Source organism: Kocuria sp. KD4, from assembly GCF_011769905.1.
Classification (GTDB): domain Bacteria; phylum Actinomycetota; class Actinomycetes; order Actinomycetales; family Micrococcaceae; genus Kocuria; species Kocuria marina.
In genome coordinates, this window is record NZ_CP050449.1 from 1026937 (window position 1) to 1084607 (window position 57671).

Sequence of the window (57671 nt, forward strand, 5' to 3'; positions counted from 1 at the left end):
ATGAACACGAATTCCAGGCGCTCGGGTGGGAATGCGTGTGCGAGCGCCGTGACGAGGGTGCGCAGCACTTCCGACTTCCCGCATCCCGTGGTGCCCGCGACGAGCAGGTGCGGGTTCTCGTCGTCGAGCCGGACGACCTCCGGCCCCGCGGATGACACGCCGAACACCGCGGCCAGCGCTGCGTTCGACGTCGCGGGCTGGGGACGAGCGGCGGACCCGCCACGGCACGTGCCGACGAGCGAGGTGGAGGTCGGACCGAGGTGCGCGGCCACCAGCTCGTGCGAGCCCACGCGGCGAGGCAGTGGCCCACCGTGAGCGCCTCCCGCGGCTCGTCGCCACGCGCGGATCGCCGCCTCTGCGGTGTCGAAGGTCACGGTGTCCGGCGTGAACCCGAGGTGCGTCCCGCGCCCGGTCTCCGCAAGCCCCGGAACGGCATGGACCACTCGGCTGCTGAGCCGCAGGCCGTCCGGTCCCGCGGTGACGACGGTGTCCCCGGGGGCACCCTCCGGGTCTGCCGTCACGATGATGCGAAGCGTCCCGGGCGTGGCCGGCGCGGTGGCGGCCCAAGCCGGTGTCACGACCTCCAGCGCGACGTCCCGGTCCGGTGAAGAGGCCGTGGGATTCTCGCGGGGTGCTGCGAGCAGATCGTGGGCCACGGGCGGGCGCCACGTGATGCCCGGGGAGACGCGCAATGCGGCGAGCGCCGCGGGCCCCGTGAACAACTGCACGGCCAGGGCATGGAGAACACCCTCCGCGCGTTCCCGGTCGAGAACCAGGGTCAGGCTGCCGATCTCCGCCAGATCCAGTAACACGGGAGCGTGGGAATGGAATGCCGCGCGAGGCGCCGTCGCACGGTCACCGACGATGTGCGCGGACCGTGCCGCGTGACCCAGCCGGACCCACCGACGTGTCCGCTCAGCAGGGGCGCCGATCCGTCCGGGCGTTGTGGCGTCATGGGACAGTGCGGTGGCCGGGCGGGGTCCGCCGCCGTCACTCTGGGACGGGCTGCGCACCGCCCGGCCGCGCGCCACGATCTCCGCGGCCGACGGCGCCGCCTTCTCACAGCGGCGCAGGTCCCGTTGGAGTGCCGCGGCCAGGCGACGTCGATGATCGCGCCGCGCGCCGCGCTCGCCGAACCAACCCACCGCGGACGTGACCGCACCAAGGGCACTGAAGACCAGGAAGAACCACCAGTGGGTGACCACCGCGATACCGATCCCGGCCAGGAGGGGGAGCAGACCCGTGATCAGGGCGATCCGGGACCTCCCGACCGCGGGGGAGTCCACACGCAAGAGGTGGGCCGGATCCGCCTCCTGGGCGGTGAATCCTGCCGGGGGCACCGCCGGATCCGGCCAGGCCAGGTCCTCGGTGTGCGCCGGGGGGAACGAGACCCGCAGGGTGCACGCGCGACCGTCCGCCCGCACGCGGACCCGGTCGCCGTGCCGCAGTGCTGCGCCTCCCGGGAGCACCCGCAGGCCCACGTCATCCATGATCAGGGTCGGGTGGGCGGGGTCTTTCCGTAGCTGCGACGCGGGGAGTGATCGTGGCTCGTGGGGCGTGAGGGCGAGCTGATGCGTTCCGCGGGCCAGCGGGAGGCGCGTTCCCACCCCGACGCCCTCCACGGCCACGAGATACGCGGTCTCCTGTGAATCCGCGAGCGGCACGACCGGGGATGGGGGACCCGGCGTCGAGGCCCGATCGGGCCCGGCCGGCACGTCCGCGTCGTCGTGAGTCCGTGTCTCCGGGGTCAGGACCACCGTGGCACCATCCGTCAGGGGCGGGGTGCCCACGCGCGCGGCCGCGAGATCGACGCCCGAGACCATGGCGGTGCACGGCGTCCCCAGGAGTCGGGCGAGTTCGGCGCGCAGGTCCGCCCCGCGCGCACCCGATGCGGCGGTGAGGTGCGCGGTGTGGACCACGCCGGAACCGGCCCACGTGATCCGGAGACTCAACTGCATGACAGCACTTCACCCGCTGGTGACCGCCCGCGGCGAGGACACGTCCCGCCGTGTGGATCCGCGCGGCGCGGGGGAGTACAAGGGCTCGCTCGTGCAGTGGGCTTACCGCGGGCCGATCTTCCCACCGAACGCCCATGCACGTGCCGTGGACGCGGTCCGGATTGGGGCGTGAATCATGAGACAGTAAAGGCCATGAGACCCCGCAAGGTTGTCATCGTCAGCCGAATCTTCCTCCCCGAACCGGCAGCCGCGTCCTTCCGTCTGGCCGCCCTGGCCAGGGGCTTCGCCGCCGAGGGGGCCGACGTCACGGTCCTGACCACGAACCCGCCCCGCGCCATGGCTGCGGCCACCGTGGACGAGCCGTACCGCATCGTGCGGGTCCCCGTTCTGCGGGACAGCGAGGACTACGTCCGCGGCGTGGCCCAGTACCTGAGTTTCGACGTCCAGGCCTTCGCCCGCCTCCTCACCATGAACGCGGACATCGTGGTGAGCGAACCACCCCCCACCACGGGACTCGCGGTGTGGCTGTCGAGTGCACTGCGGCGTCGTCCGTACATCTGGTACAACCCGGACGTGTGGACCTCCGCGACCCTGAACATGGACGTCCCCTCGGTGGTGACGCAGCTGATGCGCGTTGCGGAGACCGTGTCCGCCCGGCGCGCCGGCGGTGTGATCACGGTGTCCGAGTCGATGGGCGAGGAACTGCGCCGCGTGACCGGGGTCGGGCGGGACAAGATGTTCCTCGCCGAGAACGGGATCGACACCGACACCTTCACCGCGGACGGCCCCGCCGAACCGTGGGACGGACCGTATTTCGTGTACGCGGGGTCCGTGTCCGAATGGCAGGGTATGGACATCTTCATCGAGGCGCTCGCCCGGATCCTGCCGCGCCACCCCGGGGTGACCCTGCACGTCCTGGGGCGCGGGTCGGACCTCACCCGCGTCCAGGAGGTCGCCGCGCGGCTGGCCCCGGACAACGTCGTGTTCCACGGCGTGCAGCCCCCGGCGCGCACCGCGGCGTTCCTGCGGGGTGCCGTGGCCGCCCTCGCCTCCGTCATCCCGCACACCGGGTACGACTTCTCCAAGCCCACCAAGCTCTACGCGGCCGCCGCGTGCGGCACACCGTCCATCTACGCCGGGGTGGGCGCGGGTGCCCGCCTCGTGTCCGAGAACCGGTTGGGAACGCCCGTGGAGTTCACCCCCGATGCGGTCGCGGACGCCATGGAACGCGCGCTCGACGACGCCCGCTCGGGTGAGCGCGAGGGCGCGCGTGAGCGCCGTCGGACGTGGGCCCGGGAGAACGCGTCGCTCGCGGCGTCGGGGCGAGCCGCCGCCGCGTGGGTGCTCAGCGGTTTCACCCGGGACGCCCGCTGAACGCGGAGCGCGCGCCTCGCTGTCATCCCGGTGCGGTGGTGCGTGAACCCCGCCGTCCTCCGAGCTGCGGCGCCGTCGCGGAAGCGGCCGAGCGGCGTCGCACCCCGCGCACGACGCCGCCGTGTGACGGCGCTCACGAGGCGCGGCGCTGTGCGGGTCACACAGGGCGCACGGGGTGGTGTCCGGTATTTTTAGGCCAGACGATGTCCGTGCATGAATCGCGGAAGATGCTAGGAGAAACACATGAACACTGATCTGGTGGTCGTGGGCTCGGGTCTGTTCGGTTTGACCGTGGCGGAACGAGCGGCGCGAGAAATGGGTCTGAAGGTCACCATGATCGACCGGCGTTCCCACCTGGGCGGCAACGCCTACAGCGAGAACGAGGAGCGGACCGGGATCGAGGTGCACCGCTACGGGGCCCACCTCTTCCACACCTCGAACGAGCGCGTGTGGGAGTACGTGAACCGCTTCACCGCGTTCACGAACTACGTGCACCGGGTGTACACCCGGCACAAGGGGGAGGTGTTCCCCATGCCCATCAACCTGGGCACGATCAACCAGTTCTTCCGCGCGGCGTACTCCCCGGGGGAGGCACGCGATCTGATCCGCGAGCAGGCCGGTGAACTGGCGGGCACGGATCCGCAGAACCTCAACGACAAGGGCATCCAGCTGATCGGGCGTCCGCTGTACGAGGCGTTCATCAAGCACTACACCGGCAAGCAGTGGCAGACCGATCCGAAGGACCTGCCCGCGTCCATCATCTCCCGGCTGCCCGTGCGCTACACGTACGACAACCGCTACTTCAACGACACCCACGAGGGTCTGCCCGTGGACGGGTACACCGCGTGGCTCGAGCGCATGGCGGACCATCCGAACATCGACGTGCGCCTGGGCACCGACTTCTTCGACTACTCCCAGGAGTTCTCCAAGTCGAACGTGGTGGGCCAGGTCCCCGTGGTCTACACGGGCCCGGTGGACCGGTACTTCGACTACGCCCAGGGCGACCTCTCGTGGCGCACGATCGATCTGGAGGAGGAGGTCCTGGACATCGAGGACTTCCAGGGCACCTCGGTGATGAACTACCCGGACGAGGACGTCCCGTTCACGCGCATCCACGAGTTCCGCCACTTCCACCCGGAGCGTGACTACACCAAGGACGCGACCGTGATCATGCGGGAGTTCTCGCGTTTCGCCGAGAAGGGCGACGAGCCCTACTATCCCGTGAACACGCAGGCGGACCGCGAGAAGCTGCTCGCGTACCGGGATCTGGCCAAGGGGGAGTCGTCGGTATTGTTCGGCGGCCGCTTAGGCACGTACAAGTACCTGGACATGCACATGGCCATCGGCTCGGCATTGTCCATGGTGGACAACAAGATCGCACCGCATTTCACCTCCGGTGCGCCCCTGAGCAGCGGAGGAGTGGACGAGTGAGCAGCGAACGCGTGGAACAGGCCAACCAGCCCGAACCGCAGACCACGGACGACCAGGAGTACCTGGCCAAGATCAACACGGAGCCCAGCACGGCGGAGGACCTGCGGGAGGTGGCCCGGGTCGTGTTCCCCGCGAACAAGGACTTGGACGCCCTGCCGCTGTACATCGACGGTCCCATCAACCGGGACGGCCCGTCCTCGGCCGGCGCCGACACCGCCAACCAGCACCCGGACGACATCCTCTCGCGCCGTTCGGTGCGGATCCGGGCCGGGCGACGCGTCTCGTTCGGCTCCTACTTCAACGCGTTCCCAGCGTCCTACTGGCGCCGCTGGACCGTGGCCGAGTCCGTGGTGCTGCGTGTGCGCACTACGGGTGCCGGATCGCTCATCGTGTACCGCACGAACGCTCGCGGGGTCGCGCAGCGTGTTGAGGACCGCCGGGTCAGCGGGAGCACCACGTGCGAGTTCGAGCTCACGCTGGCCCCGTTCGGTGACGGCGGCTGGTACTGGTTCGACCTGATCGCGGACGAGGAGGGCATGGTCCTGGACGCGGCGTCCTGGCTCGTGCCGTCCCAGGGCCGCCCGGTGGGTCGGGTGACCCTGGGCGTGACCACGTTCAACCGCCCGGACTACTGCGTCAACACGATCAAGACCATTGCCGAGGCGGACGGTCTGGATGAGGTCCTCGACGAGCTGATCATCGTGGACCAGGGCAACAAGCTGGTCCAGGACGAACCCGACTTCCCGCAGGCCGAGCAGGCCATGCGCGGGAAGCTGCGGATGATCCGGCAGGGGAACATGGGCGGTTCCGGTGGTTTCGCCCGGAACATGTACGAGATCGTGCGCGGCCGGGACACCCCGAACGGCGTGGAGAAGTCCGACTACGTCCTGATCCTGGACGACGACATCCTGCTCGAGTCCGAGGGCGTGCTGCGGGCCACCGCGTTCGCGGACATGTGCCACACCCCGTCCATCGTGGGCGGGCACATGTTCGACATGTACAACAAGCCCCTGCTCAACGCGTACGCGGAGGTCGTGAACCCCTACCGGTTCTTGTGGGGTCCCATCGACGGCCTGGGTGGCGTGGACTTCGCCGAGCGCGGTCTGCGTTCGCGCCCCCAGCTGCACCGGCGCTGGGACGCCGACTACAACGGCTGGTGGATGTGTTTGATCCCCCGCGTGGTCCTCGAGGACATCGGGCTGTCCCTACCCGTGTTTATCAAGTGGGACGACTCCGAGTACTCGCTGCGCGCCAAGGCCGCCGGCTACCCGACCATCTCCCTGCCGGGTGCGGCCGTGTGGCATGTGTCGTGGGCGGACAAGGATGACGCCGTGGACTGGCAGGCGTACTTCCACGAGCGCAACCGCTTGATCGCGGCCCTGCTGCACTCGCCGTTCGCCAAGGGCGGGCGGATGCTGCGCGAGTCCCTGACCACGGATACCAAGCACGTGGTGTCCATGCAGTACTACCCGGCCAAGTCCGTGTTGCTCGCGATCCAGGACGTCCTGGACGGCCCGGACGGGCTGCACGCCATGCTGCCCACCCGCATGCCCGAGATCCGCGCCATGAAGGACGAGTACTCGGACGCGCGCGTGGTCAAGGACCCGGCCACTCTGCCGCCGGTCCGGCGCAAGAAGCCCCCGCGCACCATGGGGGCTCCCAAGTCTCCGACCAAGGCGCAGCTGATCCCGTGGGCGGTGCGCACCGTGCTCAAGCAGACGCTGCGCCCCGTGCGGGACATGGCCAAGGAGTACCCGGAGGCCAGCGTGGCGCACATGGACAGCCACTGGTCCTACCTGGCGTCCCTGGACTCGGCGATCGTCTCCAACGCGGACGGCACCGGGGCGTCCTGGTACCGCCGGGATCCCGCGCAGGTCCGTGAGCTCATGGTGGAGAGCGTCAAGCTCCACGCCGAGTTGCTCTCCCGGTGGGACGCGCTGAGCGAGCAGTACCGCGCCGCCCTCCCGGAGATCACCTCGGTGGACGCGTGGGCGCGGACTTTTGCGGAGAACGGCCCCGCGCAGTAATTTGGCCCCTGCACGACGCCGCACGCAGACTTCCGCGTGCGGCGTCGGCGTGTATCCGGTCACGGCGCACAACGGCCCGTGCGAGGAAAGGACGGCAGATGGAAATGCAACCCCCCGCGACGCAGTTGCGGCCTCCGGGGCAGGACCGCGGCCTGCGGGACGTGTTCGCCAACAGGTTCCTGCTCAAGCTGATCGTGGACAAGGAGATCCAGATCAGGTACCGCGGCACGGTGCTGGGTCTGTTGTGGTCCTACCTCAAGCCGGGCGTGCAGTTCCTGGTGTTCTACATCGCCATGGGCGTGTTCCTGGACCTGAACCGGGGGATCGAGAACTTCGCGGTCTACCTGTTCTCCGGGATCGTGGTGATGAACCTGTTCGGTGAGGTCTTCGGCAACGCATCGCGTTCGGTGGTGGCCAACGGCGGTCTGCTCAAGAAGATCTACCTGCCACGGCAGTTGTTCCCGGTGTCCAACCTGCTGGTCGCGTTCATCCACTTCGTCCCGCAATTGGCCATCCTGCTGCTCGCGTGTCTCGTGACCGGGTGGCGCCCGGACCTCAAACAATTGCTGGCTGTGGTCGTGGGGACGCTGATCATCGCCCTGTTCTCCCTGGCCCTGGGCATGTTGTTCACTACGTTCAACGTGTTCTTCCGGGACGCGGAGAACATCGTGGACCTGATCGTCATGGTCTCCACGTGGGCCTCGCCCGTGCTCTACATGTGGACCATGGTGCGGGAGAAGCTGTGGGACTGGGTGTACTACGTCTACATGGTCAACCCCCTCACGGTGGCCGTGGAACTGTTCCACTACGGGTTCTGGTTCCCTACCACGGATAACCCGCAGATCTGGCACGTCCCGCCCCACCTGATGACGGGCTGGACCCCGTTGGCCATCGTCACCAGCCTGATCCTCTTCGTGATCGCGGACCGGCTCTTCCGGTCCCAAGAGGGCAACTTCGCGCAGGAGCTGTGAATCATGTCTAGTTCAGTCACCCCGCACACCCCCGGGCGCACCGAGGCGGACGTCGCTATCCGGGTCAGGCACATGACCAAGGAGTTCGTGCTGCGCCACACCCGCTCCATGAAGGAGGCCTTCGTGTGGCTCGTGAAGGGCCGCAAGGGGGACCTCACGGCCAAGTTCACGGCACTCAACGACGTCTCGTTCGATGTCTACGACGGTGAGACCGTGGCCCTGCTGGGCTTCAACGGTTCGGGTAAGTCCACGACCCTGAAGATGATCTCCGGGGTCATGAACCCGGACTCGGGGGAGGTGCTCACGCGGGAGCGCGTGGCGGGGCTCATCGAGGTGGGTGCGGGGTTCCACCCGGATCTCACGGGCCGCGACAACGTCTACCTCAACGGCGCCATCCTGGGGATGGACAAGGCGGAGATCGACGAGAAGTTCGACGACATCGTGGCCTTTTCCGAGATCGCCGAGTTCATCGACACCGAGGTCAAGTTCTACAGCTCCGGCATGTACTTGCGCCTCGCGTTCTCCGTGGCCATCCACACGGACCCCGAGGTCTTCCTGGTGGACGAGATCCTCTCCGTGGGGGACGAGCCGTTCCAGAAGAAATGCATCGGTCGGATCAAGGACCTCGTGCGCCGGGGCAAGACCCTCGTGGTGGTCAGCCACGACCTCAACCTCGTGATGGACATCTGCGAGCGCGGCATCGTGATGGACCACGGCAACAAGGTCTTCGACGGCAACGTTTACGGCGCCGTCGCCCACATGCGCAACCAGCCCGAGGAGGAGGTGCGCCGCGAGCACGCGGAAGGCCTCGCGCGCGCCCTCGAGGACAAGCGCCGCAAACGCGAGTGGCAGGCACGCGAGGCCGCCGAGCGTGGCGAAGAGTTCGTGCCCCAGTACGACCCGGACCTGGACGGGCCCCTGGCCGGCTGAGCCCGCCCCCGCTTCCCGACCTTCGGACGACGCCGCCAGATTTCCTGTCTCGCGGCGGCGTCGTCGTGTGCCGGAGGGCCGCTCAGTCGCAACCGGTGATCTCGTACAGCTTGGCCTCGGGACCGGTCTGGGCGATCAACTCGAACCCGTTCTCGGGTGTGAGCTCGGAGTAGCCGCTCGTGTCGAAGTACGCGAACGGGTTGACCTGTTGCGTGCCGAAGTCCAGGACGAACTGTACGTGGTGGCGGCGCAGCGCGGGGCACACCGCGGGATCGGTCGTGAGCTCGTCCAGGTGGTGGACGATCGTGGAGACGTCCTTGTCCGCGATCAGGCCGTTGTGCGGGATCAGCACGTCCACGTCCGCGACCGAGTAGGCCTGGGAGGTCCCGGTCAGGGGATTGCCGTACACCGTGGCTCCCGGGGGAACGTACTCGGGCAGCTCGTTCAGTAGCTGCAGCTCCTCCGGGGTCAGCAACTGGTAGTCGACCCCGCTCGCGTACTCCGTCTTGCCGTACTCCACGATGTCGGTCATGGGTTGCGTCTGGATCAGCATCCACCCGACGACCACGGCGAGCACCCCGCCCACCACGGCCGCGCAGCGGGAACGCACCACGGGCCTGATCCGGGCGGCGGTGTCCCGCACAGCGGAGGAGGCCCGGCGGCTGCGCGCGGCCCGACCGAGGGCCTGGCGCACGTGGGAGACAATCCAGCGCAGGATCGCCACGGCACCCGCGGTGGCGAGCGGCACCGCGACCACGGGGATCAACGCCAGGATCCGGTGGGAGTCGTTGTACCAGACACCGGTCCAGTCGTAGCGGAAGGAGTAGTCCCGCGAGGCGGCCACCAGGACGTACAGCCACACGAGGAACAACCATGCTCCCACCACCCAGCGGGAGGTGTGGCGCAGCAGGCTCCCCGCGCCCACGAGGACCAGCAGGACCAGGACCCACGGCAGGTGGGGGGCGTCCGGGTGCACGGTCGCGAGGGCCTCACCCAGGGCCTGCGCCTCGGTGACGTGGGGCCGCCACGAGGACGCGGTCTGGGAGGCGCGCGCGGCGAACCAGATCTGCTGCAGCACCGCGGGCATCGCCAGGAGACCCACGGCCCCGAGGACCTTGATCCACCACGGGCGGGTCCGGCGCACCGTGCGCCACCACGCGGTCACGAGCATGATCCACAGCAGCGCGAGACCCACCACCACGGTGGAGGGGTGGGCGAGACCCATGGCGCCGGTGACCGCGAGCAGGGTCAGCCACAGGGCGAGTTTCGAGCGCAGGTAGGGCTCCCGGGACAACCCCAGGGCATCCGCGAGCAGACCCAGCCACAGGGGCAGCATGGCGATGGAGAGCGTGTTGGGGTACAGGTTGCCGTAGAAGCTCAGCAGGTACGGGAACGCGGGGAAACTGGATGCCATCAGCCCCGTGGCCACCGCCACGGCGGGACGCGAACCCAGCAGCCGGGTGGTGAAGTACAGGCTCCCCAGCACCCACACCATGCCGCACACGATCATGGTCATGGCATTCGCCGTGAGCGCCACGGGCAGGTCGGCGACCTGGGCCACGAACGCCACTGTGTTGTGCCACGCCGCCGGGTAGAAGCTCGGTTCCACGACGCCCAACCCACCCAGGGTCAGGGAGGACGCGGATCCGGTGTCCTCGATGTAGCGCACCGCGTTGTAGTGGAAGTTCGCGTCGTAGGTCTGAGAGATGGCATCGGGGCGCTGCATGATCAGGTGCAGTCGCTGCACCACGATCCCGATCCCCAGCACCGCACCGCACACCACGGCCACGGCGGGGCTGGTGATCCGTTCCCGCAGCGGGACGGTCCCGGCCCACGGACCGGTGCGGCGGCGTCGTGAGGGCCACAGCACGAGCCACAGGATAACGGCCGCGACCACGAACGCCGCGGACGCCGTGAGTGGGTTCCACGGCACGCCCGCGAAACCGAAGATGACGGCGGAGACGGAGAAGCCGGCCACGGACAGCGGCACCACCGACGCCCATCGGGCGAGCCCCCGCAACCCCAGGGCCACGCTGAGCAGCGTGCCGGGGAGGATCACGAGGAGTGCTACGAGAGCGTACGGGGGAAGTGCTTCTGGCCAGCTCAAGGGATCCATGACTCCAGATGTCAACGGGGCGGGGTACGTGGGAAGTTTAGTGGACGGGGCTGGCGGGGGCTCGTGCACACCCCACAGGGTGCAATCGGGCGGTGCCCGCCCGCCGGGGAAGTCGGAGACGCCAGCGACGATCCCCGCAGACGCACTGCTGGGACGGCGCCGGCACGCCGGTGGCTCGGTCGCGCTATGGAACAATGGTCGGGTGAGTCGAGCGTGGATTGTGATGCCCGTGTACAACGAGGCCCAGGTGGTGGGGGAGGTCCTGGAGAACCTCCGCCGGACGTTCCCGCACGTGGTGTGCGTGGACGACGGCTCCCGTGACGACTCCGCACGGATCTGCCGCGAGGCCGGCGCCGTGGTGGTCCAGCACCCCATCAACCTCGGTCAGGGTGCCGCCCTGCAGACGGGTTTCGAGTACGCCTTGCAGGACCCGGAGATGGACTGCGTGGTCACGTTTGACTCCGACGGCCAGCACCGGGTGATCGACGCGTACGACATGGTTCAGCGCATCCGCTCCGGTGAGGCCGAGGTGGTCCTGGGCTCCCGGTTCCTGGACGACCGCACGCAGGTCTCACCGCTAAAACGCTTCGTATTGCGCACCGCGGCGTTCGTGTCCAAGTTCACGAGCGGGATGGACCTCTCCGACGCCCACAACGGGTTGCGGGCCATCGACCGGGGGACCCTGGGCAAGATCCACCTCAAGCAGAACCGCATGGCCCACGCCTCGGAGATCGTCAACCAGTTCGCGCAGATCCAGCCCCGGTGGGTCGAGCACCCGGTGGAGATCATCTACACGGAGTACTCCAAGGGCAAGGGCCAGTCTCTGCTCAACGGTGTGAACATCCTGACCGAACTGTTCGTGAAGTAGCGGGAGCCCCCACATGACCATCGTGGTCCAGATCGTCCTCATCCTCGCCGTGGCGTACGGTGCGCTCACGCTCGTGCGCGGCGGGGCCAACGCCAAGCACCAGGCGATCCGCCGGCTCGCGGCCGTCGCGTTCTTCGTCTTCGCGGCCATCTCGATCCTGGTCCCGGACCTCGTCACGAGCGTCGCGCGGTTCCTGGGCATCGGCCGTGGTACGGACCTGGTGCTCTACGCGCTCGTGGTGCTGTTCATGGTCACGCAGTACACCACAGCGCAGCACCGCCGTGCGGAGGAGGTCAAGCTCACCCGCATCGCCCGGCACATCGCCATCTCGGAGACCGAGAAGCCCTGGGAGCCCGACGCCGCCCACGGCGAGCGCCGCTCGGTGCGCGCCTTCCGCCGCACCTCGCCGCTGGGTCGGCCGGTGGAGGCGCCATCGTCGGGGTACTCGTCCGGGCACAACGCCGCTGGGCCGGGTTCCGCACAGCAAGAAAATACCGGGCTATAGGCCAGAGGCCCACACCCGGTACATAGTCGTTTTACTCTCCGGAATCGGGCCCAGCGACGCCGGGCTGAGAGGCATGGTCATACATCCTCAAGCCGAGGCACGCAGTCTTCCTCTCGGTCAGGAAATCGGGCACACCACATCGTTTGGCGACAGGGTCTGCGAGTAGGGCCTTGGGCGACCGGGAACCGGCGAGTCCCGCTGTGAGACGTTATTTATCCCGGTCGGATCGCCCCTATGAGTAACCGTTCGAACAACTTCAGGTAGGCCGTCCACGGATCTGCGAACCGTGCCACCGGGTCGGCAGGATCTCGAGCAGCGACGCAGCAGAAGAAACGGAAGTCTCTGTTGGCCAAGACGGTGTCCACGAAGCCCTTGTAAGTATTGAGGGCGCCCTGGGTGAGACCCGTGAGGTGGAACTTGCCGTAGTCATGGGTTCGGTCTCGGTACTTCTGCATGCTGCGCAGAACCCGGGGAGGCTCGGGGTGAAGGAGAAGGCTGACAGCGAAGAATCTGTCTCGGGAGATCGAGCCTGTTTCGTCGAGAAAAGCAAGAGAGGGGGTGGGTCTTAGGCAGAAACAGGTGCTTGGCCACTCTTCCCTCCTTCCATCGGCGGCGTCACCTTAAGGCGGGCGGATCGCACGCTCATTCTCAACTTGCGCCGTTGGCCCCGCACGGAGCTCGTGCTGCAAAGGACCAAGTCTCTCAGTCACGTCGCGGCGACCAGCTCGGCCGGACTAGCGAGTCCTGCCCCATTGGTCGTGATGCCGATCACACTCGATGCAGTTGCATAGTGGGTCGAAACATGACGCCCATGGCCGAGTTCATCGGTGCACGTCAGCGGGATTATCCACAGACCGAGTGCCGTGTCGTGTCGATCAGCTGCGATTTCCCCTAGCGTTCCCTGCAGAGTTGACCAGCCGGTAACGGGTTCGGGGGAATCCCAGGGGGAGTCATGGCCGTAGGGGTCGCCGAGGACGCGATCGGGTTGATCGAGGCGGATGTGCGTGAGCAGATCCGGCGCAGCGGGTTGGATCCGTTGCATGAGGTGGAGCCCACCCGTCAGATCGTGGCCGCTGTGGTGGCGGAGTACGACGTGCGTTCGGCGCGTGCGGGGTTGCCGCGGGTGCAGGACCTTGAGGCTGCCCGTAAGACGGTGCTGGACCTGGTGGCCGGGTACGGTCCGTTGCAGCCGTTCCTGGATGATCCCGAGGTCGAGGAGATCTGGATCAACGGCCCGACCGAGATCTACATCGCCCGCGACGGCGAATCCGAGCTGACGAGTCTCGTGCTGAGCGAGTCACACGTGCGCACCCTCGTGGAGCGCATGCTCAAGTCCTCGGGGCGCCGCCTGGATCTGAGTTCCCCGTTCGTGGACGCCTCCCTGCCGGACGGTTCCCGGTTGCACGTGGTGATCCCGGACGTCACCCGGGCGCATTGGGCGGTGAACATCCGCAAGTTCGTGGCACGGGCCCGCCGTCTGGAGGATCTGGTGGGGTTGGGCTCGCTTACCACCCAGGCCGCGCAGTTCCTGCATGCGGCGGTGGATGCCGGGTTGAACATCCTGGTGTCGGGGGCCACCCAGGCCGGGAAGACCACCCTGCTCAACTGCTTGTGCGCGGCGATCGGCCCGCGGGAGAGGGTGATCACGGTCGAGGAGGTCTTCGAGCTGAAGGTGGCGCTGCGCGACGTCGTCGGCATGCAGTGCCGCCAAGCGAACCTCGAGGGCACGGGCGAGATCCCGCTTCGCCGGCTCGTGAAGGAGGCGCTGCGCATGCGCCCGGACCGGTTGGTCGTGGGGGAGGTGCGCGAGGCCGAGAGCCTGGACATGCTCATCGCGCTGAATGCCGGGCTGCCAGGGATGTGCTCGCTGCACGCCAATTCTGCCCGTGATGCCGTGACCAAGATCTGCACCCTGCCGCTGCTCGCGGGCGAGAACATCAGTAGCGCGTTCGTGGTACCCACCGTGGCCTCGTGCTTCGACCTGGTCGTCCATTGCCACCGCGCGCCCTCGGGTCACCGGTACGTCGCCGAGATCCTGGGCATCGGTAACCGGGTGGAGAACGGCGTCATCGAGACGTACCCGATCTTCCGCTTACAGGACGGTGCCCTGCGCGCGGTGGCCTCGGAGCTGCCCTCGGCCCACAAGTTCACGCGCGCGGGCTATTCTCCGGCGTCGCTGATTCACGACGACGCTCCGGCGAGTACCGCGTCCGACGACGCCGGCCGCATCGCTACGCCCGAGGACAACGCGTCGCGAACGGGGCGGCGAGACCCATGAGTGCGTTGTTCGGAGTACTGCTGGGAACCGGGGTGTTCCTCGTGTGGTGGTCGTGCTGGACCCGGCCACCCGCCGCGCGGACCAAACACACGCGGGCAGGCTACCTCCGCACCCTGTTGTTACGGGCGGATCTCCCGGGCCTGTCACCCGCGGCGTTCATCGGGCTGAGCCTGCTCCTCGCTCTGGTGGCGGGGGTGTTGATCCTGGCGCTGACGTCCGCCGCGGTGTTCGGCCTGTGCGTCTTCCTCGTGACACTGTGCCTCCCGCTGTGGCTCGTCAAACGGCGCGCACGACGCCGCACGGCCGTCCTGCGCGAGGTCTGGCCCGACGTCGTGGACCATTTGCGCTCCGCGATCCGCGCGGGGATGGGCCTGCCCGAAGCCCTGATGCAACTGCAGTACCGGGGACCGGAACCCCTGCGACCCGCGTTCGCCCAGTTCGCGGCCGACTACCGTGCTAGCGGTCAGCTCCACGGGTCGCTGACCATGCTCAAGCAGCGGCTCGCCGATCCCGTGGCGGACAACATCGTGGAGGCGCTGCGCGTGACCCGCGAGGTGGGCGGCACCGATCTGGGGAAGTTGCTGGGCACCCTGTCCGAGTTCCTGCGGGAGAACGAACGAACCCGCAGTGAACTGGAAGCCCGGCAGTCCTGGACCGTGAACGCCGCTCGGCTGTCCGTGGCGGCACCGTGGCTCATCCTCGCGCTCATGGCCACCCAACCCGCAGCGGTCCGCGCCTACAACACGGCCACCGGCGCCGCCGTGCTCCTGGGTGGGCTCGCGATCTCGGTGCTGGCGTACCAGCTCATGCTGCGCCTGGGCGCCTTACCCACCGAGCGGAGAGTGCTGCGATGAACCTCACCGTGCTGTCCGGGGTGCTCGGACTCGTCCTCTCGCTGGGACTGTGGCTCATCCTTGCCGCGGCCAAGGCCGTGGGAGCGCCCAGCTTCGCGGACCGGATCGCCCCGCAACTGCGTGCCGCGGAGCTCTCCGCCGGACTCGGGGACAACCCCTGGCGCTCACGGCGCTCCCGCGGACAGTCCCTGACGGGTGCGGCGGGCAACGCTCTCATGCACTGGATCCTTCAGCGCGCAGCGCCCCTGTTCTCCAACGCGGACGTCCTCGCCCGACGACTCGTGCGGGACGGTTCCCGTAAGGATGTCATGGACTACCGCGCCGAACAGGTGCTCTTCGGTGTGGCCGGAGCGGTCGTGGGCAGCGTGATCGGAACGGCCCTGGTGCTGCGGGCGGACGTGAACATCGCGATCCTCGCCGTGGGTGCCGTCCTCGGCGCGGGGACCGGGGTATGGCTGCGTAACTACCTCTTGAGCCGCAGTATCCAGCGCCGGGAGAAGCGCATGCTCGCCGAGTTCCCCGCCGTGGCGGAGCTCATGGCGCTCGCGGTAGGCGCCGGGGAAAGCACCGTGGGCGCGCTCGAACGGGTGTGCCGGGTCGCGGAGGGAGAGTTGGTCGGGGAATTCCGAGCGGTGCTCGCCCAGACGCGCGCCGGGTCCGGATTGACGACGGCGCTGCAGGACTTCTCGGCGCGCACCGACGTCGTGGCGCTGGGCAGGTTCGTGGACGGCATCGTCGTCGCCATCGAACGGGGCACCCCGCTCGCTGACGTGCTGCGAGCCCAAGCTCAGGACGTGCGGGACCACGACAAACGGGTCCTGATGGAGATCGCCGGCAAGAAAGAGATCGCGATGCTCGTCCCGGTCGTGTTCTTCATCCTGCCGTTGAGCGTGATGTTCGCGGTGTTCCCCGGACTCGCGGTCCTGGACCTGGGGTTCTGACGGATCGGCTTCCGAACCCACTGACGACACAAGGAGAAAATCATGAAACACCTGATGCGCTGTCATGCGGCCACCATGTGGCTGCTGACCGTCTCCCTGCCCGCCCGGCTCGCACCGAGTGATGACCACCCGGATCGGGGGGACGTACCCGGCTGGGTCATGCTTACGCTCATGTCCGCGGTGCTGGTGGCGGGGTTGTTGCTCATCGCCCGGCCCGCCTTGGAGGGGCTGTTCCAGGATGCCATCAACCGCGTCTCGGGCCTCTGACCCCGCGCTCGACCTGGACGCCGGCAACGCGGTGGCCGAATACGTCATGGTCCTCGCGCTCGCGATCGTGCTGTTCGGCCTCATTCTGCAGGTGGGATTCGCGCTGCACGTGCGCAACACCCTGATCGACGCTGCCGCGGCCGGGGCCCGGTACGCGAGCCTCGCGGACCGCACCGACGAGGACGGCATCGCCCGCACGCGCGGGATCATCACCGACACCGTGGGCGCGAGTTATGCGCGGGACATCTCTGTGTCCCGAACCAGCGTGGGGTCACTGCCGGCGGTCGAGATCCGTGTGGTCTCGCCCCTGCCGGTCGTGGCCACGCTGGGCCCGCCGCGCGCGCTGGAGGTGAGTGGGCATGCGGTCGACATGGATTCGTGAGGTCCTCGCGCGGCGCGGTTCCGGGGACGATCCGGACCGGGGGAGCGCGATCGTGGAGTTCATCGGACTGGGCCTGCTATTGCTCGTGCCCGTGATGTACCTGGTGGTCACGGTGGCCCGGGTCCAGGCGGGCTCGCTCGCCGTGGTCGCGGCGGCGGACCAGGCGGCTCAGGCCGTGTCCGTTCTCGAGGCCAAGGACCTCAATCGCGTAAGGGTGCACGACGTCGCCGCCGTCGCGGCCCAGGATCACGGTTTCGACCCGCGGGACCTCGCTGTCACGGTGAGCTGTTCGGACGGGACGTGTGAGACACCCGGTTCGGTGGCCCGGGTCCACGCCACCGTCACCGTGGAACTCCCCATGATGCCGGGGTTCGTCACGGCCAGGATCGCCACGCTGTCCTCGGACGTCACCGTGATCGCGGGGCGGTACTCATGATGCGCGCGATGCTATCCGGCCGCGACGTAATGCGGCCCCTCATCGGTATCCCGACTGCGCAGCTCGACGACCTCGACGGGCCGCGGCCACACGAGTGCCCGGCGCAGGGGACGAGCCAGGACCGCGATGAACCGCATCGTGCGAACCCCGAGGATCCTGACTCCGGACAGACCACGATCGTGCTGATCGGTTTCGCCCTGGTGACTCTGCTCCTGGTGGTCACAGTCATGGCGATCACCAGCGTGTACGTGGGGGAGCGGCAACTTCAATCGCTCGCCGATCGGGCGGCGGGGGCCGCCGCGGATACGTTCACGAACGTGGACCGCTCCGGTTCGGGTCCGCCCACACCCATCCTCACGAACGGGGCGGTGGCCGCCTCGGCCACGAGTTACCTGGGGACCGTGGGGGCTTTCCACGATGTCAGCGGGCTGTCCCTCGCGGCGCCCACGGGATCGGCGGACGGGACGACCGCCCAGGTCACGCTCTCGGCCGTGGTGCATCCGCCGGTGGTCAACGTGTTCATCCCGGCGGGTGTCCCGATCAGCGCCACGGGGGACGCGCGAGCCGTCATGCAGCGGTGATTCACCTCACCCGGTTTGCCGTCTGACCAGAGGTTTCACAGGTGACATGTTGTGTACCGTTGACGCGTCACTTGCGGAGTGACTTTCCGCGATAAGTAAGACCGCCATGACCGATGCTCCGACCACCACGATCGACACCGCACGCGCAACCTCCTGGGCCGTCGTCCAGAACGATGGCGCTCCCTCGGCGTCCGTGGGCCTCCTGATCCTGCGCCTGGCCCCGATGCCCCAAACGGCCCGATGACGGGTGCCGTCACGAGTGACGCTCCGCCATGAGCGAGGCCCCGCTACAAGCGAGGTGTCGCTATGGACCACGCACCGCTAGGAGCACGGCCACGCTACGCGTGATGCACCGCACTGAACGAAGCACCGATATGACGAAGGCACGGCCGGGAGATTCCCGGCCGTGCCTTCGCCACATTGCAGTGGGCGTGACTCAGCGGCGCAGCATACGCAGCAAGCGACGGGCGGTGGCCACCCGGCGGTATGCGGCCACGGGAGGCACCACGCCGATGAGGCGGCGGGTGGCCTGGCGGCGCACGGTGGAGCGCAGCACCTGACGCAGCACGGGGCCCAGGGTGGATCGGGAACGGCTCATGACACGACGACCTTTCGAAGGAGGGGATCAGTACTGTTCATGGTTCCGTGGCAGGACCGCGGAGGTGTCGAACGCTTCTCGCTGGCTCACGGTACCGGTGCGGTCGATCACCGTGACGTGCTGCGCGGAACCGCGCTGCGAACCGCCGGTGATGTCCGCACCCGAATCGGCGACCACGTTGATGAGCTCCACCGTGGGACCCACGTGCACGTCGTCGAGCAGCACGGAGTTGCGCACCACGGCCCCGGCCTCGATCACGCAGTTCTGGCCGATGATCGAGTGTTCCACGGTGCCGGCCACCCGCGCCCCGGGGGCCACGTACGAGCGGGAGACCGCGGCGTCGTCGGTGATGAACGCGGGCGGGGGAGCAACCTGGCCGCTCCAGATGGGCCATGCGGGATCGTCGAGGGTCGCGCCGTCGCCGTCGATCAGCTGCATCTGCGCGGTCCAGTAGGACTGGACGGTCCCGAGATCCATCCAGTACCCCAGGTGCCGGTGCTCGACCACCCGGTGGTGTTCCAGGACGTAGGGGATGAGGTCCTCGCCGTAGTCGCCCAGCTCGCCCAGTTCGGACTGCAGGGTGTCCAGCGCCGACAGCAGCACGTCCGTGGAGAAGAGGAACATCTCACCGGCCACAAGGTTGCCCTTGGGCTCCTCGGGCTTGTACGCGAACTCGGTAACCTGGCCGGCTTCATTGGTGCGTACCACGCTGTAGCGGGAGGGATCCTCGGGGACCTCGGTGGTGACCATGGTCAGATCAGCGCGCTTGGTCAGGTGGGTGTCCACCACGGACCGGAAATCGATCGTGTAGAGGTGGTCCGCGGAGAGCACGAGGACCAGATCCGGGTCCGCCTCACGGATGATCGTGCTCTGGCGGTAGATGGAGTCCGAGTTGCCGCTCGCGAAACCCTCGCCGTGGGACCCCTCGTAAGGCGGCAGGATCTGCAGCCCGCCGTGGGAGCGGTCCAGGTCCCACGGGCGACCGCCGGCCATGTAGGCGTTGAGGTCGTGGGGCAGGTACTGCTGCACCATCCACACGTCCGGGATGTGCGAGTGCGCCAGGTTGGACAGGGACACATCGATCAAGCGGTACGTGCCGCCCACGGGCAACGCGGGCTTGACCACGTAATCGGTCAGGGCGCCCAGTCGAGACCCCTTGCCTCCCGCCAGGATGAGTGCGAGTACGGTGGGGCGTTCCATCGGCGGGCTCCTCAGCAGTGGGGTCGAAGGGAATCCTACCGACTCACGGACCCGGGGGCCATGACGTAAAGTGATGTGTCATGGCCTCCATTGACTACGCTGCAGAAATCCGTGCCCTCCGAGCCACCTACGACTCCGTGGCGGCGGTCAGCGACGTCGAGTCCATGAAGAAGCAGATCGTCGTCCTGTCCGAGCAGGCCGCGGCCCCGGACCTGTGGGACAACCCGGACGAGGCCCAAAAGGTCACCTCGCAGCTCTCGCACCAGCAGAGCAAGCTGGACCGGCTCCGGAAGATCTCCGGGCGCATCGACGACCTCGAGGTCATGGTGGAACTCGCGGAGGAAGAGGACGATCAGGACACCCGGGACGCCGCCGCGGAGGAACTCGAGTCCATCCGCAAGGCGCTGTCCGAACTGGAGATCCAGACCCTGCTGGCCGGCGAGTACGACGAACGCGAGGCCGTGGTCACCATCCGCTCGGGCGCCGGTGGTGTGGACGCCGCGGACTTCGCGGAGATCCTCATGCGCATGTACCTGCGCTGGGCGGAGCGCCACGGGTACCCCACCAAGGTCCTGGACACCTCCTACGCGGAAGAGGCGGGTCTGAAGTCGGCCACGTTCGAGGTCAAGGCGCCCTACGCGTTCGGGACCCTGTCCGTGGAGGCGGGTACGCACCGGCTCGTGCGGATCTCTCCGTTCGACAACCAGGGGCGGCGCCAGACGTCCTTCGCCGCGGTGGAGGTCATCCCGCTCATCGAGTCCGACGACACGATCGAGATCCCGGAGTCCGAGCTGAAGGTGGACGTGTTCCGCTCCTCGGGTCCCGGTGGTCAGTCCGTGAACACGACCGACTCCGCGGTGCGCATGACCCACATCCCCACGGGCATCGTGGTGTCCATGCAGAACGAGAAGTCGCAGATCCAGAACCGCGCGGCCGCGCTGCGCGTGCTGCAGTCCCGCTTACTGCTGTTGCGCCAGCAGGAAGCGGACGCCAAGAAGAAGGAGATGGCGGGGGACGTGAAGGCATCCTGGGGTGACCAGATGCGCTCGTACGTACTCAATCCCTACCAGATGGTCAAGGATCTGCGCACCAACTACGAAGAGGGCAATCCCAGTTCCGTGTTCGACGGCGGGATCGACTCGTTCATCGACGAAGGCATTCGCTGGCGCGCGGACGCCCGCCAGCACGACGAGGACTAAGGGTTCCACGCCGCACGACGACGCCGCCCCGCCCGGCAGGTGCCCCGCGCACCCCGGGCCGGGACACCGGCGTCGTCCCCGGCGGGACCCGGTGAAGGAAGAACAGGCCGATGGCCAAGAAGAACGCTGATGACGGCCGCCAGATCGTGGCCAACAACAAGAAGGCGCGCCACGACTACAACATCTACGACACCTATGAGGCCGGATTGGCGCTCATGGGGACCGAGGTGAAGTCGCTGCGCATGGGGCGGGCGTCCCTGGTGGACGCGTTCTGCCAGTTCGACAACCGCGGCGAGCTGTGGCTCGAACACGCCCACATCCCGGAGTATCTGCAGGGCTCGTGGACCAACCATTCCGCGCGGCGGCGGCGCAAGCTGCTGTTGCACCGCTCCGAGCTGGATAAGATCGCGGGCAAGACGCGCGAAGCCGGTTACACCATCATTCCGCTGTCCCTGTACTTCGTGCACGGCAAGCGCGTAAAGGTGGAGATCGCGGTGGCCCGCGGCAAGCGCGAGTACGACAAGCGTCAGACCCTGCGCGAGAAGCAGGACAACCGCGAGGCCCAGCGCGCCATGCGCTACCGCAACATGCGCGGTTGAGCCCCTCGACTCACGGCGTCCCGGCCGGTACCTCCAGTGCGAGGTGCCGGCCGGTCCAGTTCCGGCGCAACCAGCGGTCGTGGGAGGCCACGAGCACGGTCCCCGGGTAGCGGGGCACCGCCGCCTCGAGCTGCGTGGCGAGCATGAGTGAGAAGTGGTTGGTGGGCTCGTCCAGCAACAACACGTGCGGCGGGTCCGCGAGCAGCACCGCCAGGGCGAGCCGACGCCGCTGCCCCACGCTGAGCTCACCGACCCGCCGGTTCTCGTCCCGCCCGGCCAGCAGGCCGAACGTCCCGAGGGGAACGGTCTCCGCGCGACTCTCTCCCACGAGCTCATGGTAGATGTGGGCCGCCGTGCGCTCCGGGTCGGCGCCGGGCAGTGTGGCGTCCTGGTCCAATAACCCCACGCGTACGCCGGGTGCGACGTGCACGGAACCGCGCGTGGGTTCCAGTCTCCGGGCGAACAGGCTCAGCAGGGTGGATTTGCCCACGCCATTGGAACCCGTGATGAGCCACGACTCACCCGCGCTCACGGCCAGGGATACGGGTGCCATCCGTCCCGCGACCTCGGCCGCGGAGGCGGTCAGTACCGGACCCGTGCGGTGCAGTGCGGCCTCCGATCCAGTCAAACCCGCGGTGAGTCCCTGGAAGTACAGCTCGCGGGGTGGCTTGCGGATCTGCTCGTTTTCGACGGTGGCCAGGCGGGTCCGCGCGTCGTTGACCCGTCGGGAGACCACCGTGGCGTTGCGGTCCGCGTAGAACTTCTTCGCCGCACGACCCTCCGTCTTGGGGGACCGGTCGCTGTGGCCCACGGTCTGCTGTTCCCGCACGGCCGCGCGGAGCTTCTTCAGTTGCGCCTGTTCGTCCCGATACGTGCGTTCCCAGCGCTCGCGGGTATCCATGCGGGCGAGCACGTACTGGGAATAGGTGCCGCCGAAGCGGGTCACGCCGATGCCCGTCCCGGTGCCGTCACCCACGAGATCGGAGGTGACGGCATGCGGTCGGGGTGCGGGGTCCAGGTCCACGAGCGAGGTCACGGCGGTGTCCAGGAATGCGCGGTCATGGCTCGCCAGCAGCACCGGTCCGTGCCACGACCGCAGGGTCGCGCGCAGGAATTCCGTGGCGGCGTCGTCCAGGTGGTTCGTGGGTTCGTCGAGCAGCAACACGTCCGGGGTGGAGAGCAGCAGCCAGGCCAAGGACAGTCGTGAGCGCTGTCCGCCGGACAGGGCACCCGTGGGCCGGTCACGACCCACGCCTCCCAGGCCGAGCCCGCCCAGAGTGACGTCGATGCGGGTGTCCACGTCCCACGCGCCGATCCGTTCGGCAGTGTCCAGGGCGGCGGCGTACGCGGTGGCTGCGCCCTCGTCCTCCGGGGCGCGGGCGAGGGCGTCAGCTGCGCGGTCGACGACGGATGCTGCGTCCCGCACGGTCCGCACCGCCGCCTCCACCGCCTGGGCCACGGTGTCGTGCGGCGCGAAGGGGGGTTCTTGGTGCAGCAGGCCCACGCGCAGCGAATCGCCGGGGCCGACGGCGCGGACCTCACCGGTGTCGGGCGCGCGCAGGCCCGCCATGATGCGCAGCAGGGTGCTCTTGCCGGAACCGTTCTCTCCGATCAGACCCGTGGGATCACCCGCGGTCACGGAGAAGCTGATGTCCGTGAGCACCCGGTGGGAGCCGTAGGAGGCGGAGATGCCGGACACGCGGATGTGCGCGGCCGTATTAGGGGTGGCGGGAGAATGCGGGGGATGAGCCATGGGTGTCCTCGGATAGCCGGGGTCCCCGCCGGGCAGCGGCCACGGGCGCGGGGAGGTCGAATGGCTCATCGGAACATGCGTTACACCCTAGGGCATCCCGCGGGGGAGGGCCAGGGTAGGGCAGCACGGGTGGAGCCGGCCGCGGTCCGAGGAGCCCGGTCCGCGGCCCCTGCCGATTTGACGGTGTGGCTAGGGCGGGCGTAATCTGATGTGTCCATGAGCGGGCGAGTCACTGAGATCCGTCGGCACATGGAAGCTCATTGAAAAATGAATACGGGGATGATCGGTTTCGACGATGTGAGTTGAGACAGGGGAAGCGGGTCGAGGACGCAGAGTTATCTCGTAAACGCTCTCTGTAAAACAATAAGTGCCAAATCCAAGCGCACTGACTTCGCTCTCGCTGCGTAAGTAGCGACAGCAGTCTGGCAGCCCAGGTTCACCTTCGACCTGGATCCTGCCATCAGCTAGAAGGTCACTGCTGCGGACGCAGGTTACGGGCGTTCGTGGGACTCTTACGTAACTGAGTTCGGCGGTCACTCGTGTGCGAGATGACCGGAACTGAGAAACCTGTAAGCACACTGCACCCGGAGAAGCCCTGACAATGCTGCATCGGACGGGGGTTCAATTCCCCCCATCTCCACTGTCGTCCTGTCCCAGGACGTGAGAAGACCCTGAACCAATGGTTCAGGGTCTTTTTGTTTGCCTGAGCCCGGGAACATCTGAGTCCCGAAAAAGCACGCGGCCGATGGCTCCGAGTGCGTTATCGGGACATATTTGTGTCCAGGGGTCCGCGTTCGGAGGGGCAAGCACGGGAGCCCGGCGGACCCGAGGCCCATGTCCGCATGCGTGCCCGACCGGCGGGAGTCCTCGGGCCTAGGGTGGAGGCAGGACGGACCCCACGGTCCCCAGTCCTTCGGCACGCGTTCACCGTGCGGGTGGAAGTGGCCGCACCCCTGACCGTGGGCCGGACCGCCGCCGGAACACGCAGGGTCGCACCGATCACCGGCGGCGCAGTGACCGGTTCTCGCGGCTCCGCGCGTGTGCTGCCCGTGGGAGCCGATTACCAAGTGGTTGGTACCGAGATCCCCTGGCTCGAGGCCAAGTACGTCCTGGAACTCGCCGAGGGTCACCCGGTCTATGTGGACAACCGTGCGATGCGGGTGGCCAGCGCGGAGGACTCCCGGGCCATCGCTCAGGGGATCCCGGTGGACCCACAGCGGGTGTACTTCCGATGCGCGCCCGTGCTCACCGCGGACGAGGACGGGCCGTGTGCGTGGCTCAACCGCACCGTGTTCGTGGGATCGGGGGAGCTGGACCCGGACTGTGTCCGCCTGGAGATCTCTGCGGTGCAGTGAGGCGTGGAGAAGTGCGGTGAGGTGGGCCGACCTTCCCTGGGGGCGGGGGTCCCTGGCAGGGACCTTCCGCACCTTGCAGCGGTGGGCCCGGGCCTGGGCAGTCCGCACATGGAACGAGGACCAGGACCCACGCCCGCGCCCCGGGAACCTCTGTGCTGCGATAAAACCGTGTACCGGCCGGTACATGTGCGTGGTGCAGCACAGTGGTTCAAGGCGGCCGGAAGGGGCGTGCCCGAGCGGGGTGGGCCGGGGCGTCCCCCGGTGTTCCCGGCGCGATGTGGAAGACTTGAGCCGGAAACCCATCATCGAAACCGAGAGGTAGGCGCTTCCATGAGTGAGCGGTCCAACGATCAGTCGGGTTCGTCCTCGGCCTCCCACCGGGACCAGCCGCAGTACGGTCAGTACTCCGACGGCCGGGTTCAGAGTGCGGGCGGGACGCAGCAGCCCGAGTACGGCCAGTACAGCGATCCGTCCGCTCAACAGGGCGGCCAGGGCTACGGGAACAACGCCTCCCAGGCCGGCGGCTACGGCACCACCGGCCAGTACGGCTCGTCCAACCAGTACGGCGGTGACGACCAGTACGGCCAGTCCGGTCAGCAGTCCTATGGCGGCCAGGCTTACGGTAATCATGGCTACGGCAACCAGGGCTACGGCGCCGGCGGCTACCCCCAGCAGGGTTACGGCGTCCAGGGCCAGGACACCCAGGGTGGTTACCCCACGCACTACCAGAACGAGTACAACCAGGGTGGTTACGACAACCAGGACGGCTACGGCAACCCCTACGCTCCGGTGCCGGGCCGCGGGCTGGGCATCGCCTCACTGGTGCTCGGTATCCTGGGCATCCTCACGTTCTGGCTCGCCGGTCTGGGCGGTGTACTGGGCCTCGTGGGCCTGATCCTCGGCATCATCGGCGTGGTCAAGATCCGTAAGTCGCGCCGTGGTTCCCCGGCACTCGCGGTCGTGGGCATCGTACTCTCCGCACTCGCGCTGCTGGGAGGCATCCTGATGGCCGTGCTGTTCGCCTGGGTCTTCGGTCAGGCCGCCGACTGCATGGACCTCGCGGTGGCCGGAAACGACGCCGCGTACCAGGAGTGCGTGCAGAACGCCCTCAACGATTCCTTGAACTCCTGAGGTCCCCGCGGGTGATCCCGCCCCTCGGATGAGACGGACGAGCCCGGTGTCACGCACGTGACACCGGGCTCGTTCAGTCCTGGGGGGCGCCGGTACCGAGGACGTCCAGAGCGGCGTCGTGCAGGAGACCGTTGCTGGCCAGGGCGTTGTCCCCGAAGGGACCGTCCTGCCCGGCCAGGGACGTGAAACGCCCGCCGGCCTCGGTGACGATGGGCACGAGCGCGGCCATGTCGTAGAGGTTGAGTTCGGGTTCGCACGCGAGGTCCACCGCGCCCTCGGCGACCATACAGTAGGACCAGAAGTCCCCGTAGGCCCGCGTGCGCCACACGGAATCGGTGAGCTCGATGAACTGCTGGCGCACACCCAGATCCCGCCATCCGCTCAGGGACGAGTAGGACAGCGATGCGTCCGAGAGCTGGTTGACTGAGGAGACCGACAAGCGCGTGGCCTGCGAGAGTGAGCGCCCCGTGAAGGCCCCCGACCCGGCGGCGGCCCACCAACGGCGGTTGAGCGCCGGCGCGGACACCACGCCCAACACCACCTCACCGTCCTCGATCAAACCGATCAGCGTGGCCCACACGGGTACGCCGCGCACGTAGTTCTTGGTGCCGTCGATCGGGTCGATCACCCACTGGCGGCCGCCCGAACCCGTGGTCCCGAACTCCTCACCGATCACGGCGTCCCGATTGCGTACGCGCCCCAGTTGCGCGCGGATCACTTGTTCGGCCTCGCGGTCCGCGTCCGTCACGGGTGTGAGATCGGGTTTGGTCTCCACGGTAAGGTCCTGGGACTTGAACCGTTTCATGGTCAGTCCGTCCACGGAATCCGCGAGGATGTGGGCCAGGCGGAGGTCGTCCGTGTAACTGCTGGGTGCACGCATGCGTCTACGTTATCGCTTGTCCGAGCTGCTTCTCGCTGTCCCCCCGCTGTGTCTGCCCGCGCGACGCCGCGAGCAATCTGCGTAGCGATTCGAGCCGCTGCGGGGCCGCCGGGGAGGCCCCCGGGCGGTGCACCCACGCGTCCAGCGCGCACCCGGGGGAATCCTCCGTGTGCAGGCACCCGCGAGGACAGTCCGCGGTGGCGGGGACCAGGTCGGTGAACGCGTTGAGCAGTTCCTCCTCGGGCACGTGGGCCAGACCCAGGGAACGGATCCCGGGGGTGTCCACGACCCAGGTCCCGGGGCGGGTTCCGGGCACCGTGAGGGCACGCGCGGAGGACGACGTGTGCCGGCCACGGCCCGTGACGTCGTTGACGCCGCCGGTGGCCCGCTGCGCTCCCGTGAGGGCGTTGACCAGCGTGGACTTGCCCACGCCGGAGGGCCCCAGGAACACGCTCACATGACCGTCCAGCAACGACCGCAACCGCTCGAGGGAATCGGGGGACACGGCCAGGGACTCCTCGTGGATGCCGGCCTCGGGCCGTTCACCGCGGTCGGTCGCGCGCTGCGTGCTGAGGGTGATCACGTCCAGGTCGTGGAGGTAGTCCAGGAACTCCGTGGGATCGGCCAGATCAGACTTGGTCATGCACACCACGGGGGTGATTCCCGCGTCCCATGCCGCCACCAACCCGCGGTCCACGAATCCCGTGCGGGGGGTGGGAGAGGCCGCCGCGAGCACGAGCACGAGCCGGTCCGCGTTCGCCACGATCACGCGTTCCACGGGATCGGTGTCATCGGCACTGCGACGCAGCACGGTGGTGCGCGGTTCGATCCGCACGATGCGTGCCAGGGTGTCCGGGGCACCGGTGACGTCACCCACGACGCCCACGAGATCCCCGGGCACGATGGGCCGGCGCCGCAGCTCCTTGGCGCGCACGCACGTCACCGTGCGAGGTTGTTCCTCGTCCTCTCCCACCACGCACGTGTACCGGCCGCGGTCCACGGCCACCACACGTACGATCACGGCGTCCTCGTGCGTGGGTCGTTGCTTGGTGCGAGGGCGGGAGCCGCGCTTGTTCGCGCGGATCCGGACGTCGGACTCGTCCCAGGTCCTGCGGGCCACTGCGTCAGGAACCCCGCCGCACGAGGCGGTCCCACATGCCCGGGAAATCGGGAAGCGTCTTGGCGGTGGTGGCGACGTTCTCCACCCGGATCCCGGGCACGCGCAGGCCCAGGATGGCTCCCGCGGTGGCCATGCGGTGGTCGTGATAGCTGTGGAAGACTCCGGCGTGCAGCTCAGCGGGGGCGATCAGAAGTCCGTCCGCGGTCTCCTCCACGTTCCCACCCAGCGCGTTGAGCTCGGTGCGCAACGCGGCGAGCCGATCGGTCTCGTGCCCGCGCAGGTGGGCGATACCGCGCAGCACGGAGGGGCCGGTGGCTAGCGCGCAGATCGCGGCCACGGTGGGCGCGAGCTCGCCGGCTTCCGAGAGGTCCAGGTCCACCCCGGCGATCTCGTCCGGACCGGTCACGGTGAACGTGCCGCCCTGCACACGGACGTCCGCGCCGAACAGGGGCAGGATCCGCCGCCACTGGTCCCCGCCCTGCGTGGTGTGGCCGGGCCAGTCGGGGATGCTCACGGTCCCGCCCGTGACCACGGCCGCCGCCAGGAACGGTCCGGCGTTGGACAGGTCCGGTTCCACGGTCACGTCCAGGCCGGCGACGTCGCTCGGGCTGACCCGCCACGCGGCGTCACCGATGCGCTCGGCGGCCACACCGGCGTCGCGCAGCACGGACACGGTCATGTCCACGTGCGGTAGTGAGGGCACACCGGAGCCGCCCTTGTGGTGCAGTACGAGCGGGGAGTTGAAGCGCACCGCGGAGAGCAGTAGCGCGGAGACGAACTGGGACGAGCCGCTCGCGTCGATCATCACGGTGCCCCCGGTCACCGATCCGGTGCCGACGACGCGCAACGGCAGCGTGCCCCGGCCGTCGTCCTCGACGGACACGCCGAGCTCGCGCAACCCCGCGATCACGGGACCCATGGGACGGACGCGCGCTCCGGCGTCGCCGTCGAAATCCACGACCCCGGAACATAGCGCCGCCAGGGGCGGGACGAAGCGCATCACGGTACCCGCAAGACCGCAGTCCACGGTCACGGGCCCGGTGAGAGTATGCGCGCGGGGCAGGGGGGTGATCCGCAGATCCGGACCGAACGGCCCCGGGTCCGGCAGCGCTTCGATCACCGCGCCCAACTGCTCGAGCGCGGTGATCATGAGCCTGCTGTCACGCGAGTGCAACGGCTTGCGCAGCACGGACGGTTCATCCGCGAGGGCCGCGAGGACCAGATACCTGTTGGTCAGGGACTTGGAACCGGGGACGGCCACCGTGCCTCTCACGGCGGCCCCCTCCGAGAAGGGGGCCCGCCAGTGAGCGGGATCCAGGGCTTGCGGTTCGCCGTTGCTCGGCATCACGTGGGGCGGTGCTCCTAGTTGGAAACGGCGTCCTGGACGGCCTTCTCGGCCTGCTCCAGCTTCTTCTTGGTGTCCTTGCCGACCTTGACCGCGTTCTTGCGGACGTCGTCGGCGAGGTGGCTCGCGCGCCACACGAGGGACGGGTTGCCCGATGTGTCCACGGCCGCGATCATCACGGCACCCAGCAGGGACACGTTCTTGAGCAGGTCCGACCGGCGGGCGGCCTTGCCCTCGGTGGTGCTCGCGTCCGCGGAGCGGTATTGGGTGTAGCCGTTGAGCGCGGTGGTGCCGAGCAGCACGGTGGACGACAGGCGCGGGAGCTTGCTCGCGGCGAGCAGCGACGCCGCGACGACCTGGGCGGCGGCGATGCCCTGCGCGACCTGAGCGCGGTTGGCGGTCACGGGGCGCACCTGCGGGGCGGTGCTCTCGAGGGCCTTGAGGACCGGGTCCAACTGCTTCGCGGCGGCGGACGAGTTGCGGAACGCGTTGACGCCCCCGGCGATGTAACCGGTGGCGAGCAGCGGGCGGGCGAGACGACGAACAATGCTCATGGTTCTCCTCCTTACGGCCCCGGCATCTCCGGGTACGCACTGTAGCCATCCTATCGGCCCGAGTTCGCGCCGCCGCCGGGAATACGCGGACGGCGCGTGCGTGTTATCCACGGTGTACAGAAGCGCCACATATGTGACGTAACACTCGGCAACGACCAGGGAAGTGGGTGACGGCGGAGGATGACGGCCCCCACCTTAGACTGGGACGTGATGAACGATCAGCGAACTCACGATTCCCATTCGGTGGAACACCCCGAAGAGGTGCCCGCCGGAGCGGAAACCACTCAGCAGCGCCGTGAGCGTTTCGAACGCGACGCCATGCAGTACGTGGACCAGCTCTACGCCGCGGCATTGCGCATGACCCGCAACCCGTCCGATGCCGAGGACCTAGTGCAGGAGGCCTACACCAAGGCGTTCTCCGCGTTCCACCAGTACAAACCGGGGACCAATCTCAAAGCCTGGTTGTACCGGATCCTGACCAATACGTACATCAACCTGTACCGCAAGCGGCAACGCGAACCGCGCCAGGCCAACACGGACACCGTGGAGGATTGGCAGCTGCACCGCGCGGAGTCGCACACCTCCACGGGACTGCGTTCTGCGGAGGCGGAGGCGTTGGACCACCTGCCGGACTCGGACGTCAAGCGAGCCCTGCAGGAGTTGCCCGAGGAGTTCCGTCTGGCGGTGTACTTCTCGGACGTGGAGGGATTCGCATACAAGGAGATCTCCGAGATCATGGACACGCCCATCGGAACCGTGATGTCCAGGTTGCACCGTGGCCGCAAGCTTCTGCGCGAGAAACTGGGCAACTACGCCCAAGAACGAGGATTCGACACGTCCAAGGTCCAGAAGAAGATCAAGGACGGCGCACGAGCGAAGGATCGAGGCTAGAGCATGACCGCGAAACCGTGTGACAACGGCTGCACCGACGAACGCATCCAGCGGATCTACGAGTACCTGGACGGGGCACTAACCACCGAGGACCTCGAGGAGATCCACGCGCACCTCACGGACTGCGCCGACTGCGAGCGCGAGTACAACCTGGAGTGCGTGATCCGCTCCGTGGTGAAGCGTTCGTGCTGCGAGACCGCGCCAGACGAGCTCAAGCGCTCGATCCTCGCGCGCATCGACGCCCAGTGCAACGAGCACCCCGCTGCCTAAGGACCGCCCGGCGCCGGTACCGGGCGGGATGAGTCGCCGACGGCGCCCAGCGGCGTGAGTGCTCAGCCGCGCAGGGATCCGGGGAACGAAGTACCCGATGACGCGGATCCCGCGGACAGAGCGAAGCCCCCGTGACCGATGACGGTCACGGGGGCTTCGTGATGCGTTCGCCGAACCTCAGGAATTGGGCCGCTTGCCGCGGTTTGCCGAGTTCTTGCGACGATCCTTGCGCTTACGTCCACGCTTGCTCATGATGTACCTCCTGCGATGATTGGCTGGGACATCGTCTGTCAGTATCTCACATTCCGGGCGGTGCTCATGCCACCGCTCCGGTGCCGCCCATGCCATAGGGGTGCCCCCGGACCCTGCGGCCAGCGCCGCGGGTGGTGTCACCCGGAACCCCTGCCCCGCATTGCGGCCGGTCGCCGCGGTCGCCACGGCGAGAGGCGAGAGCCTCAGCGCGGCTCGGGCAGCTGCAGCCAGTCGTACCACCCGCGGTGCAGCACAAGCCACGCGATGAGCCCGTAACCGGCCTGACCGGGGTTGCCGTGGTTGGCGGCGAGGTCCTTGCGCCACTGCTCGTGGTGCTGCAGGGGGTTGAACGTGTCCACGTACACGTGGTTGCGCCGCGTGGTCACGTCCCCGTAGGCCGCGGAGAGGTCCGCAATCTTGCGGTTGCGCTGCGGGTCCAGGGTGGGCGGGGGACCCACCACGAGCACCTTGGTGTTGTTCTGGGTGGCCTGGTCCACGATGTTGGCCATGTTCAGCCGGGACCGGGCGGAGGTGATCCCCAGGTCGATGTCCAGGGCGGACGGTGCGATCACCAGACGGTTGTCGCACGCGGGATCGAAGCGGCGGGAAGCCTCCGCGAACCAGTGGTCGTTGAGGGTCTCACTGCCCTGACCAGGCGCGGCGAGATTGTAGGCGTCCACGGGAACCACGTCTCGGGGGGTGCGCGCCATGACTCGTCCGAACCAGCCGAGCGCGCGGGGGTCGTCCACGCCGGCCAACAATTCGTCTCCCACGGCCACAATGCGGATCCTGCGTTGGTCCACTCTTCTTACATCCTTCGCTAGCTGGGACCCGGGGGGCCGTCTCGCGACGGCCCCCCGGGCGGATCATGCCCGGTGATCGGGCGGGGGCGTACGACGCCGCGCAGCTCGCGGTACCGTGCGCCGGGCGGCACTCACTCGCCGCGGGCGAACGCCTGCTGCACCAGGGTCTCCAGCTCCGCCGTGTGGCGCTTGGCCGAGCCGTTGGCGGGGGAGGCCGAGGCGGGGCGAGACGCGAGCGTGACCGGGCGGTCCAGCTGCGGCACGAGGTTCACGGCCATGAACGGCCACGCACCCTGGTTGGCGGGTTCGTCCTGAGCCCACAGGATCCGGGCCTCCGGGTAGCGCGCCAGCTGTTCCTTGATCTCGTCCACGGGCAGCGGGTAGAGCTGCTCCACGCGCACAATCGCGGTGGAGTGGTCGTCCGACTTCTTCTGCTGGGTCACGAGGTCGTAGTACAACCGACCGGAGACCAGGATGACGTCGGTGACCTTGGCGTCGTCGAGCCCGGCGGTGTCCGGGATGACCGTCTGGAAGCCGCCCTGCGTGAACTCCTCCACCGGGGACGCCGCGGCCTTCAGTCGCAGCAGCTGCTTGGGCGTGGCCACGATCAGCGGCCGGCGCGGGCGCGAGTACGCCTGGCGGCGCAGCAGGTGGAAGTGGTTGGCCGGGGTGGAGGGCTGGGCCACGATCATGTTCTTCTCCGCGCACAGCACCAGGAAGCGCTCGATGCGCGCGGAGGAGTGGTCGGGTCCCTGGCCCTCGAAGCCGTGCGGCAACAACATCACCAGGTTGGAGCGCTGACCCCACTTCTGTTCCGCGGAGGAGATGAACTCGTCCACGATGGTCTGCGCGCCGTTGGTGAAGTCACCGAACTGGGCCTCCCACACCGTGAGCGCCTCGGGGCGTTCCACGGAGTAGCCGTACTCGAAGCCCAGCACGCCGTACTCGGAGAGCAGGGAGTTGTAGATCGAGAACCGTGCCTGGTCCGCGGAGAGGTGGTTCAGCGGGGTCCATTCGGCACCGTTCTCGGCGTCGAAGAACACCGCGTGGCGCTGCGTGAACGTACCGCGGCGCACGTCCTGACCGGACATCCGCACCGGGACACCGTCCATGAGCAGCGAACCGAAGGCCATGAGCTCGCCCATGCCCCAGTCGATCCCGCCCTCGCGCGTCATCTCGCGGCGCTTCTCCGCGAGCTTGTGCAGCTTGCGGTGCATCGTGAAGCCCTCGGGCAGGTCCACGTAGGCGTCACCGATCCGGTGGGCCGCTTCTTCGGAGATGGCGGTGGTCTTGGGCACGGACACCCCGGAATCGGCCTGCTGCGCGGACGGCCGCTCGATGTTGGCGATCGCGGCGGCGTCCCCGGTCACGAGCGGGACCGTGGAGGTCTGGGCCTCATGGGTCTCGGCGAAGACCCGCTCCAGGCGCTCCTGGTAGTCCTTCAGAGCGCGGTCCGCTTCTTCCTGCGTGATGTCCCCGCGGCCCACGAGGTTCTCGGTGTAGACCTTGCGCGTGGAGCGCTTGCCATCGATCAGGGAGTACATCAACGGCTGGGTCATCGAGGGGTCGTCGCCCTCGTTGTGCCCGCGGCGGCGGTAGCACACCAGGTCGATCACGACGTCGCGCTGGAACCGCTGGCGGTACTCGAACGCGAGCTGCGCCACACGGGCCACGGCCTCGGGATCGTCCGCGTTGACGTGGAAGATCGGGGCCTGCACGGTACGCGCAACGTCCGTGGAGTACGTGGACGTGCGGCCCGCAGAGGGCGCGGTGGTGAAGCCCACCTGGTTGTTGACCACCACGTGGATGGTGCCACCCACGTTGTAGGCCTCGAGCCCGGACATCTGCATGACCTCGTAGACGATGCCCTGTCCGGCCATCGCGGCGTCACCGTGGACCTGGATGGGCAGCACGGGGTACTCACCGTTACCCTCCGGCCCGGCGCCCAGCACGTCCGTCTTGGCGCGGGCGATGCCCTCGATCACCGGGTCCGCGGCCTCCAGGTGGGAGGGGTTCGCGGCCAGGTACACCTGGGTCTCGTTGCCGTTGTCGGAGGTGAACACGCCCTCGGTGCCCAGGTGGTACTTCACGTCACCCGAGCCCTCGGCGGCGCGCGGGTCCTGGCTGCCCTCGAACTCGCGGAACACCTGGGCGTAGGACTTCCCGGCAATGTTGGTCAGCACGTTGAGGCGGCCGCGGTGGGCCATCGCGATGCCCACACCCGCGAGGGAAGCATCCGCGGCCTCGGAGATGATCGCGTCCAGCAGCGGGATCAGCGACTCGCCGCCCTCCAGCGAGAAGCGCTTCTGACCCACGTACTTGGTCTGCAGGAAGGTCTCGAAGGCCTCGGCGGCGTTGAGCCGCTCGAGGATGTGGAACTGCTCCTCGCGCGCGGGCTTCTGGTAGTCACGCTCGAGCTTGGACTGGAACCATTCGCGCTGCTCGGGCTCCTGGATGTGCATGTACTCCACGCCCACGGTGCGGCAGTAGGCATCCCGCAGCCGACCCAGGATCACGCGCAGCGTGAGCAGGCTCTGGCCGCCGAAACCGCCGGTGGGCCACTCGCGCTCCAGGTCCCACAGGGTGAGCCCGTAGGTGCGGATGTCCAGGTCCGGGTGCTTGCGCATCACGTACTCGAGCGGGTTGGTGTCCGCCATGAGGTGACCGCGCACGCGGTAGGAGTGGATCAGCTGCTGGATCCGGGCGACCTTATTGATCTGGATCTCGGGGTTGACCTGGTTGTCCACGGCCCAGCGGACGGGCTCGTAGGGGATGCGCAGGGCCTCGAAGATGTGGTCGTAGAAGTCCTCGCCGCCCAGCAGGTAGTGCTCCACGAGCTTGAGGAACTCACCCGAACCGGCGCCCTGGATCACGCGGTGGTCGTACGTGGACGTCAGGGTGATGACCTTGGAGACCGCGTTGCGCGCGATCGTGCGGGGGGAGGCACCCTTGTACTCGGCGGGGTAGTCCAGCGCACCCACGCCGATGATGCACGCCTGGCCCTTGGACAGTCGCGGCACCGAGTGCACGGTGCCGATGCCACCGGGGTTCGTCAGGGACACCGTGGTGCCCGCGTAGTCCTCCATGGTCAGCGCGCCATTGCGCCCGCGCTTGACGATGTCCTCGTACGAGGTCCAGAACTGCTGGAAGGACATCTCTTCCGCACCCTTGATGTTGGGCACCACCAGGTTGCGGGAACCGTCCTTGTTGGGGATGTCGATCGCGATCCCGAAGTTCACGTGCGCGGGATGCACCGCGGCGGGCTTGCCGTCCACCTCATCGTAGATCACGTTCTGGGACGGGAAGTTGGCGAGCGCGCGAATCACGGCGTAGCCCACGAGGTGGGTGAAGGACACCTTGCCACCGCGGTTACGGGCCAAATGCGAGTTGATCACCAGGCGGTTGTCGATCAGCAGCTTGGCGGGCACCGCGCGCACCGTGGTGGCGGTGGGCACGGTCAGGGAGGCGTCCATGTTGGCGGCCACGGCCTTGGCGGGACCGCGCAGCTTGACCACGGTGTCCTCGGCGGGTTTGTCCTGGCTCTTGTCCTTCGCACGGTCCTCCGGCTGCGCCCGGATGGGGCGCTTGGTTCCGGAGCCCTCGCTGGTCTCGGTCTCGGTGTCCACGCCTTCGGGTCGTCCCTTCGCCTTGGATCCGGTGGTCGACGGCGCCGGGGACTTGGCCCGCTGCGCCTTCCTGGGCGCCTCCGCGCCGGCACCGGAGGTGTTCTGCTCGGTCTTGGACGAGGTTGACGCCGTCCCGGAGGCGGGCTTGTTCTCGCCGAACGTCCCGGAGGCGGCCTTGTCCGCGGACGTCCTGGCGGCGGCGTCGTCGCGCCGTACAGCGGGACGATCACCCCCGGACGTCCGCGCAGCCGCCCCCTGGGACGGGGCGGCTGCTGAGGTCTTGGTGTCGGACGTCTGGGTATCGGACTGGTCGTCACCGGCCATCTGTTCGAAGATGGGCCACCACTTCTTGTCCACTGAGTTCTTGTCCGCCTGGTACTTGTCGAACAACTCGTCCACGAGCCATTCGTTGCCGGCAAATTCTTCAGGGATAAGGTGACGCGGCTGGTCTGGCACTAGTGATACGCCTCTTCCATCTGTGCTGGGTGTCCCGGGCGGCGAGCTGGTCCTTGCGGCCCTCGTGTGGCTCCCACGGAGCTTACCGGCCGCGGGACTTGCGAACTGGCTTCGCGCACGCAAAGCCGTACCGGTTTTTCAGTCTAGTGAGGCATCTGGACGGTTGCCACCTACCCGCCGGCCCGCCCGCCGGCCCGCGGGGGAGCACGTAGACTCTCCTCTTGTGCGATTCCTGACGATACCCACCACGGACCTGACCTACAATGACGTCTTCCTGGTGCCCTCGATGTCCCGGGTGACCTCCCGGTTCGACGTCGATCTAGCCCCCGCGGACGGCACCGGTTCCACCATCCCGCTCGTGGCCGCGAACATGACCGCGGTGACCGGGCGGCGCATGGTCGAGACCATGGCCCGGCGCGGCGGTCTGGGCATCCTGCCCCAGGACATCCCGCTGGACGTGATCGCGGAGGTGACCTCGTGGGTCAAGCAGCGCTCGCCGCGCTACGAGACCCCCGTGGTGATGCACCGCAGCAACACCGTGCACGACGCCCTGGGGATCATGCACAAACGCCCCCACGGCGTGGTCATCGTCGTGGACGCGGACGAGCACTACGCCGGCATGGTCCTGGACTCCGACTGCCGGGACGTGGACCGCTTCACCCAACTGGGGGACCTGGCGCATTCGGAGGGCCCCGAGTTCCAGGACAGCGACTTCCCCGTGGACTCCGACCCGGACGTGTTGCGCGCCGCCTACGAGACGATGTCCGCCGCGCGCGTCAACGTGGCCCCGGTGCTGCGCGGACGCGAGGTCGTGGGCATCCTGACCCACCAGGGCCTGGTGCGTTCCACGATCTACGCACCCGCCCTGGACGACGACGGCCGGTTGCGCGTGGGTGCCGCGGTCGGAATCAACGGGGACGTCTCCGGCAAGGCCGAGCAACTGCTCGAGGCCGGGGTGGACGTCCTCGTGGTGGACACCGCCCACGGTCACCAGATCAAAGCGTTGGAGGCCGTGTCCGCCGTGCGGGCCCTGGACCCCCGGGTGCCGATCGTGGCCGGCAACGTGGTCACCGCGGACGGCGTGCGAGACCTCGCGGGCGCGGGTGCGGACATCATCAAGGTGGGCGTGGGCCCCGGGGCCATGTGCACCACGCGCATGATGACCGCCGTGGGTCGCCCCCAGTTCTCCGCCGTGGTCGAGTGCGCGGAGGCCGCGGCCGATCTCGGCAAGCACGTGTGGGCCGACGGCGGGGTCAAGCACCCGCGCGACGTTGCCCTCGCGCTCGCGGCCGGCGCGAGCCAGGTGATGGTCGGATCCTGGTTCGCGGGCACGCACGAGAGCCCCGGTGAGATCAACATTGACGCCAACGGGCGCGCCTACAAGGAGTCCTTCGGGATGGCCTCGGCGCGCGCCGTGCGCCACCGCACTGCCGGGGAGGACCGCTTCGCGCGGGCCCGCAAGGCCCTGTTCGAGGAAGGCATCTCCAACTCCACCATGTACCTGGACCCCCAGCGCCCCGGCGTGGAGGACCTGCTGGACCACATCACCTCCGGAGTTCGCAGCTCCATGACGTACGCCGGTGCGGCCACGCTCGAGCAGTTCGCGACGCGCGCCGTGGTGGGCATCCAGTCCCAGTCCGGGTACGACGAGGGCCGCCCCCGCTCCGAGTCCTGGGCCTGAGCGGCCCGTTCTCACCACGCCCCTTATTGAGAATGGTTCATGATATGCTCACGCACGGCTACATGACATTGATTCTCATTGGCGGGAGCCGGGGGCCGGACGAGGGAGATGGACGATGACCGCAGGGCGCAGCGTGCGCAAGGGTAGGACGAGCGTGTTGGGCGCGGGCGTGGTGGTGGGTCTCGCGCTCGCCGGGTGTTCGAGCGGGAACGCGTCGGACGCGCAGGGTTCGCCCGGTGCGGGGAAGATCGCCGTGGTCACCTCCACGAACGTCTACTCGGACCTCGCGTCCCAGGTGGGTGGCGACAAGGTCTCCGCGACCCCCGTGATCGACTCGAGCGCCCAGGACCCCCACTCCTACGAGGCCACCCCCCAGGACCGGCTGAAGGTGGAGAAGGCGGACGTCGTGGTGTGCAACGGGGGTGGGTACGACCAGTTCATGACCGATCTGGCCTCCGACGGCCAGCACGTGGTGGACGCCGTGGAGGCCTCCGGTCTGCAGCGAGAAGAGGACGCGCACGACGACCACGACCACGGCTCCGGACACCACCACGGCGACTTCAATGAGCACGTGTGGTACGACGTCGAGAGCATGCAGATGGTCGTGGACCGCATGGCCGAGCAGCTCGGCCAGGTGGACCAGCAGAACGCCGAGTACTACCGGGACAACGCCGCGCGCGTGAAGAACGAGCTCGGCACGGTCGAACAGAAGGTCGAGGGGATCAAGGCCTCGGGCGGATACATTGCGACCGAGCCTCTGCCCGGGTACCTCCTGCAAGACGCCGGCCTGCACGACGAGACCCCGCAGACGTTCACCGAGGCCATTGACGCCGGCTCCGACGCCGCACCCGCGGTGCTCAACGACACCCTCGGGCTCGTCAAGGGCAGCGACGTGAAACTGCTCGCCCTCAACAAGCAGACCTCCACGGGGCAGACCGACCGGTTGCGCTCGGCCGCCGGGGACGCCGGCAAGCCCGTGGTGGAGTTCACCGAGACCATCCCGGACGGGCTGAACTACCAGCAGTGGATGACGCAGAACGCGGACCGCGTGGCCCACGGGCTCCAGAAGTAGGGACATGAACGCACCCCAATCCGCACCCGAGGTGGCCGCCCGTTCCGGGGCCGACGACGCCGTCGTCCGGCTCAGGGACGCGCGCCTGGCCTTCGGAGACCGCACCCTGTGGTCCGGTCTGGACCTGGACGTCGCCCCGGGGGAGTACCTCGCGGTCCTGGGCTCCAACGGGACCGGCAAGACGAGCTTCCTGCGCGTTCTGCTGGGACTGCTCCCGCTCACGAGCGGGACCGTACGCGTCAACGGGACCCGTCCGCGGGCCGCCTCCGCCCGCGTGGGGTACGTGCCCCAACAGCGCGGCTTCCCGGCGCACACGCCGCTGCGGGCCCGGGACCTCGTGGCGCAGGGCGTGGACGGGCACCGCTGGGGGATCCGACTGCATCCGCGCCGCGTGCACCGCACCGTGGACGAGTTGCTCGAACGCGTGGGTGCCACCGACTACGCGGACGCCCCCGTGGGCGTCCTGTCCGGGGGCGAGCAACAGCGCCTGCGCGTGGCCCAGGCGCTTGCTGCGGACCCCACGCTCGTGCTGTGCGACGAAGCCCTGCTGTCCCTGGACCTGCATCACCAGCACGTGGTGAGCGAACTCGTGCACGAACAACGTGAACGCAGCGGGTGCGCCGTGGTCTTCGTGACCCATGACGTGAACCCGATCATCGAGCACGTGGACCGGATCCTCTACCTGGCCAACGGCTCGTTCCGGATCGGCACGCCGGACCAGGTGCTGCGTTCGGACGTGCTCTCCGAGCTGTACGGGACCCGCGTCGAGGTGCTGCGCAGCAACGGTCGCATCCTCGTGGCCGGGCGTCCGGACAGCTCCCACCACACCGATTCCCCGGAGGAACTGATCCTGTGAGCCTAGCCGCGATCGACTGGAACTCATTGTTCGGTTCCGTGTTCGTCTTCGACAACTACCGCGAACTGCTGTCCCTGCTGCGCAACTCCGTGTGGGCGGGCGCGGTGCTTGGCTTGGTGGGCGGGCTCGTGGGCACGTTCGTGATGATGCGCGATCTCGCGTTCTCGGTGCACGGGATCGCGGAGCTGTCCTTCGCCGGTGCCGCCGCGGCCCTGTTGGTCGGCTCCGATGTGGTCACCGGGTCCCTCGTGGGGTCCGTGCTCGCCGCGCTCATCATGGGGTTCATGGGCCTGCGCGCGCGGGAGGGCAACTCGTTCGTGGGCGTGCTCATGCCCTTCGGCCTGGGGCTCGGGATCCTCTTCCTGTCCCTCTACGAGGGCAGATCCTCCAACAAGTTCTCCTTGCTCACGGGCCAGATCGTCTCCGTGTCCTCCCTGCAGTTGACGTCGATGATCGTGCTGTCCGTGGTGGTGCTCGCCACGCTGCTTGTGGTGTGGCGGCCGCTGACGTTCGCGAGCACGGACCCGCTCGTGGCCCGGGCCAAGGGGCTGCCGATGCGCTCGTTGGCGATCGTGTTCATGGTCGTGCTGGGGATCTCGGTCGCGATGTCCGTGCAGATCGTGGGCGCGCTGCTCGTGCTCGCGCTTCTGATCACCCCGGCCGCGGCGGCCATGAACCTCACCTCGAGTCCCGCGCGCACCGTGGTGCTCTCCGTGGTCTTCGCCGAGCTCGCCATGGTGGGCGGGATCCTCCTGGCGCTGGGCGGCAACGTCCCGATCAGCCCGTACGTCACGACCATCTCGTTCGTCGTGTGGCTCGTCTCGCGGTGCGTGCGCGCGGTGCGTGAGCGCTCGTCGTCGTATCGCCGTTCGACACCGCGGTCGACGACGCCGCTCGGCGCCGGTCGCGCGGTTCAGAGCAGGACGCGCACCGCGGCGGGGAGCACCTTGAGCGAGGCGGGCAGCGGACCCAACCGTTCGCCGTCGCCGTAGGCCGCGTCCCGCGGCTCGGAAGGGATGCCGTGGGCCGCGATGGTCGCGGTCGTGGCGGGCACCACGGTGACCTCCCGTAGGGATTCGTGCGTGCCCAGGACCAAGCGGGGGAATAGCCACGCGAGCCGCAGCGCGCCCACGTCGGAGACCATGAACAGCTCACCCGAGCCGTCCGTGGGATCCGCGCGGGGAACGATGGTCAGCCCGCCCCCGATCGACGAGGTGTTGGTCAGCGCCAGGAAGGTCAGCGTGCGGTCACTCACGTGGCACGCGCCGTCCGGGCCGGTCCAGCTCAGGTCGTAACGCCGCGCGCGCATGGAGAAGGCCTCCACGGCGAGCGCGGCGACGTACTTGACCGAGTGCGTGACGCTGGACCAGCGGTTGGCGCGCGCGTTCACTCGGGCGTCGAGGCCGAGGCACACCGCGGTCGCGCACACGTGGTGGCTGCCGTCCGCGCACGTGACGTGCACGAGGTCCATGCTGCGTTCGGGGGACTCGAGTCCGCGCAGCACCCGGCCCGCAGCGCGTTCGACGTCCCCCACGGGTACACCGTGGAACCGGGCCAGATCGTTGCCGGAACCGGCCGGGATCAGTCCGAACGGGAACTCGACGCCTTGCTCGCGCAGCCGGTTCAGTGACTGCAGGACCAGGTGGACCATGCCGTCTCCGCCGACCGCGACGACCGCGGCGATCCGGGTGGACGCGTTGCGCAGGGTCGCGGTGAGATTGCGGGAGAGGGCCTGGGCGGTGGCCGCGCTGAGCGGTCGGGGGTCGTAGCCGCCGGCCCGCAGGATGCCCACGGCGCGCTCGCACGCGTTCCGGCCCACGAGGGAGGCGCCGTTGTGGACGAGCAGGATCTCGCGGCGTGACATCCGGGTCACCGGGCGGGTTTCGCGGTTTCTCGGGCGTCGGAGGACTCGACGCGGCCCCGGGCCCCGCACTCGGCACAGATCCCGGAGATCTCCACGGTGTGGTCCACGTCCGCGTAGCCGTAGCGGCGCGCGGTCTCCTCCGCCCATGTCTCGACGTCCGGAGCCTCGAGTTCCACGGCCGCGCCGCACGAGCGGCACACGATGTGATGGTGGTGGTGCTCGGCCTCGCACCGGCGGTAGATGGCCTCGCCCTCGGCGTTGCGCAGCACATCCACCTGACCCAGCTCGGCCATGGACTGCAGGATCCGGTACGTGGTGGCCAGGGACACCGACTGTCCGCGATCGCGCAACAGCCGGTGCAGGTCCTGCGTGGAGATGAAGTCCTCCAACCCCTGCAGCGCGCCGGTCACGGCACGGCGCTGCTTGGTGTTGCGAACCTCCGCGGTTCCGGTGGTCTTGGTGCTCAACCCAGGTGTCCTTTCCGCGAGCGGTCGTCCGGGACATCTTAACGTGCGGCGCGGACATGCACAGGCGGCGTCGTCACGGCCGGACCGAGCCGCTAGGGTGAAGCCATGTTGCTGACCAAGTTCACCCACTCGTGCGTGCGCCTCGAGAAGGACGGCGCGGTGCTCGTGATCGACCCGGGCACGTTCTCCGAGGTCGAGGAGGCACTGCGCGGAGCGGACACGGTCCTCATCACCCACGAGCACCCGGACCACTACGACGCCGAGCGGCTGGGCGCCGCCCTTTCGGCGGATCCCGAGCTCACGGTGCATGCCCCGGGCCAGGTGATCGAGAAACTCGCGGAGCACATCACGGACACGGACCGGTTGCACGCCGTGTCGGCGGACACCACGTTCACCGCGGGGCCGTTCTCCGTGGCCACGTACGGGGGCCAGCACGCACTGATCCACCCCCTCATCCCCACCATCGCCAACGTGGGCTACGTGATCGACGACTCCGTGTTCCACCCCGGGGACTCCTTCACCGTCCCGCACGGACTCACCGTTCCCACGGTCCTGGTCCCGTTGCACGCCCCGTGGTCCAAGATGTCCGAGGTCATCGACTTCATCATCGCGACCCGCGCGCAGCGGGTGTACCAGATCCACGACGCGCTGCTCTCCGAGACCGGCTTCGGTGTCGTGGAGACGCAGGTCAAGCATTTCTCGCAGGTCTACGGGACCGAGTACCGGCACCTGGACACTCGCGAGAGCGTGGAGGTCCACACCGCATGACCCATCCAGCCACCAGCCGGTTCCACCCGACGGAAAGGACATCACCGTGAGTTCAGTGTTCACCAGGATCATCGAGGGCGAACTGCCCGGCCGGTTCGTCTGGGCGGACGAGCACTGCGTGGGCTTCCTGTCCATCCAGCCCCTGTCCCAGGGCCACGTCCTGGTGGTCCCGCGCCAGGAGATCGACGCGTGGGTGGACCTACCCGTGGAGCTGGCCATGCACCTCATGAAGGTCAGCCAGTTCATCGGCAAGGCCATCGACGCCGCGTTCACGCCCAAACGGGTGGGGCTCATGATCCAGGGCTTCGAGGTGCCCCACACCCACCTGCACGTGTGGCCCACCAATTCGATCGAGGAGTTCGACTTCGCCCAGGTGGATCAGGACCCGGACCCCGCGGTCCTGGACGAGTCTGCCCGCCGGATCCGCGAGGCCCTCGAGGCCCAGGGCCACCAGGACGAGGTCCCGCAGCAGTAGCGACCGACGGCCTCGCTCACGGGTACCGGCGGCGGGTGCAATGCACCCGTCGCTGGCGGGCTTTAACCGCCGGTGTCGCTCAGCCGAGCTCGCGCAACCGCTTGCGGATCCGCTTCTCCGACACCGTGTGCGCGGTGCCCAGTTCCTGCGCGAAGAACGAGATGCGCAGTTCCTCGAGGTCCCAGCGCACGGCCCGCAGCGCAGCGGGCGTGGGTACGGTCGAGGGGACGGCGTCCACCGCGGCGCGGTACTCGGCCTCGAGATCGTGCACGGTCTGCATGGCCACGGCGTCCCGCTGCAGGTGGCCGGAGAGTTTGTCCAGGCGCACGTTGATCCCCGCGAGGTAGCGCGGCACGTGCTGCAGGGCCCGCCACCCGGTGCGGGCCACGAAGCCGGGATGGATCAAGCGGGAGAGCTGCTCGGACATGTCCTTGAACGCGGCGACCGCCCCGAGTGACCCGGGTTTCTTCAACCGTTTGCGCACGGTGTTGGACTCGGTGAGCGCGGTGGTCACGAGCGCGGTGACGGCGAAGACCGTGTCGATCAGCTCGGCGCGTACGTGCTCCGCGACCGCCCGGAACTGGTCCCGCGTGAACGGCGGCTCCTCGGGTACCAGCCGGTCGATCGCGGCGATCGTGCAATCGGTGATGAGCGCCTCGACCGAACCGTGGGGGTTCTGGGTGAAGATCAACCGTTCCTTCTGGCTCAGGTGGTCCACCACGTAGCGGTGCACGGACGGCAGGGTCCGGTGCAGCAGGGCGATCACGCCGTCGCGTTGCGCGGCGCGCTGTTCCTCCGCGTCGCTCAGGATCCGCAGGTCCACGCGGGGTGGCTGCGAAGCATCGGTGTCCCGCACCGCCACGAGTGTGGGGTATCCCGTGACCGTCTGACCCGCCACGGTCGTCTCCACGCGGCGCGGCGGATCGGGTTCGGGCCACGCCGTGAGGTCGGTGCGTTCCAGCGAGGCGGCCTGGGGTGCGCCGGATCCGGGGGAAGTCCCTGGGGCCGGTCGCGCCGAGCCCCGCTTGCCGCGACCGCGACGGGCCGCGGCGGCGTCGTCACCGGACGAGGCCGAACCCTCGGCGCTGCCCCGAGCGGCGTCGTACAGCTGGGCCGCAGCGCCCCCGAGGGACTCGGCGAGCGCCGCGCGGACCTTGGGCCGCAACCGCTGTTTGAGCTCCGTGAGGTCGTCGCCCCGGCCCAGTACCGAGTTGCGGGCGTCGCGCACCTCGAAGCGCATGCGCAGGTGGGCGGGCAGGGCCTCCGGGTGGAAGTCCGAGGCCTGGACGGGGTGGCCCCGCAACCGCCGCAGAACGGTGGCCAGGGACTCCAGGAGGGAGTCGCGGGTCGGATCGAACTCGGCGTCCAGGTGCTTCACGGCGGTGACGGCGGTGTCCGGGGCGGGCACGAAGTTGCGCCGCACGGCCTTGGGCAGCGATTTGATCAGCGCGGTCACGAGCTCCACACGCAGCCCGGGGATGTGCCATTCGAACTGCTCGGGGGCCAGTCGGTCCAGGAACAGCACGGGGACCCGCACCGTGACGCCGTCCGCGGTCTCCGCCCCGGGCGCGAATTCGTAGTCCAGGTCCAGACTCAGCTCGCCGTCCGGGGATGCCACGGTCCAGGACCGCGGGAAGGAGGCCGTGTCCAGCTCCGCGACCTCGGGCGCGATCAGGTCCTCGGGAGTGAGGTCCAGCAGGTGCTCGTCCCGCTGGCGGGCCTTCTTCCACCACGCATCGAAATGCCGCTGGGAGACCACGTCCGCGGGCACGCGCGCGTCGTAGAAGTCGAACAGCACCTGGTCGTCCACGCGCAGGTCCTTGCGGCGCATGCGGTTCTCGAGCTCCTCGACCTGGGCCAGGGCCTTGCGATTGCGCTTGACGAACGTGTGGCGGGTCTGCCAGTCGCCCTCCACGAGCGCGTGGCGGATGAACAGTTCCCGGGAGAGTTCGGGATCGATCCGGGAGAACAACACGGGCCGCTCGGACACCACGGGCAGCCCGTAGAGCGTGACCTTCTCGTACGCCATCACGGCCCCGCGGGAACGGGACCAGTGGGGTTCGGAGTAGCTGCGCTTGACGAGCTGCGGCGCGATCTCCTCGGCCCACTCGGGCTTGATCGCCGCGTTGGTGCGCGCCCACAATCGGGAGGTCTCCACGAGCTCCGCGGACACGAGCCAGTCCGGGGACGTCTTGAACAGGGCCGAGCCCGGGAAGATCGCGAACTTGGTCCCGCGCGCACCGCGGTACTCGCGCGTGCGTTCGTCCCGCACGCCGATGTTGCTCAGTAGCCCGGACAGCAGGCTCTTGTGCACGGCCTCCTGGTGCGAGGCGACGTCGATCTCCCGGGACGCCCCGGCATCGATCCCCACCTGGCGTGCGATCTGTCGCAACTGCGCGTAGAGGTCCTGCCACTCGCGGATCCGCAGGAAGTTCAGGTACTCACGTCGGCACAGCTTGCGGAACTGGGACGAGGACAGCTCGCTCTGCTGCTCCTGCAGGTACTGCCACAGCAGACCGTAGGACAGGAAGTCGGAGGTCTTGTCGCGGAAGCGTGCGTGGAACTCGTCCGCCGCCTGGCGCTTCTCGAGCGGGCGTTCCCGCGGGTCCTGCACCGTGAGCGCGGCCGTGAGCACGAGCACCTCGCGCACGCACCCCCGGCGCTGCGACTCCACGATCATCCGGCCCAGTCGTGGGTCCACCGGCAGCGCGGCGAGCACCTCGCCCGTGCGGGTCAGCGGACCCCGCGGTCCGCTCTGCCGACCGCGGTGGCGCCCGGACCGCGAGCGCCGCCCCCGGTGCCCGTCACGCGCGGACGACGACGCCGCGTCGTCGCCCGCGTCCGCCCCACCCGAGCGCAGGGCACCGAGTTCGCGCAGCAGCACCACGCCGTCCTTGACCGCGCGCGCATCGGGTTTCTGCACGAACGGGAACTGGGTGATGTCGTGGGGTTGCTCCACCACGCCCACCGAGATCATCTGCAGGATGACCGCGGCGAGGTTCGTGCGCAGGATCTCCGGGTCCGTGTACTCCGGCCGGGACTCGAAGTCCTCCTCGGAGTACAACCGAATGCACACGCCGTCGGACGTACGCCCCGAGCGCCCCGCGCGCTGCCGCGCCGACGCCTGGGAGATGCGCTCGATGGGCAGGCGCTGGACCTTGGTGCGCGCCGAGTACCGGGAGATCCGGGCGGTGCCCGGGTCGATCACGTACTTGATGCCCGGGACCGTGAGCGAGGTCTCGGCCACGTTGGTCGCGAGCACGATCCGGCGGTGCGAGGACGGTGTGAACACGCGGTTCTGTTCGGCCATGGACAGCCGCCCGAACAGCGGCAGGACCTGGGTCCCGGCCAGGGAGCGGTGCGAGTCGATGACCTTGTGCAGCGCGTCCTGGGCGTCCCGGATCTCACGCTCGCCCGCGAAGAACACGAGGATGTCCCCGCGGGGTTCGCGCGAGAGTTCCACGACGGCGTCGCACACGGCGTCGATCGGGTCGCGGTCCTCGTCCACGAGCCCGTCACCGGTGTTGTCCTCGTCCTCGCCGCCGTCCCGGCTGCGCTCCTGGGCCAGTGGTCGGTAGCGGATCTCCACGGGGTAGGTGCGCCCGGAGACCTCGATGATCGGGGCGGGCTCTGGATCGGCGTCCGGGTGCTGCGGGTCCGGCAGCACGAAGTGCTCGGCGAAGCGTTGCGGGTCGATCGTCGCGGACGTGATGACGACCTTCAGGTCCGGGCGCTGGGGGAGCAGTCGCTTGAGGTAGCCCAGCAGGAAGTCGATGTTGAGGGAGCGCTCGTGGGCCTCGTCGATGATGATCGCGTTGTAGCGCGACAGCTGCGGGTCGTGACCGATCTCGGCCAGCAGGATGCCGTCCGTCATGAGCTTGATCCGCGAGTCCTTGCCCACCTCGGACGTGAAGCGCACCTGGTAGCCCACGGTGTCGCCCACGCGCTGCCCGAGTTCATGGGCGATGCGCTCGGCCACCGAACGCGCCGCAATCCTGCGCGGCTGGGTGTGACCGATCAGACCGCCGTCCCCCAGACCCAGCTCCAGACACATCTTGGGCAGCTGGGTGGTCTTGCCGGAACCGGTCTCACCCGCGATCACCACGACCTGGTGATCGCGGATCGCGGCCATAATGTCTTCCCGGCGCGCGCTGACGGGGAGGTCGTTCGGGTACACGATGCGGGGCTGGATGCGGGGCTCAGTCATGTCAACGGAAGAGTCTACGGGCCCCGGCCGACACGCGCCCACGGGCCGCTGCGGGAGCCCGACGACGCGCCCGATTGTCCGCACATGTGAGCTGCGTCTCTTTTTCGACCGATTGTTAGATAATATCCACTCATCATTGATCCTCGGGGAAAGGAATTACCCGTCATGAAGCGTTTACTCCCGGTCGCCGCCGTGGCCACCACCGCGGCGTTGCTGCTCACAGGTTGCGGATCCGACAACGGTGGGCAGTCCGGTGAGACCAAGAAGGTCACCGTGGGCATCTCGCAGTTCGTGGAGCACCCCTCGCTCGACGCCGCCCGCGAAGGTTTCGTGCAGGCCCTCAAGGACGGCGGCTACACGGAGGGTGAGAACCTGACCCTGGACGTGCAGAACGCCTCCGGCGACCAGGCCACCGCGACCAACATCGCCTCCAACTTCGCGTCCTCCAACGACGATCTGATCCTGGGCATCGCCACGCCGTCCGCCCAGTCCCTGGCCCAGGCCGTCACGGACAAGCCCGTCCTGTTCACCGCGGTGACCGATCCCGTGGACGCGGGGCTCGTGAACTCCATGGATGCGCCCGGCGCCAACGTCACCGGCACCACGGACATGAACCCCGTGGCCGAGCAGATCCAGCTCATCAAGAAGCTCAAGCCTGGCGCCAAGTCCGTGGGCATCATCTACAGCTCCGGTGAGACCAACTCCCAGGTGCAGGTGGACGAGGCCAAGAAGGCCGCGCAGGCCGAGGGTCTGAAGGTTGAGGAGAAGACCGTGACCACCACGGCGGAGGTGGCCCAGGCCGCCGAGTCCTTCGACACCGACTCCATCTACGTGCCCACCGACAACAAGGTCGTAGCCGGGCTCGAGGCCGTGATCTCCGCGGCGGAGGCCAAGAAGATCTCGTTGATCGCGGGTGAGGGCGACTCCGTGGAGCGCGGTGCCCTGGCAACCCAGGGGATCAACTACACGGACCTGGGCAAGCAGACCGGTGAGATGGCGGTGCGCATCCTCAAAGACGGCGCCAAACCCGGCGAGATGGCCGTGGAGTCCCAGAAAGAGACCAAGCTCATCATCAACGCCAAGACCGCCAAGGCCATGGGCGTGGAGATCCCGCAGAGCCTGCGGGACCAGGCCGACCAGGTCATCGAGTAACGCCGGTGATCGCTGGAATCGAACTGGGGCTGATCTACGCGATCATGGCCCTGGGCGTGTACCTCACGTTCCGCGTGCTGGACTTCCCGGACCTGACCGTGGACCAGTCCTTCACGAGCGGGGCGGCCACCGCGGCCATGGTGATCCTGCACGGCGGCAGCCCGTGGTTCGCGACCGTCGTGGGCTTCGTGGTCGGCGCCTTCGCCGGTCTGATCACCGCGCTGCTGCACACCAAGGCGCGGATCAACGGGTTGCTCGCGGGCATCCTGACCATGACCGCCCTGTACTCCGTGAACCTGCGGCTTATGGGTGGCAAGGCGAACCTCGCGCTGTTGCGCGAGGAGACCGTCTTCACGCCCCTGCGCGAGGCCGGGCTGCAGGGGACGGTCGTGGGAGTGCTGTTGTTGTTGGTCGGTGTGCTGCTCGTGAAGCTCGCACTGGACTGGTTCCTGTACACGGACGCCGGCCTGGCCATGCAGGCCACGGGTGACAACCCGGAGATGATCCGTTCTTTCGGGGTGAATACGGACCGGCAGAAGATCCTCGGTCTGTGCCTGTCCAACGCCCTCGTGGGCTTGTCCGGTGCCCTGATCGCGCAGTACCAGGGCTTCGCGGACATCGGCATGGGCATCGGCATGATCGTCGTGGGCCTCGCCTCCGTGATCCTCGGCCAGGGCATCTTCGGCACGCGCACCGTGGTGATCGCCACGCTCGCGGTGATCCTCGGCTCGGTGCTGTACCGCCTGGTGATCACCGTGGCGCTGCAGGCGGGATTGAACCCCTCGGACATGAAGCTGATCTCCGCGGTGCTCGTGGTGATCGCGCTCGTGCTGCCGCAGCTCGGCGTGTACAAGCGGTGGAAGCGCCACCGCACCCTCAGGGCCGCGCAAGCGGTGCAGGCGGACGTGCGATCCCGCGCCCGGCGCACCGTGGACGCCGGTGTGTCCGGACGAACGGGAGCGTGATCGGATGTTGAACGTACAGGACGTGCACAAGACGTTCTTCGCCGGGACGGTCAACGAACGCGTGGCGTTGAACGGGGTGAGCCTCACGGTCAACCCCGGGGACTTCGTCACGGTCATCGGCTCCAACGGTGCGGGCAAGTCCACCCTGCTCAACACGGTGTCCGGGACGATCATCCCGGACAGCGGCCGGATCATGGTGGGGGACCGGGACGTCACGCGGCTTCCCGAACACCGCAAGGCCACGTGGATCTCCCGGGTGTTCCAGGACCCCATGAAGGGATCCTCGCCCACCCTGAGCATCGAGCAGAACATGGCCATCGCGCAGCGCCGCGGTCGCTCCCGTGGTCTCGCGCGCGGCGTCACCCGCGCCCGACGCCACGAGTTCGAGCAGGAGCTCAAGACCCTCGAACTGGGTCTGGAGCACCGGCTGGGGGCCAAGGTGGGGTTGCTGTCCGGCGGGCAACGCCAGGCGCTGTCCCTGCTCATGGCCACGTTCTCCGCACCCGAGATCTTGTTACTGGACGAGCACACGGCCGCCCTGGATCCCCAGCGTGCGCAGCACGTCACGGAGATCACCGAGCGGATCGTGAACGAGCGTCACCTGACCACGCTCATGGTCACGCACAACATGGACCAGGCCCTGCGGCTGGGCAACCGGCTCATCATGATGCACGAGGGTCGCATCCTTTTCGAGCTGGACGCGCAGCAGAAGGCCGAGGCCACCGTGGCGGATCTGCTCGCCGAGTTCCGCAAGCTGCAAGCGGCCACGGGCGAACCCGCCCTGGATGACGCTACGCTTCTGGAGACAGCTCGCAGCGCCGAACCGGCCGGTGCCCCGTCCCGGGGTGCCCCCGCCCATGGCGCCCCAACGGGTGGTTCCTCCGCTCCGGGGGTGTCACCGGAAGGCCATTGATCGTATGAAGCAGCCCCACCGCAGACAACGTTTCACGTCCGTCATCACCGCGGTGGGGCTGCTTTTGTTGTTCGTGTGTTGTTTCACCCTCCCGGAGGCACTCGTGGCCATGAGCCGAGCCGCGGCGGACCACGGGGGAGAGCCCTTGAACACTCGCGGGTGGACCATGATCGCGGTGGGTTTCGGAACCCTCGCGGTGGGTGGCCTGCTCACGATCGTGGGGGTCGTGCTGCGGCGCACGGCTCCACCCCGCCCGGTGGAGGAGGACCAACTGCTCGAAGAGCACTACGGCAGCGACTCCGTGGTCAATGAGTACGACCCACTCGAGCTGAACCCCCACCTGAGGACCCGCGAGCAGCGCCGCGGTCACCGCTGACCCGCTAGCTCGAACCACCCGCGATTCGGGTGCCGGCCCCGTAGGGCGTGGGGGTCCCCAAAATGGGAAAATGCCCTCCCCGAGGGGAGGGCATTCGTGGTGCCCGCGACAGGATTCGAACCTACGACCTTCTGCTCCGGAGGCAGACGCTCTATCCACTGAGCTACGCGGGCGTGCGGTGTCACAGGATCCGAGAACGAGGCCCGCGACGACAACTCGACGATACTACCAGGTCGCGCGGGCGCACCAATCGGCGCGGATCGAGCGGGGTGCTCCCGCGCCGTTACACTGGCACAGTGACTCCTGAAGAACTTTCCTCCGCTGTGTCCGCATGCCTGCAAGACGCCGTGGCCGCCGGTGAACTGACCCCGGTGGATGGCGCCGAACTCCCGCACGCGAAGGTGGAGCGACCCAAGAACCGTGAGCACGGGGACTGGGCTACCACCGTGGCCATGCAGGTGGCCAAGAAGGTGGGCCGTTCCCCCCGGGACGTCGCGCAGATCCTCTCCGAGCGCCTGTCGGCCGTCCCCGGTGTGAAGACGGTGGACATCGCCGGTCCGGGCTTCCTCAACGTCACGCTCGACGCCGCCGCGGCCGGTGAGCTCGCGCAGTCGATCGTGGAACAGGGGCGCGCCTTTGGGACCGCGGATACCCTGTCCGGCACGACCATCAACCTCGAGTTCGTCTCCGCGAACCCCACCGGTCCGATCCACCTGGGTGGCACGCGGTGGGCCGCCGTGGGTGACTCCCTGGCCCGGATCCTGGATTCGCAGGGTGCCTCGGTCGTGCGGGAGTACTACTTCAACGACCACGGCAACCAGATCGACCGCTTCGCCCGTTCGCTGCTGGCCCGCGCCCGCGGGGAGGCCGCCCCGGAGGACGGCTACGGCGGGCAGTACATCTCCGAGATCGCGGACGAGGTCCTGGCCCAGCACCCGGACGCCCTGGAATCCGAGGACCCGCAGGAGGTCTTCCGCGCCGCGGGCGTGGAACTGATGTTCGCCCAGATCAAATCCTCGCTGCACGATTTCGGCGTGGACTTCGACGTCTTCTTCCACGAGAACTCGCTGTTCGAGGACGGCCAGGTCGAGAAGCTGCTCGACCAGCTGCGTTCCTCGGACGCGCTGTACTTCGAGGACGGAGCGTGGTGGCTGCGCTCCACCGACCACGGGGACGACAAGGACCGCGTGGTCATCAAGTCGGACGGTCACGCCGCGTACATCGCGGGGGACATCGCCTACTTCAAGAACAAGCGGGACCGCGGTGCGGACCTGTGCATCTACATGCTCGGCGCGGACCACCACGGCTACGTGGCCCGGCTCAAGGCCGCCGCGGCCGCGCTCGGGGACTCCCCGGACGCCGTCGAGGTGCTGATCGGTCAGATGGTCAACCTGGTCAAGGACGGCACCGCGGTGCGGATGTCCAAGCGCGCGGGCACCGTGGTGACCATGGAGGACCTCGTGGAGGCCGTGGGCGTGGACGCCGCGCGGTACTCGCTGACCCGCTATTCCGTGGACTCCAACATCGACATCGATTTGGACGTGCTGACCAAGCGCTCCAACGAGAACCCGGTCTTCTACGTCCAGTACGCCCACGCACGCACGTGCGCTGTGGAACGCAACGCCCACGCCGCCGGTGTCGCGCACACGGACGAGGCCGGTGCCACCCGGTTCGACGCGTCCCTGCTCGAGCACCCGCGTGAAGCGGACCTGTTGGCCGCGCTCGGACAGTACCCGTCCGTCGTCGCCCAGGCCGCGGCCCTGCGCGAACCGCACCGCGTGGCGCGCCACCTCGAGGCCCTGGCCGGGGCGTACCACCGCTGGTACGACGCGTGCCGGGTCACCCCGCAGGGCGACGACCCCGTGGCGCCCGTCCACCACACCCGCCTATGGCTCAACGACGCCGTGCGCCAGGTCCTCGCCAATGGGCTGGACCTGCTGGGCGTCTCCGCTCCCGAAAGGATGTGATCCCATGACCGAACTCGCTCCCGCCCACCCGCTCGCCCCGGCCTGGCTGCAGGTCCCCGCGGACCCCGCGGCACTGGACCCCGTGGTCTTCACGTCCCAGTACGCCCGGGATGACACGGGGTGCGTCACCGTGGATTCCGTGCCCGTGACCGAGATCGCCGCGCGCCACGGTTCCCCGAGCTACGTGGTCTCTGAACGGACCTTCCGGGACCGCGCCCGCGGTTTCCGCGAGGCGTTCGAGGCCGCCCTGAATCCTCTCGGCGTGGAACTCGAGGTCTACTACGCCTCCAAGGCCCTGCTGAACACCGCCGTGGCGCGGTGGGCCACGGAGGAGGGCCTCAATATCGACACCGCCTCCGGCGGGGAACTCGCCGTGGCGCTCGCCGCGGGTGTGGCCCCGGGCCGGATCGCGTTGCACGGCAACAACAAGTCCGCGGAGGAAGTCGACCGGGCCCTCGAGGTGGGCGTGGGACGCATCGTCGTGGACTCGCTCGCCGAGATCGAGCTCGTGGCACGGCTGGCCCGCGACCGCGGCACCCGCGCGCCCGTGATGATCCGCGTGACCCCGGGGGTGCACGCGTCCACGCACGAGTTCATCGCGACCGCCCACGAGGACCAGAAGTTCGGACTCTCGCTGAACCCGGTGCAGGAGGGGGAGGACTCTCCCGCACTCGTGGCCGTGGCTGCATGCGTTGACGCCTCCGATGCACTGGACCTGCGCGGGCTGCACTGCCACATCGGATCCCAGATTTTCGCGGCGGAGGGCTTCGGTCAGGCCGCCGAGCGCGTCTTCGCGCTGCGCGAGACCGTGGCCGAGCGCTGGGACGTGACGCTGCCCGAGATCGACCTGGGTGGCGGCCACGGTGTGGCGTACACCGCCGCGGACAGTCCGCGCGAGGTCGCCGCGATCGCCGCGGACCTCGCCCCGTTGCTCGCCTCCGTGCTCGAGTCCTCGGACCTCCCCGCCCCGCACCTGTCCTTCGAACCGGGCCGGTTCATCGCCGGACCCTCCGGGTGCACGGTCTACACGGTGGGCACCGTCAAGACGGTCACGGTCAGCCCGGGCGTGCAGCGCCGGTACGTGTCCGTGGACGGCGGCATGAGCGACAACGCCCGTCCCGTGCTCTACGACGCCGACTACACCGCCGTGCTCGCCAACCGCGTGTCCGAGGAGACGCCCGTGCTCTCGCGCGTGGTCGGCAAGCACTGCGAGTCCGGTGACATCGTGGTCAAGGACGTCTACCTCCCCGGGGACGTCACCGCGGGTGACCTGCTCGTGGTGCCCGTGACTGGTGCGTATTGCTGGTCCCTGTCCAGCAACTACAACTGGCTGCCCCGCCCGGGGATCGTGGCGGTCGCACCGGACGGTGCCACCCGCGAGATCGTGCGCCGCGAGTCCGTCTCCGACCTGCTCGCCCGCGACACCGGGGTGTGAGCCGCCCGGCGCGGTCGAGGTACGCGAGCGACGTCGCACCCCGCCACCGCGCCGGACGCCGCCCCGCCATGCCTACCCCGCCGTACCCACCCCGCCGCGACCGCCCGCGGGGCGCGGCCCCACCCATTGACACGCCCCGACAGCAAGCCCCCGACAGAACACCAGGAGCCATGAACACTTCACCCGCAACCGACCGCGAGACGCCCGTGCTGAAAGTGGGCCTGCTGGGTGCCGGCACCGTGGGTTCCCAGGTGGCCCGCGTGCTGCTCAACCACGCCCACGAGCTGGCCCTGCGCAGCGGCGTGTGCCTGGAGCTGAGCGGCGTGGCCGTGCGCAATCCGCAAGCCCCGCGGGACACGGAGCTGCCCGCGGAGCTGCTGACCACGGACGTGGACGCGGTGATCGACGCCGCGGACGTGGTGGTGGAGCTGACCGGCGGGATCGAACCCACGCGCACGCGTGTGCTGCGTGCCCTGAACGCCGGGAAGTCCGTGATCACGGGCAACAAGGCGCTGCTCGCCGAGCACGGGCGCGAACTGCACGACGCCGCGGCGGCGTCGGGCGCACAGTTGTCCTACGAGGCCGCGGTGGCCGGCGCGATCCCCATCGTGCGCCCCATGCGCGACTCGCTCGCGGGGGACCGGGTCAACCGTTTCTTGGGCATCATGAACGGGACCACCAACTTCATCCTGGACCAGATGGACACCACGGGGGCCGCGTTCGACGACGCCCTCGCGCAGGCTCAGGAGCTCGGCTACGCCGAGGCGGACCCCACCGCGGACGTCGAGGGGCACGACGCCGCCGCCAAGGCCGCCGTGCTCGCGTCCCTCGCGTTCCACTCGACCTACACGATCGCGGACGTGCACTGCGTGGGGATCACGGGCATCACGGCGCAGGACGTCGCGGCCGCCCGCGAGGCGGGGTACGTGATCAAGCTGCTGTCCGTGGGCGAGCGCTGCGGTGACGGCGTGAATCTGCGCGTGAACCCCGTGATGATCCCGCGCGACCACGTGCTCGCGGGTGTGCACGGCGCGTACAACGCGGTGTTCGTGGAGGCCGCGAACGCGGGTTCCCTCATGTTCTACGGACAGGGCGCGGGTGGTCACCCCACGGCGTCGGCGGTGCTGGGCGACCTCGTCTCCGCGGCGCGCGCGATCGCGCTGGGAGCTCAGGGCATCCCGCTCGACGCCTACGCGGCGCTGCCCGCCGTGAGCATGGACGACGCCACCACGCGGCTGTCCATCACGGTGGCCGTCACGGACCGACTGGGTGCGCTCGCGCAACTGGCCCAGGTGTTCGCGGACCACGGGGTCTCGATCTCCACGATGCTGCAGATCGAGGACCCGGACGCCCCCGGGATGTCCCAGCTGCGGCTCGTGACGCACAGCGGTCGACACGCGTCCCTCATGGCCACGGTCGCGGCCCTGCGCGAGCTGGACGTGGTGCGGGACATCGTGTCCGTCACACCGGTGGAAGCCGGAGAATAATTCTTGAGCGCCCCGCGCACCACGCGGCGCGGGGCCACGATTCGAACCGAGGAGCACGCGGCATGGCACACGTCTGGCAGGGCGTCATCAACGAGTACAAGGACCGGTTGCCGGTCACCAAGCAGACCGAGGTCATCACCATGGGAGAGGGTGGCACCCCTCTGATCCAGGCGCGGGCGCTGTCCGAGCTCACGGGCTCCACGGTGTGGCTCAAGTTCGAGGGCATGAACCCCACCGGTTCGTTCAAGGACCGCGGGATGACCATGGCCATCACCAAGGCCAAGGAGTCCGGGGCCAAGGCCGTGGTGTGCGCGTCCACCGGCAACACGTCCGCATCCGCGGCGGCGTACGCCAAGCAGGCCGGGATGCGCAGCGCGGTGCTCGTGCCGGAGGGCAAGATCTCCATGGGCAAAATGTCCCAGGCCGTGGCCCACGGCGCGGACATCATCCAGATCGACGGCAACTTCGACAACTGCCTGGAGGTCGCGCGCAAGCTCTCCGAGTCCTACCCGGTCTTCCTGGTCAACTCCGTGAACCCGTACCGGATCGAGGGTCAGAAGACCGCGGCCTTCGAGGTCGTGGACACACTGGGCGACGCCCCGGACATCCACGTGCTGCCCGTGGGCAACGCCGGGAACATCACGGCGTACTGGAAGGGCTACCGAGAGTACGCGCAGGAGACCCCGGCCACCTCGGGTGAGACCCTGCCCGCGGTGTCCACCCGCACGCCCGCCATGTGGGGCTTCCAGGCGGAGGGTGCCGCACCTCTCGTGCTGGGCCATCCCGTGACGGAACCGGAGACCATCGCGACCGCGATTCGGATCGGCAACCCCGCGTCCTGGGACACGGCCATCGCCGCGCGTGACGAGTCCGGCGGGCTCATCGACTCCGTGAGCGACGTCGAGATCCTCGAGGCCCACCGTTGGCTCTCGTCCCGCGAGGGCGTGTTCGTGGAACCGGGCTCCGCATCCGGAGTGGCGGGTCTGCTCAAGAAGGCCCGGGCCGGGGAGGTACCCACGGACGCGACGATCGTGGTGACCGTCACGGGCCACGGCCTGAAGGACCCCCAGTGGGCGATCAAGGGCGCCGAGGCCGAGGACCCCACGGCTGCCGAGCCCAAGCGCGTGGCCTTCGACGTGGTCTCCGTGGCCTCGGCCCTCGGCCTGGAATGACCGGCTCCGCCGTGAATAACGCACCGTTGCACGCCACCCGCACCGACATGTCCGACAGCGCACCCCGCATCGGGAGCGTGCCGGGCGCCATCACGCCCGTGGGTACCACCGTGAGCGTGCGGGTCCCCGGCTCCACGGGCAACGTGGGCCCGGGCTTCGACTCGCTCGGTCTCGCGCTGGGTCACTACGACACCGTGACGCTCACGCGCATCGAGCGCGGACTCGAGTTCGACCTCTCGGGGGAGGGCGCGGCGGGCGTGCCGCGCGGTCCCGAGCACCTGGTGATCCGTGCCATGCAGGCCGCGTTCGACGCCGCCGGGGCCGGTGAGCTGCCCCCGCTGCGCTTGCGCGCCCACAACGCGATCCCGCACGGCCGGGGCATGGGCTCGTCGGCCTCCGCGGTGGTCGCCGGTGTCCTCGCGGCCAACGCGCTGCTCCCCGCGTCCCACCGGCTCTCACCGGATGCGGTGCTGCAGGTGTGCTCCCACATGGAGGGACACCCGGACAACGTGGCCCCCACCCTGCTGGGTGGTCTGACGATCTCGTACGAGGACGAAGGTCGTTTCCACAGCGTGCCCGTGCGCGTGCACCCGGACGTGGTCCCCGTGGTCGCGGTGCCCGACTTCGAAGTCGCCACGTCGGTGGCCCGCGGGCTGCTGCCGGAGATGATCGCGCATCGAACGGCGGCCGTGAACGCCGGCCGCGCGGCGCTTCTGGTTGCGGCCCTGAGCGAACGGCCCGAGTTGCTCGTGCCCGCGACGTTCGACCTGCTGCACCAGCCCTACCGCGCACAGGCCATGGCACCGAGCTGCGAGCTCATGACCCGATTGCGCGACCTCGGTCACGCCGCCCTGATCTCGGGT

At 68.7% G+C, this 57671-nt stretch carries 52 protein-coding genes, 1 tRNA gene and 1 other RNA gene (2 of these 54 only partly in view); 38 read left to right on the top strand and 16 right to left on the bottom strand.

The window, feature by feature from the left end; translation table 11 throughout:
• A protein-coding gene (locus tag HBK84_RS04730) for an FtsK/SpoIIIE domain-containing protein (RefSeq protein WP_167318326.1) crosses the window boundary here: on the bottom strand, positions 1-1958 show its start. It extends 2419 nt beyond the left edge of the window; only the first 1958 of its 4377 coding nucleotides appear in the window; the start codon lies at positions 1956-1958; its stop codon lies off the left edge, out of view.
• Between HBK84_RS04730 and HBK84_RS04735 the strand changes: the two genes are divergently transcribed.
• The 6 genes from HBK84_RS04735 to HBK84_RS04760 all read left to right on the top strand — a co-directional run bounded on the left by HBK84_RS04735 (position 1957) and on the right by HBK84_RS04760 (position 8691).
• Positions 1957-2130: a hypothetical protein gene (locus tag HBK84_RS04735; protein ID WP_159450051.1), complete on the top strand. Its 174-nt coding sequence runs from the start codon at positions 1957-1959 to the stop codon at positions 2128-2130. The two genes, HBK84_RS04730 and HBK84_RS04735, sit on opposite strands and share 2 nt — an antisense overlap.
• 20 nt (positions 2131-2150) lie before the next feature.
• Entirely contained in the window at positions 2151-3332 is a 1182-nt protein-coding gene (locus HBK84_RS04740; RefSeq protein WP_167318327.1) for a glycosyltransferase family 4 protein, read from the top strand.
• Between the two features lie 243 nt (positions 3333-3575).
• Positions 3576-4763, top strand: a complete 1188-nt coding sequence (gene glf, locus HBK84_RS04745) for a UDP-galactopyranose mutase (protein ID WP_167318328.1) — start codon at positions 3576-3578, stop codon at positions 4761-4763.
• A complete protein-coding gene (locus HBK84_RS04750) occupies positions 4760-6790 on the top strand; it encodes a glycosyltransferase (protein WP_167318329.1) in 2031 nt (676 codons plus the stop codon). The genes glf and HBK84_RS04750 overlap by 4 nt, the downstream gene beginning before the upstream one ends.
• Positions 6791-6888: 98 nt before the next feature.
• Positions 6889-7761: an ABC transporter permease gene (locus HBK84_RS04755; protein ID WP_098053988.1), complete on the top strand. Its 873-nt coding sequence runs from the start codon at positions 6889-6891 to the stop codon at positions 7759-7761.
• Between the two features lie 3 nt (positions 7762-7764).
• The gene (locus HBK84_RS04760) at positions 7765-8691 is read left to right on the top strand and encodes an ABC transporter ATP-binding protein (RefSeq protein WP_167318330.1); all 927 of its coding nucleotides are present in this window, start codon (positions 7765-7767) and stop codon (positions 8689-8691) included.
• 82 nt (positions 8692-8773) lie between these two features.
• On the opposite strand, the gene HBK84_RS04765 is transcribed toward HBK84_RS04760, so the two are convergent.
• Positions 8774-10798 carry a DUF6541 family protein gene (locus HBK84_RS04765; RefSeq protein ID WP_370520602.1) on the bottom strand — a complete coding sequence of 675 codons (2025 nt, stop codon included), beginning with the start codon at positions 10796-10798 and terminating at the stop codon, positions 8774-8776.
• A 211-nt stretch (positions 10799-11009) separates the two neighbouring features.
• On the opposite strand from HBK84_RS04765, the gene HBK84_RS04770 reads away from it, so the two are divergent.
• From HBK84_RS04770 to HBK84_RS04815, 10 genes are all read left to right on the top strand, one after another.
• The gene (locus HBK84_RS04770; protein WP_183085827.1) at positions 11010-11675 is read left to right on the top strand and encodes a glycosyltransferase family 2 protein; all 666 of its coding nucleotides are present in this window, start codon (positions 11010-11012) and stop codon (positions 11673-11675) included.
• Between the two features lie 13 nt (positions 11676-11688).
• Positions 11689-12180 (top strand): DUF2304 domain-containing protein, encoded by a 492-nt coding sequence (locus tag HBK84_RS04775; RefSeq protein WP_035965258.1) that lies wholly within the window; start codon positions 11689-11691, stop codon positions 12178-12180.
• Between the two features lie 952 nt (positions 12181-13132).
• A complete protein-coding gene (locus HBK84_RS04780; RefSeq protein ID WP_240919105.1) occupies positions 13133-14458 on the top strand; it encodes a CpaF family protein in 1326 nt (441 codons plus the stop codon).
• Positions 14455-15312 carry a type II secretion system F family protein gene (locus HBK84_RS04785; protein WP_085107572.1) on the top strand — a complete coding sequence of 286 codons (858 nt, stop codon included), beginning with the start codon at positions 14455-14457 and terminating at the stop codon, positions 15310-15312. The genes HBK84_RS04780 and HBK84_RS04785 overlap by 4 nt, the downstream gene beginning before the upstream one ends.
• Positions 15309-16253, top strand: coding sequence for a type II secretion system F family protein (locus HBK84_RS04790; protein WP_144930667.1), 945 nt, complete (start codon positions 15309-15311; stop codon positions 16251-16253). Before HBK84_RS04785 ends, HBK84_RS04790 begins: the two co-directional genes overlap by 4 nt.
• Positions 16254-16295: 42 nt before the next feature.
• Positions 16296-16520, top strand: coding sequence for a hypothetical protein (locus HBK84_RS04795; protein WP_167318332.1), 225 nt, complete (start codon positions 16296-16298; stop codon positions 16518-16520).
• Positions 16492-16902, top strand: a complete 411-nt coding sequence (locus tag HBK84_RS04800) for a TadE/TadG family type IV pilus assembly protein (protein ID WP_240505730.1) — start codon at positions 16492-16494, stop codon at positions 16900-16902. Before HBK84_RS04795 ends, HBK84_RS04800 begins: the two co-directional genes overlap by 29 nt.
• Positions 16880-17338 (top strand): hypothetical protein, encoded by a 459-nt coding sequence (locus tag HBK84_RS04805; protein ID WP_240505729.1) that lies wholly within the window; start codon positions 16880-16882, stop codon positions 17336-17338. Before HBK84_RS04800 ends, HBK84_RS04805 begins: the two co-directional genes overlap by 23 nt.
• Positions 17339-17367: 29 nt before the next feature.
• The gene (locus tag HBK84_RS04810) at positions 17368-17919 is read left to right on the top strand and encodes a pilus assembly protein TadG-related protein (protein WP_085107564.1); all 552 of its coding nucleotides are present in this window, start codon (positions 17368-17370) and stop codon (positions 17917-17919) included.
• Positions 17920-18025: 106 nt separating this feature from the next.
• On the top strand, positions 18026-18163 hold the full coding sequence (locus tag HBK84_RS04815) for a hypothetical protein (protein ID WP_159450050.1): 138 nt from the start codon (positions 18026-18028) through the stop codon (positions 18161-18163).
• A gap of 192 nt (positions 18164-18355) precedes the next feature.
• Here HBK84_RS04815 and HBK84_RS04820 read toward each other — a convergent pair whose 3' ends face one another.
• Together HBK84_RS04820 and HBK84_RS04825 are read right to left on the bottom strand one after the other, a co-directional pair.
• On the bottom strand, positions 18356-18517 hold the full coding sequence (locus HBK84_RS04820) for a hypothetical protein (protein WP_156523380.1): 162 nt from the start codon (positions 18515-18517) through the stop codon (positions 18356-18358).
• A 27-nt stretch (positions 18518-18544) separates the two neighbouring features.
• The gene (locus HBK84_RS04825; protein ID WP_064845827.1) at positions 18545-19717 is read right to left on the bottom strand and encodes a glucose-1-phosphate adenylyltransferase family protein; all 1173 of its coding nucleotides are present in this window, start codon (positions 19715-19717) and stop codon (positions 18545-18547) included.
• 80 nt (positions 19718-19797) lie between these two features.
• On the opposite strand from HBK84_RS04825, the gene prfB reads away from it, so the two are divergent.
• Both prfB and smpB read left to right on the top strand, forming a co-directional pair.
• Positions 19798-20916, top strand: coding sequence for a peptide chain release factor 2 (prfB, locus tag HBK84_RS04830; protein ID WP_085106374.1), 1119 nt, complete (start codon positions 19798-19800; stop codon positions 20914-20916).
• Positions 20917-21026: 110 nt separating this feature from the next.
• On the top strand, positions 21027-21515 hold the full coding sequence (gene smpB / locus HBK84_RS04835; protein WP_055085472.1) for an SsrA-binding protein SmpB: 489 nt from the start codon (positions 21027-21029) through the stop codon (positions 21513-21515).
• A gap of 10 nt (positions 21516-21525) precedes the next feature.
• On the opposite strand, the gene HBK84_RS04840 is transcribed toward smpB, so the two are convergent.
• Positions 21526-23268 carry an ABC-F family ATP-binding cassette domain-containing protein gene (locus HBK84_RS04840; RefSeq protein ID WP_167318333.1) on the bottom strand — a complete coding sequence of 581 codons (1743 nt, stop codon included), beginning with the start codon at positions 23266-23268 and terminating at the stop codon, positions 21526-21528.
• A 275-nt stretch (positions 23269-23543) separates the two neighbouring features.
• Here HBK84_RS04840 and ssrA point away from each other — a divergent pair.
• The 3 genes from ssrA (at position 23544) to HBK84_RS13065 (ending at position 25754) form a co-directional block, all read left to right on the top strand.
• Positions 23544-23911: a transfer-messenger RNA gene (gene ssrA / locus HBK84_RS04845) on the top strand.
• Positions 23912-24110: 199 nt separating this feature from the next.
• Positions 24111-24623, top strand: coding sequence for a DUF3237 family protein (locus HBK84_RS04850; RefSeq protein ID WP_167318334.1), 513 nt, complete (start codon positions 24111-24113; stop codon positions 24621-24623).
• 330 nt (positions 24624-24953) lie between these two features.
• Positions 24954-25754: a DUF4190 domain-containing protein gene (locus HBK84_RS13065; protein ID WP_167318335.1), complete on the top strand. Its 801-nt coding sequence runs from the start codon at positions 24954-24956 to the stop codon at positions 25752-25754.
• A 73-nt stretch (positions 25755-25827) separates the two neighbouring features.
• On the opposite strand, the gene hisN is transcribed toward HBK84_RS13065, so the two are convergent.
• From hisN to HBK84_RS04875, 4 genes are read right to left on the bottom strand one after another with little or no spacing between them, the layout of a single operon-like run.
• On the bottom strand, positions 25828-26634 hold the full coding sequence (gene hisN, locus HBK84_RS04860) for a histidinol-phosphatase (RefSeq protein WP_064845830.1): 807 nt from the start codon (positions 26632-26634) through the stop codon (positions 25828-25830).
• Between the two features lie 4 nt (positions 26635-26638).
• Positions 26639-27754: a ribosome small subunit-dependent GTPase A gene (gene rsgA / locus HBK84_RS04865; protein WP_085106370.1), complete on the bottom strand. Its 1116-nt coding sequence runs from the start codon at positions 27752-27754 to the stop codon at positions 26639-26641.
• 4 nt (positions 27755-27758) lie between these two features.
• Entirely contained in the window at positions 27759-29099 is a 1341-nt protein-coding gene (gene aroA, locus HBK84_RS04870) for a 3-phosphoshikimate 1-carboxyvinyltransferase (protein ID WP_167318336.1), read from the bottom strand.
• A 17-nt stretch (positions 29100-29116) separates the two neighbouring features.
• Complete coding sequence (locus HBK84_RS04875) at positions 29117-29653, bottom strand: DoxX family protein (protein ID WP_167318337.1); 537 nt, start codon at positions 29651-29653, stop codon at positions 29117-29119.
• 210 nt (positions 29654-29863) lie between these two features.
• Here HBK84_RS04875 and HBK84_RS04880 point away from each other — a divergent pair, with 210 nt between their 5' ends.
• Positions 29864-30544, top strand: a complete 681-nt coding sequence (locus HBK84_RS04880) for a sigma-70 family RNA polymerase sigma factor (RefSeq protein ID WP_085106386.1) — start codon at positions 29864-29866, stop codon at positions 30542-30544.
• 3 nt (positions 30545-30547) lie between these two features.
• Positions 30548-30814, top strand: coding sequence for a mycothiol system anti-sigma-R factor (gene rsrA / locus HBK84_RS04885; RefSeq protein WP_085106368.1), 267 nt, complete (start codon positions 30548-30550; stop codon positions 30812-30814).
• A 177-nt stretch (positions 30815-30991) separates the two neighbouring features.
• Here rsrA and HBK84_RS13120 read toward each other — a convergent pair whose 3' ends face one another.
• The 3 genes from HBK84_RS13120 to HBK84_RS04895 form a co-directional block, all read right to left on the bottom strand.
• A complete protein-coding gene (locus HBK84_RS13120) occupies positions 30992-31066 on the bottom strand; it encodes a 50S ribosomal protein bL37 (protein ID WP_098054049.1) in 75 nt (24 codons plus the stop codon).
• 203 nt (positions 31067-31269) lie between these two features.
• Positions 31270-31869 (bottom strand): GDSL-type esterase/lipase family protein, encoded by a 600-nt coding sequence (locus tag HBK84_RS04890; protein ID WP_085106367.1) that lies wholly within the window; start codon positions 31867-31869, stop codon positions 31270-31272.
• Positions 31870-32000: 131 nt separating this feature from the next.
• Positions 32001-35894, bottom strand: coding sequence for a multifunctional oxoglutarate decarboxylase/oxoglutarate dehydrogenase thiamine pyrophosphate-binding subunit/dihydrolipoyllysine-residue succinyltransferase subunit (locus tag HBK84_RS04895; protein ID WP_370520603.1), 3894 nt, complete (start codon positions 35892-35894; stop codon positions 32001-32003).
• Positions 35895-36174: 280 nt separating this feature from the next.
• Here HBK84_RS04895 and HBK84_RS04900 point away from each other — a divergent pair, with 280 nt between their 5' ends.
• The 4 genes from HBK84_RS04900 (at position 36175) to HBK84_RS04915 (ending at position 40552) form a co-directional block, all read left to right on the top strand.
• A complete protein-coding gene (locus tag HBK84_RS04900) occupies positions 36175-37632 on the top strand; it encodes a GuaB1 family IMP dehydrogenase-related protein (protein WP_167318339.1) in 1458 nt (485 codons plus the stop codon).
• A 115-nt stretch (positions 37633-37747) separates the two neighbouring features.
• Positions 37748-38704: a metal ABC transporter solute-binding protein, Zn/Mn family gene (locus tag HBK84_RS04905; protein WP_167318340.1), complete on the top strand. Its 957-nt coding sequence runs from the start codon at positions 37748-37750 to the stop codon at positions 38702-38704.
• A 4-nt stretch (positions 38705-38708) separates the two neighbouring features.
• Positions 38709-39560, top strand: a complete 852-nt coding sequence (locus HBK84_RS04910) for a metal ABC transporter ATP-binding protein (RefSeq protein WP_167318341.1) — start codon at positions 38709-38711, stop codon at positions 39558-39560.
• Positions 39557-40552, top strand: a complete 996-nt coding sequence (locus HBK84_RS04915) for a metal ABC transporter permease (RefSeq protein ID WP_167318342.1) — start codon at positions 39557-39559, stop codon at positions 40550-40552. Before HBK84_RS04910 ends, HBK84_RS04915 begins: the two co-directional genes overlap by 4 nt.
• On the opposite strand, the gene HBK84_RS04920 is transcribed toward HBK84_RS04915, so the two are convergent.
• Complete coding sequence (locus HBK84_RS04920; RefSeq protein ID WP_167319128.1) at positions 40474-41424, bottom strand: diacylglycerol kinase family protein; 951 nt, start codon at positions 41422-41424, stop codon at positions 40474-40476. The genes HBK84_RS04915 and HBK84_RS04920 overlap by 79 nt on opposite strands.
• Before the next feature lie 5 nt (positions 41425-41429).
• Entirely contained in the window at positions 41430-41891 is a 462-nt protein-coding gene (locus HBK84_RS04925; protein ID WP_064845348.1) for a Fur family transcriptional regulator, read from the bottom strand.
• 105 nt (positions 41892-41996) lie between these two features.
• On the opposite strand from HBK84_RS04925, the gene HBK84_RS04930 reads away from it, so the two are divergent.
• Complete coding sequence (locus HBK84_RS04930) at positions 41997-42659, top strand: MBL fold metallo-hydrolase (RefSeq protein WP_167318343.1); 663 nt, start codon at positions 41997-41999, stop codon at positions 42657-42659.
• A 46-nt stretch (positions 42660-42705) separates the two neighbouring features.
• A complete protein-coding gene (locus HBK84_RS04935) occupies positions 42706-43134 on the top strand; it encodes an HIT family protein (RefSeq protein ID WP_035964690.1) in 429 nt (142 codons plus the stop codon).
• A 79-nt stretch (positions 43135-43213) separates the two neighbouring features.
• On the opposite strand, the gene hrpA is transcribed toward HBK84_RS04935, so the two are convergent.
• Positions 43214-47341 carry an ATP-dependent RNA helicase HrpA gene (gene hrpA / locus HBK84_RS04940; protein ID WP_167318344.1) on the bottom strand — a complete coding sequence of 1376 codons (4128 nt, stop codon included), beginning with the start codon at positions 47339-47341 and terminating at the stop codon, positions 43214-43216.
• A 165-nt stretch (positions 47342-47506) separates the two neighbouring features.
• Between hrpA and HBK84_RS04945 the strand changes: the two genes are divergently transcribed.
• Genes HBK84_RS04945 through HBK84_RS04960 form a run of 4 tightly spaced genes read left to right on the top strand, consistent with a single transcriptional unit; the run spans position 47507 to position 50747 of the window.
• A complete protein-coding gene (locus HBK84_RS04945; RefSeq protein WP_167318345.1) occupies positions 47507-48493 on the top strand; it encodes an ABC transporter substrate-binding protein in 987 nt (328 codons plus the stop codon).
• Positions 48494-48498: 5 nt separating this feature from the next.
• Entirely contained in the window at positions 48499-49458 is a 960-nt protein-coding gene (locus HBK84_RS04950; RefSeq protein WP_085106359.1) for an ABC transporter permease, read from the top strand.
• A 4-nt stretch (positions 49459-49462) separates the two neighbouring features.
• Positions 49463-50371, top strand: coding sequence for an ABC transporter ATP-binding protein (locus tag HBK84_RS04955; RefSeq protein WP_167318346.1), 909 nt, complete (start codon positions 49463-49465; stop codon positions 50369-50371).
• A 4-nt stretch (positions 50372-50375) separates the two neighbouring features.
• Positions 50376-50747 (top strand): hypothetical protein, encoded by a 372-nt coding sequence (locus HBK84_RS04960; protein WP_064845341.1) that lies wholly within the window; start codon positions 50376-50378, stop codon positions 50745-50747.
• Between the two features lie 97 nt (positions 50748-50844).
• Here HBK84_RS04960 and HBK84_RS04965 read toward each other — a convergent pair.
• Positions 50845-50920: transfer RNA gene (locus HBK84_RS04965), tRNA-Arg, on the bottom strand.
• 123 nt (positions 50921-51043) lie between these two features.
• Here HBK84_RS04965 and argS point away from each other — a divergent pair.
• The 5 genes from argS to thrB form a co-directional block, all read left to right on the top strand.
• Positions 51044-52714: an arginine--tRNA ligase gene (argS, locus tag HBK84_RS04970; protein WP_167318347.1), complete on the top strand. Its 1671-nt coding sequence runs from the start codon at positions 51044-51046 to the stop codon at positions 52712-52714.
• A 4-nt stretch (positions 52715-52718) separates the two neighbouring features.
• Positions 52719-54149 carry a diaminopimelate decarboxylase gene (gene lysA / locus HBK84_RS04975; RefSeq protein WP_167318348.1) on the top strand — a complete coding sequence of 477 codons (1431 nt, stop codon included), beginning with the start codon at positions 52719-52721 and terminating at the stop codon, positions 54147-54149.
• Between the two features lie 170 nt (positions 54150-54319).
• Positions 54320-55636, top strand: coding sequence for a homoserine dehydrogenase (locus HBK84_RS04980; protein WP_052160870.1), 1317 nt, complete (start codon positions 54320-54322; stop codon positions 55634-55636).
• Between the two features lie 62 nt (positions 55637-55698).
• Positions 55699-56808: a threonine synthase gene (gene thrC / locus HBK84_RS04985; RefSeq protein WP_064845337.1), complete on the top strand. Its 1110-nt coding sequence runs from the start codon at positions 55699-55701 to the stop codon at positions 56806-56808.
• 47 nt (positions 56809-56855) lie between these two features.
• Positions 56856-57671, top strand: partial view of a homoserine kinase gene (thrB, locus tag HBK84_RS04990; RefSeq protein WP_167319129.1) — the 5' portion only. It continues 189 nt past the right edge of the window; the window shows 816 of its 1005 coding nt (coding positions 1-816); the start codon lies at positions 56856-56858; the stop codon falls past the right edge of the window.

Bases quoted from the DNA above. Each gene is read 5' to 3' on its own strand.
- hisN (WP_064845830.1), bottom strand. From the start codon at position 26,634: ATGCGTGCACCCAGCAGTTACACGGACGACCTCCGCCTGGCCCACATC.
- HBK84_RS04775 (WP_035965258.1), top strand. From the start codon at position 11,689: ATGACCATCGTGGTCCAGATCGTCCTCATCCTCGCCGTGGCGTACGGT.
- HBK84_RS04980 (WP_052160870.1), top strand. From the start codon at position 54,320: ATGAACACTTCACCCGCAACCGACCGCGAGACGCCCGTGCTGAAAGTG.
- rsrA (WP_085106368.1), top strand. From the start codon at position 30,548: ATGACCGCGAAACCGTGTGACAACGGCTGCACCGACGAACGCATCCAG.
- HBK84_RS04840 (WP_167318333.1), bottom strand. From the start codon at position 23,268: ATGGCTCATCCCCCGCATTCTCCCGCCACCCCTAATACGGCCGCGCAC.
- HBK84_RS04960 (WP_064845341.1), top strand. From the start codon at position 50,376: ATGAAGCAGCCCCACCGCAGACAACGTTTCACGTCCGTCATCACCGCG.
- HBK84_RS04760 (WP_167318330.1), top strand. From the start codon at position 7,765: ATGTCTAGTTCAGTCACCCCGCACACCCCCGGGCGCACCGAGGCGGAC.
- aroA (WP_167318336.1), bottom strand. From the start codon at position 29,099: ATGCCGAGCAACGGCGAACCGCAAGCCCTGGATCCCGCTCACTGGCGG.
- HBK84_RS04740 (WP_167318327.1), top strand. From the start codon at position 2,151: ATGAGACCCCGCAAGGTTGTCATCGTCAGCCGAATCTTCCTCCCCGAA.
- HBK84_RS04850 (WP_167318334.1), top strand. From the start codon at position 24,111: ATGCGTGCCCGACCGGCGGGAGTCCTCGGGCCTAGGGTGGAGGCAGGA.
- HBK84_RS04875 (WP_167318337.1), bottom strand. From the start codon at position 29,653: ATGAGCATTGTTCGTCGTCTCGCCCGCCCGCTGCTCGCCACCGGTTAC.
- HBK84_RS04945 (WP_167318345.1), top strand. From the start codon at position 47,507: ATGAAGCGTTTACTCCCGGTCGCCGCCGTGGCCACCACCGCGGCGTTG.
- HBK84_RS04880 (WP_085106386.1), top strand. From the start codon at position 29,864: ATGAACGATCAGCGAACTCACGATTCCCATTCGGTGGAACACCCCGAA.
- thrC (WP_064845337.1), top strand. From the start codon at position 55,699: ATGGCACACGTCTGGCAGGGCGTCATCAACGAGTACAAGGACCGGTTG.
- HBK84_RS04790 (WP_144930667.1), top strand. From the start codon at position 15,309: ATGAACCTCACCGTGCTGTCCGGGGTGCTCGGACTCGTCCTCTCGCTG.
- HBK84_RS04955 (WP_167318346.1), top strand. From the start codon at position 49,463: ATGTTGAACGTACAGGACGTGCACAAGACGTTCTTCGCCGGGACGGTC.
- HBK84_RS13065 (WP_167318335.1), top strand. From the start codon at position 24,954: ATGAGTGAGCGGTCCAACGATCAGTCGGGTTCGTCCTCGGCCTCCCAC.
- HBK84_RS04815 (WP_159450050.1), top strand. From the start codon at position 18,026: ATGACCGATGCTCCGACCACCACGATCGACACCGCACGCGCAACCTCC.
- HBK84_RS04780 (WP_240919105.1), top strand. From the start codon at position 13,133: ATGGCCGTAGGGGTCGCCGAGGACGCGATCGGGTTGATCGAGGCGGAT.
- HBK84_RS04810 (WP_085107564.1), top strand. From the start codon at position 17,368: ATGCGGCCCCTCATCGGTATCCCGACTGCGCAGCTCGACGACCTCGAC.
- HBK84_RS04805 (WP_240505729.1), top strand. From the start codon at position 16,880: ATGCGGTCGACATGGATTCGTGAGGTCCTCGCGCGGCGCGGTTCCGGG.
- HBK84_RS04825 (WP_064845827.1), bottom strand. From the start codon at position 19,717: ATGGAACGCCCCACCGTACTCGCACTCATCCTGGCGGGAGGCAAGGGG.
- HBK84_RS04795 (WP_167318332.1), top strand. From the start codon at position 16,296: ATGAAACACCTGATGCGCTGTCATGCGGCCACCATGTGGCTGCTGACC.
- HBK84_RS04910 (WP_167318341.1), top strand. From the start codon at position 38,709: ATGAACGCACCCCAATCCGCACCCGAGGTGGCCGCCCGTTCCGGGGCC.
- HBK84_RS04920 (WP_167319128.1), bottom strand. From the start codon at position 41,424: ATGTCACGCCGCGAGATCCTGCTCGTCCACAACGGCGCCTCCCTCGTG.
- HBK84_RS04800 (WP_240505730.1), top strand. From the start codon at position 16,492: ATGCCATCAACCGCGTCTCGGGCCTCTGACCCCGCGCTCGACCTGGAC.
- smpB (WP_055085472.1), top strand. From the start codon at position 21,027: ATGGCCAAGAAGAACGCTGATGACGGCCGCCAGATCGTGGCCAACAAC.
- HBK84_RS04930 (WP_167318343.1), top strand. From the start codon at position 41,997: ATGTTGCTGACCAAGTTCACCCACTCGTGCGTGCGCCTCGAGAAGGAC.
- prfB (WP_085106374.1), top strand. From the start codon at position 19,798: ATGGCCTCCATTGACTACGCTGCAGAAATCCGTGCCCTCCGAGCCACC.
- HBK84_RS04755 (WP_098053988.1), top strand. From the start codon at position 6,889: ATGGAAATGCAACCCCCCGCGACGCAGTTGCGGCCTCCGGGGCAGGAC.
- lysA (WP_167318348.1), top strand. From the start codon at position 52,719: ATGACCGAACTCGCTCCCGCCCACCCGCTCGCCCCGGCCTGGCTGCAG.
- glf (WP_167318328.1), top strand. From the start codon at position 3,576: ATGAACACTGATCTGGTGGTCGTGGGCTCGGGTCTGTTCGGTTTGACC.
- HBK84_RS04905 (WP_167318340.1), top strand. From the start codon at position 37,748: ATGACCGCAGGGCGCAGCGTGCGCAAGGGTAGGACGAGCGTGTTGGGC.
- HBK84_RS04785 (WP_085107572.1), top strand. From the start codon at position 14,455: ATGAGTGCGTTGTTCGGAGTACTGCTGGGAACCGGGGTGTTCCTCGTG.
- HBK84_RS04820 (WP_156523380.1), bottom strand. From the start codon at position 18,517: ATGAGCCGTTCCCGATCCACCCTGGGCCCCGTGCTGCGTCAGGTGCTG.
- hrpA (WP_167318344.1), bottom strand. From the start codon at position 47,341: ATGACTGAGCCCCGCATCCAGCCCCGCATCGTGTACCCGAACGACCTC.
- HBK84_RS04735 (WP_159450051.1), top strand. From the start codon at position 1,957: ATGACAGCACTTCACCCGCTGGTGACCGCCCGCGGCGAGGACACGTCC.